The sequence below is a fragment of the Lentihominibacter hominis genome, assembly GCF_014385065.1.
GTDB classification, from domain to species: domain Bacteria; phylum Bacillota; class Clostridia; order Peptostreptococcales; family Anaerovoracaceae; genus Lentihominibacter; species Lentihominibacter hominis.
On the sequence record NZ_JACRTA010000003.1, the window covers coordinates 461,371 to 511,124 of the forward strand.

General features: G+C 38.8%; 49 protein-coding genes (1 of these 49 running past the window's edge). 8 read left to right on the top strand and 41 right to left on the bottom strand.

Features of this window, described 5'->3' with window-relative positions:
• From H8692_RS10250 to H8692_RS10265, 4 genes are all read right to left on the bottom strand, one after another.
• A protein-coding gene (locus H8692_RS10250; RefSeq protein ID WP_177270141.1) for an NAD(P)-dependent oxidoreductase crosses the window boundary here: on the bottom strand, positions 1-193 show its start. Its footprint begins 719 nt before the window's first position; the window shows 193 of its 912 coding nt (coding positions 1-193); its start codon is at positions 191-193; the stop codon falls past the left edge of the window.
• A gap of 4 nt (positions 194-197) precedes the next feature.
• Complete coding sequence (locus tag H8692_RS10255; protein WP_177270139.1) at positions 198-959, bottom strand: RsmE family RNA methyltransferase; 762 nt, start codon at positions 957-959, stop codon at positions 198-200.
• A gap of 3 nt (positions 960-962) precedes the next feature.
• Positions 963-1,937, bottom strand: coding sequence for a 50S ribosomal protein L11 methyltransferase (prmA, locus tag H8692_RS10260; RefSeq protein ID WP_187525636.1), 975 nt, complete (start codon positions 1,935-1,937; stop codon positions 963-965).
• A 99-nt stretch (positions 1,938-2,036) separates the two neighbouring features.
• A complete protein-coding gene (locus tag H8692_RS10265; RefSeq protein ID WP_187525637.1) occupies positions 2,037-3,371 on the bottom strand; it encodes an MATE family efflux transporter in 1,335 nt (444 codons plus the stop codon).
• 78 nt (positions 3,372-3,449) lie between these two features.
• Here H8692_RS10265 and H8692_RS10270 point away from each other — a divergent pair, with 78 nt between their 5' ends.
• A complete protein-coding gene (locus tag H8692_RS10270) occupies positions 3,450-4,304 on the top strand; it encodes a MerR family transcriptional regulator (RefSeq protein ID WP_177270133.1) in 855 nt (284 codons plus the stop codon).
• Between the two features lie 62 nt (positions 4,305-4,366).
• On the opposite strand, the gene H8692_RS10275 is transcribed toward H8692_RS10270, so the two are convergent.
• From H8692_RS10275 to addA, 6 genes are all read right to left on the bottom strand, one after another.
• Positions 4,367-5,746, bottom strand: a complete 1,380-nt coding sequence (locus H8692_RS10275; RefSeq protein WP_187525638.1) for an MATE family efflux transporter — start codon at positions 5,744-5,746, stop codon at positions 4,367-4,369.
• 85 nt (positions 5,747-5,831) lie between these two features.
• The gene (gene dnaJ, locus H8692_RS10280) at positions 5,832-6,986 is read right to left on the bottom strand and encodes a molecular chaperone DnaJ (protein ID WP_187525639.1); all 1,155 of its coding nucleotides are present in this window, start codon (positions 6,984-6,986) and stop codon (positions 5,832-5,834) included.
• A 94-nt stretch (positions 6,987-7,080) separates the two neighbouring features.
• Positions 7,081-8,937, bottom strand: coding sequence for a molecular chaperone DnaK (gene dnaK, locus H8692_RS10285; protein ID WP_187525640.1), 1,857 nt, complete (start codon positions 8,935-8,937; stop codon positions 7,081-7,083).
• 35 nt (positions 8,938-8,972) lie between these two features.
• Positions 8,973-9,542 carry a nucleotide exchange factor GrpE gene (gene grpE / locus H8692_RS10290; RefSeq protein WP_177270125.1) on the bottom strand — a complete coding sequence of 190 codons (570 nt, stop codon included), beginning with the start codon at positions 9,540-9,542 and terminating at the stop codon, positions 8,973-8,975.
• A complete protein-coding gene (hrcA, locus tag H8692_RS10295; RefSeq protein ID WP_177270123.1) occupies positions 9,529-10,578 on the bottom strand; it encodes a heat-inducible transcriptional repressor HrcA in 1,050 nt (349 codons plus the stop codon). The genes grpE and hrcA overlap by 14 nt, the downstream gene beginning before the upstream one ends.
• 111 nt (positions 10,579-10,689) lie before the next feature.
• Positions 10,690-14,121, bottom strand: a complete 3,432-nt coding sequence (gene addA / locus H8692_RS10300) for a helicase-exonuclease AddAB subunit AddA (RefSeq protein ID WP_187525641.1) — start codon at positions 14,119-14,121, stop codon at positions 10,690-10,692.
• A 121-nt stretch (positions 14,122-14,242) separates the two neighbouring features.
• Here addA and gpmI point away from each other — a divergent pair, with 121 nt between their 5' ends.
• Positions 14,243-15,766 carry a 2,3-bisphosphoglycerate-independent phosphoglycerate mutase gene (gpmI, locus tag H8692_RS10305; RefSeq protein WP_187525642.1) on the top strand — a complete coding sequence of 508 codons (1,524 nt, stop codon included), beginning with the start codon at positions 14,243-14,245 and terminating at the stop codon, positions 15,764-15,766.
• A 163-nt stretch (positions 15,767-15,929) separates the two neighbouring features.
• Here gpmI and H8692_RS10310 read toward each other — a convergent pair whose 3' ends face one another.
• The 9 genes from H8692_RS10310 to ruvC all read right to left on the bottom strand — a co-directional run bounded on the left by H8692_RS10310 (position 15,930) and on the right by ruvC (position 22,998).
• A complete protein-coding gene (locus tag H8692_RS10310) occupies positions 15,930-16,247 on the bottom strand; it encodes a hypothetical protein (RefSeq protein ID WP_177270117.1) in 318 nt (105 codons plus the stop codon).
• Between the two features lie 174 nt (positions 16,248-16,421).
• Positions 16,422-16,793 carry a pyridoxamine 5'-phosphate oxidase family protein gene (locus H8692_RS10315; RefSeq protein WP_187525643.1) on the bottom strand — a complete coding sequence of 124 codons (372 nt, stop codon included), beginning with the start codon at positions 16,791-16,793 and terminating at the stop codon, positions 16,422-16,424.
• Positions 16,794-16,868: 75 nt separating this feature from the next.
• Positions 16,869-18,029, bottom strand: coding sequence for a 23S rRNA (uracil(1939)-C(5))-methyltransferase RlmD (gene rlmD, locus H8692_RS10320; RefSeq protein WP_187525644.1), 1,161 nt, complete (start codon positions 18,027-18,029; stop codon positions 16,869-16,871).
• A gap of 27 nt (positions 18,030-18,056) precedes the next feature.
• Positions 18,057-19,175, bottom strand: a complete 1,119-nt coding sequence (gene tgt, locus H8692_RS10325) for a tRNA guanosine(34) transglycosylase Tgt (RefSeq protein ID WP_177270112.1) — start codon at positions 19,173-19,175, stop codon at positions 18,057-18,059.
• Positions 19,176-19,241: 66 nt separating this feature from the next.
• Positions 19,242-19,754: a DNA-deoxyinosine glycosylase gene (locus tag H8692_RS10330; protein ID WP_177270110.1), complete on the bottom strand. Its 513-nt coding sequence runs from the start codon at positions 19,752-19,754 to the stop codon at positions 19,242-19,244.
• 8 nt (positions 19,755-19,762) lie between these two features.
• On the bottom strand, positions 19,763-20,833 hold the full coding sequence (gene queA, locus H8692_RS10335) for a tRNA preQ1(34) S-adenosylmethionine ribosyltransferase-isomerase QueA (RefSeq protein ID WP_187525645.1): 1,071 nt from the start codon (positions 20,831-20,833) through the stop codon (positions 19,763-19,765).
• A gap of 12 nt (positions 20,834-20,845) precedes the next feature.
• Positions 20,846-21,883 carry a Holliday junction branch migration DNA helicase RuvB gene (ruvB, locus tag H8692_RS10340; protein ID WP_187525646.1) on the bottom strand — a complete coding sequence of 346 codons (1,038 nt, stop codon included), beginning with the start codon at positions 21,881-21,883 and terminating at the stop codon, positions 20,846-20,848.
• A 12-nt stretch (positions 21,884-21,895) separates the two neighbouring features.
• On the bottom strand, positions 21,896-22,498 hold the full coding sequence (gene ruvA, locus H8692_RS10345; protein WP_187525647.1) for a Holliday junction branch migration protein RuvA: 603 nt from the start codon (positions 22,496-22,498) through the stop codon (positions 21,896-21,898).
• Positions 22,495-22,998, bottom strand: coding sequence for a crossover junction endodeoxyribonuclease RuvC (ruvC, locus tag H8692_RS10350; RefSeq protein WP_177270102.1), 504 nt, complete (start codon positions 22,996-22,998; stop codon positions 22,495-22,497). Before ruvC ends, ruvA begins: the two co-directional genes overlap by 4 nt.
• A gap of 141 nt (positions 22,999-23,139) precedes the next feature.
• Here ruvC and H8692_RS10355 point away from each other — a divergent pair, with 141 nt between their 5' ends.
• The 3 genes from H8692_RS10355 (at position 23,140) to recN (ending at position 25,872) form a co-directional block, all read left to right on the top strand.
• Positions 23,140-23,508 carry a FeoB-associated Cys-rich membrane protein gene (locus H8692_RS10355; RefSeq protein ID WP_187525648.1) on the top strand — a complete coding sequence of 123 codons (369 nt, stop codon included), beginning with the start codon at positions 23,140-23,142 and terminating at the stop codon, positions 23,506-23,508.
• A gap of 275 nt (positions 23,509-23,783) precedes the next feature.
• Positions 23,784-24,236 carry an arginine repressor gene (locus H8692_RS10360; protein ID WP_177270098.1) on the top strand — a complete coding sequence of 151 codons (453 nt, stop codon included), beginning with the start codon at positions 23,784-23,786 and terminating at the stop codon, positions 24,234-24,236.
• A gap of 16 nt (positions 24,237-24,252) precedes the next feature.
• A complete protein-coding gene (gene recN / locus H8692_RS10365; RefSeq protein ID WP_177270096.1) occupies positions 24,253-25,872 on the top strand; it encodes a DNA repair protein RecN in 1,620 nt (539 codons plus the stop codon).
• 29 nt (positions 25,873-25,901) lie between these two features.
• On the opposite strand, the gene H8692_RS10370 is transcribed toward recN, so the two are convergent.
• The 13 genes from H8692_RS10370 to H8692_RS10430 form a co-directional block, all read right to left on the bottom strand.
• A complete protein-coding gene (locus tag H8692_RS10370; protein ID WP_177270094.1) occupies positions 25,902-26,405 on the bottom strand; it encodes a shikimate kinase in 504 nt (167 codons plus the stop codon).
• On the bottom strand, positions 26,402-26,875 hold the full coding sequence (locus H8692_RS10375) for a 2-thiouracil desulfurase family protein (RefSeq protein ID WP_187525649.1): 474 nt from the start codon (positions 26,873-26,875) through the stop codon (positions 26,402-26,404). The genes H8692_RS10370 and H8692_RS10375 overlap by 4 nt, the downstream gene beginning before the upstream one ends.
• Before the next feature lie 75 nt (positions 26,876-26,950).
• On the bottom strand, positions 26,951-28,918 hold the full coding sequence (locus H8692_RS10380; protein WP_177270090.1) for a bifunctional 4-hydroxy-3-methylbut-2-enyl diphosphate reductase/30S ribosomal protein S1: 1,968 nt from the start codon (positions 28,916-28,918) through the stop codon (positions 26,951-26,953).
• Positions 28,896-30,188 carry a replication-associated recombination protein A gene (locus H8692_RS10385; RefSeq protein WP_177270088.1) on the bottom strand — a complete coding sequence of 431 codons (1,293 nt, stop codon included), beginning with the start codon at positions 30,186-30,188 and terminating at the stop codon, positions 28,896-28,898. Before H8692_RS10385 ends, H8692_RS10380 begins: the two co-directional genes overlap by 23 nt.
• Before the next feature lie 40 nt (positions 30,189-30,228).
• Positions 30,229-30,720 (bottom strand): SPOR domain-containing protein, encoded by a 492-nt coding sequence (locus H8692_RS10390; RefSeq protein WP_177270086.1) that lies wholly within the window; start codon positions 30,718-30,720, stop codon positions 30,229-30,231.
• 167 nt (positions 30,721-30,887) lie between these two features.
• A complete protein-coding gene (locus H8692_RS10395; RefSeq protein ID WP_177270084.1) occupies positions 30,888-31,433 on the bottom strand; it encodes a DUF6382 domain-containing protein in 546 nt (181 codons plus the stop codon).
• A gap of 14 nt (positions 31,434-31,447) precedes the next feature.
• The gene (locus H8692_RS10400) at positions 31,448-32,200 is read right to left on the bottom strand and encodes a hypothetical protein (protein WP_187525650.1); all 753 of its coding nucleotides are present in this window, start codon (positions 32,198-32,200) and stop codon (positions 31,448-31,450) included.
• A complete protein-coding gene (locus H8692_RS10405) occupies positions 32,184-33,395 on the bottom strand; it encodes a DUF5702 domain-containing protein (protein ID WP_187525651.1) in 1,212 nt (403 codons plus the stop codon). The genes H8692_RS10400 and H8692_RS10405 overlap by 17 nt, the downstream gene beginning before the upstream one ends.
• Entirely contained in the window at positions 33,388-33,759 is a 372-nt protein-coding gene (locus tag H8692_RS10410; protein ID WP_187525652.1) for a hypothetical protein, read from the bottom strand. Before H8692_RS10410 ends, H8692_RS10405 begins: the two co-directional genes overlap by 8 nt.
• Before the next feature lie 32 nt (positions 33,760-33,791).
• Positions 33,792-33,950 (bottom strand): Flp1 family type IVb pilin, encoded by a 159-nt coding sequence (locus tag H8692_RS10415; protein WP_177270040.1) that lies wholly within the window; start codon positions 33,948-33,950, stop codon positions 33,792-33,794.
• A gap of 54 nt (positions 33,951-34,004) precedes the next feature.
• Entirely contained in the window at positions 34,005-35,024 is a 1,020-nt protein-coding gene (locus H8692_RS10420; RefSeq protein WP_187525653.1) for a hypothetical protein, read from the bottom strand.
• Positions 35,025-35,037: 13 nt separating this feature from the next.
• The gene (locus H8692_RS10425) at positions 35,038-35,784 is read right to left on the bottom strand and encodes a type II secretion system F family protein (RefSeq protein WP_187525654.1); all 747 of its coding nucleotides are present in this window, start codon (positions 35,782-35,784) and stop codon (positions 35,038-35,040) included.
• 9 nt (positions 35,785-35,793) lie between these two features.
• On the bottom strand, positions 35,794-37,023 hold the full coding sequence (locus H8692_RS10430; RefSeq protein WP_187525655.1) for a CpaF family protein: 1,230 nt from the start codon (positions 37,021-37,023) through the stop codon (positions 35,794-35,796).
• A 218-nt stretch (positions 37,024-37,241) separates the two neighbouring features.
• Here H8692_RS10430 and H8692_RS10435 point away from each other — a divergent pair, with 218 nt between their 5' ends.
• The gene (locus tag H8692_RS10435; protein ID WP_187525656.1) at positions 37,242-39,242 is read left to right on the top strand and encodes a papain-like cysteine protease family protein; all 2,001 of its coding nucleotides are present in this window, start codon (positions 37,242-37,244) and stop codon (positions 39,240-39,242) included.
• A 41-nt stretch (positions 39,243-39,283) separates the two neighbouring features.
• Here the strand turns inward: H8692_RS10435 and H8692_RS10440 are convergent, their stop codons facing one another.
• Positions 39,284-41,962 (bottom strand): translation factor GTPase family protein, encoded by a 2,679-nt coding sequence (locus tag H8692_RS10440; RefSeq protein ID WP_187525657.1) that lies wholly within the window; start codon positions 41,960-41,962, stop codon positions 39,284-39,286.
• A 178-nt stretch (positions 41,963-42,140) separates the two neighbouring features.
• Between H8692_RS10440 and H8692_RS10445 the strand changes: the two genes are divergently transcribed.
• On the top strand, positions 42,141-42,827 hold the full coding sequence (locus H8692_RS10445) for a YczE/YyaS/YitT family protein (RefSeq protein WP_177270066.1): 687 nt from the start codon (positions 42,141-42,143) through the stop codon (positions 42,825-42,827).
• 129 nt (positions 42,828-42,956) lie between these two features.
• Here the strand turns inward: H8692_RS10445 and H8692_RS10965 are convergent, their stop codons facing one another.
• The 3 genes from H8692_RS10965 to H8692_RS10455 all read right to left on the bottom strand — a co-directional run bounded on the left by H8692_RS10965 (position 42,957) and on the right by H8692_RS10455 (position 45,454).
• A complete protein-coding gene (locus H8692_RS10965; RefSeq protein WP_346727797.1) occupies positions 42,957-43,586 on the bottom strand; it encodes a DUF4080 domain-containing protein in 630 nt (209 codons plus the stop codon).
• Positions 43,587-43,715: 129 nt separating this feature from the next.
• Positions 43,716-44,705 (bottom strand): B12-binding domain-containing radical SAM protein, encoded by a 990-nt coding sequence (locus H8692_RS10970; RefSeq protein ID WP_346727793.1) that lies wholly within the window; start codon positions 44,703-44,705, stop codon positions 43,716-43,718.
• Positions 44,702-45,454 carry an alpha/beta hydrolase family protein gene (locus H8692_RS10455; protein WP_187525658.1) on the bottom strand — a complete coding sequence of 251 codons (753 nt, stop codon included), beginning with the start codon at positions 45,452-45,454 and terminating at the stop codon, positions 44,702-44,704. Before H8692_RS10455 ends, H8692_RS10970 begins: the two co-directional genes overlap by 4 nt.
• A gap of 135 nt (positions 45,455-45,589) precedes the next feature.
• Here H8692_RS10455 and H8692_RS10460 point away from each other — a divergent pair, with 135 nt between their 5' ends.
• On the top strand, positions 45,590-46,357 hold the full coding sequence (locus H8692_RS10460) for a YlmH family RNA-binding protein (RefSeq protein ID WP_187525659.1): 768 nt from the start codon (positions 45,590-45,592) through the stop codon (positions 46,355-46,357).
• A gap of 140 nt (positions 46,358-46,497) precedes the next feature.
• On the opposite strand, the gene H8692_RS10465 is transcribed toward H8692_RS10460, so the two are convergent.
• From H8692_RS10465 to H8692_RS10485, 5 genes are all read right to left on the bottom strand, one after another.
• Entirely contained in the window at positions 46,498-47,094 is a 597-nt protein-coding gene (locus H8692_RS10465) for a manganese catalase family protein (RefSeq protein WP_187525660.1), read from the bottom strand.
• A 3-nt stretch (positions 47,095-47,097) separates the two neighbouring features.
• Entirely contained in the window at positions 47,098-47,352 is a 255-nt protein-coding gene (locus H8692_RS10470) for a spore coat protein CotJB (protein ID WP_187525661.1), read from the bottom strand.
• Positions 47,349-47,579: a spore coat associated protein CotJA gene (locus tag H8692_RS10820; protein ID WP_243206969.1), complete on the bottom strand. Its 231-nt coding sequence runs from the start codon at positions 47,577-47,579 to the stop codon at positions 47,349-47,351. Before H8692_RS10820 ends, H8692_RS10470 begins: the two co-directional genes overlap by 4 nt.
• Positions 47,580-47,648: 69 nt before the next feature.
• Entirely contained in the window at positions 47,649-48,260 is a 612-nt protein-coding gene (locus tag H8692_RS10480; RefSeq protein ID WP_177267621.1) for a hypothetical protein, read from the bottom strand.
• A gap of 3 nt (positions 48,261-48,263) precedes the next feature.
• Complete coding sequence (locus H8692_RS10485; protein WP_177267622.1) at positions 48,264-49,496, bottom strand: MFS transporter; 1,233 nt, start codon at positions 49,494-49,496, stop codon at positions 48,264-48,266.
• Between the last annotated feature and the right edge of the window lie 258 nt (positions 49,497-49,754).

The window sequence follows — 49,754 nt, forward strand, 5'->3', positions numbered from 1 at the left end:
CAGTGAACTGTTCCATGATTTTCCTGTCTATTATTACAGAATCTGTAATGATAGCTTCTGCTCCTATAAGCCTCTCTTGCATCTGCTCTTTTTCAGTCTTTTCATACCACTGAAATGTACAAAAATGTTGAAAAGTTTTCCATGATATATCTCCGGGATTCACCCCTGCACAGTCCAAAAATACACATTTCATGTCATCATAACTCCATTTCATATATGATCATTGATAATGCCGCAAGAGATGCTGTCTCAGTTCTCAAAATCGTTTTACCCAGCGATACTGATTTTCCTCCGCTTCCGGTAATTCTTTCAGCTTCTTCCCGGGAAAATCCTCCCTCAGGTCCTATTATGACGGCTATACTCTCCACATTCAGCTCTTTGGCATTGTCTGATGAGCCATTTTGCTGTCTCAGAACATCCTTTATCGTCACGCCATCTTCATTTTCATATGGAAACAGAACAAGATCAAAGTCACCGAATGAATCTATCACCTCCGTCATTTTAACAGCTTGTGATATCTGCGGAATTATCCCGCGTCTGCATTGTTTAACCGCTTCATCCGATATCTTCTGCCACCTCTGTATTTTCTTACTGAAATTACCCTTATCAGACACCACTGTCCTGTCAGTAAATACAGGAATTATACTGCTTACGCCAAGCTCTACGGCTTTCTGTACTATCAGCTCCATCTTTCCCTGTTTAGGTATGCCCTGAAACAACGTTATCTTGATATCAGGTTCCGAAGAAAATTTTTGTTTATCCAAGATCAAAACTTTTGCGCAGTCTTCATCAATAGACACTATTTCAGTCCTGTATTCCCAAACTTGCGAATCTGAAATATCCAGCCTGTCACCTGCCGAAAGACGCAGCACTCTCTCCATATGGTGCAAATCGTTTTTATCATCTATCGTGATATACTTTTCTCCTACATTCTCAGGAGGAACAAAAAATCTTCTCATTACTTACCTTCTTGCCACTATGGCACACCACTCGCCGTCTTCTTCTATTTCAAGTATTTCAAAACCTGCATTCCTTATAGCTTCAGATACAGTCTCCTTCTTTTCTGTCAATATACCTGAGGATATGAATATTCCTCCATCTTCCATATGATTTGCTGCACTTTCAGCAAGCACCATAACAAGATCTGCCATCAGGTTAGCCACAATAATATCAGCTTTAAAATCTATTCCTTTTGTCAGATCTCCCTGAACTACAGACACATTATTTAAAACTCCGTTGAGTTTTACGTTTTCCTCAGCTACACTTACAGCATCCTTATCTATCTCAACAGCCATGACCTCGCCTGCCCCTAAAAGAGCAGCAGCTATGGAAAGGATACCTGACCCGCATCCTATATCAAGAACCTTTTTATTCTCAGGAAAATCGCTGAGATACTTTTCCATCAGCCTGAGACATAAAGAAGTAGTCTCATGAGTTCCTGTTCCAAAAGCCATTCCCGGATCTATCTGGAGTACGATTTCTCCATCGCCGGCGATGTACTCTTCCCACGTTGGTTTCACCACTATACGCTTGGTTATCTTAGAAGGCTTGAAATTTTCCTTCCATTTATCCTTCCAATCTTCATCATCTACAGTCACCGCCTCTGCATATAACCTTCCGAAGTCTACGTCCCAACCGTAGAGGCCTTCAAGCTCCTTGCTCTTAAGCATCATCACTGCTATTTTAAGTTCCTGTATTTTTTCTCTGTTTTCCGGAGTATCTTCAAAATAAGCTGAAATACTCGGTTCACGCTCAAGATCTTCCTTAAGCTGATCATCTACATAATCCCAGTCGTACTCATTCTTTTTATTCAAAATATCTTCCATATCAGCCGGATCTGTTATGGAGACACTATCTATTCCTTTTGACATAAACATAGCAGTTACCTGCTCTATCCCCTGTCTACTGGCACGTACTTTGAATTCAATATATTTCATATTATTTCCTCCCATTTTAATATGTATGATTATAACAGAAAAGCCCGGATGAGCCAACAGCCTCCGGGCTTTTACGCAATTCCTTAGTGAATATTCATATCATCCAAGCCTGTAGTGATATCTGTTTTTGTATTTTTTAAACATCGCAAATGTAAGCCCCAATGTGGTTATTTCTGCAAATGTGAGCGTCAGGAAAACTCCCGTCATACCAAACAGCCAGCTTAGAAGCATAACACCTATTATATTCATTATCAAAGCTCTGGACATTGATATAAGAGCTGAAACAGGTCCGTTGCCATATGCAGTGAAAAATCCCGAAGCAAATATATTGGCTCCGCACAAAAGCAATGCTCCCGATAAGAATCTTACACCTGTGAGAGCTATATCAAACAGCTCGCTTCCCGGTCTTTCAAAAATCATAACTATATATTTCCCAAACAGCAGACATCCTACGGCGCTTACTATACATGTCACCAGTATAAACCGTTTTGAGTACTTTATGAATATATTTACTTTGTCATAATCCTTTGCTCCGTAAAAATAACTTATCAGAGGAGCGACTCCCATCACATATCCTAAATGTATCGAGATAAGCAGATAATGGATATTCAGTACAATGCTCATGGCTGCAACGCCTACATTGCCTACTATCTTTATAATGACTATATTGAAGAAAAAAGTTGTTATGCCTGACGACGCCTCACTTACCATTTCAGAAGATCCGTTTAAGAAGCAGTGCCCTATGAATCTCCAGTCATTTTTCAATTTAACAAACTTAAGCTTGGTATCAGCAAATATGAAGTATGCGCCCCCTACCAGCATAATGACCACAAAACCGCTTATATTAGCATATGCAGTTCCTTTTATTCCCATATCCATAGGTCCCATAAATATGTAATCAAGGATCAGATGTACAACGCCGCCTGAAAGATACAGAAACAATGTAAAGGCCGGCTTTCCGTCTACTCTTATGAAATATTCAAACAGCTGCCCCAAAAATGCTGCAGGAAATCCCCACACAAGAATCTGAAGATAGTCGCGGCAATATTCTCCCAATTCATCAGTAGCTCCCAAAAAATTTACGATAGGATCCATAAAAATGATACATATCACCGAAAACAAAATACCTGAAATAATAGATACTATACATATAAGGGTATATTTTTCATTTGCTCCCTGCTGGTCACCTTCTCCCATCTTTATAGCCACTATTGCACTTGATCCTGCTGCCAGCATGACAGCAAATCCCCACATAAGTCCCTGCACCGGATAAGCTATAGAAAGACCTGCCAATGCATCTTCTCCTACTAAATTGACTACAAAAATGGAATCCATATTGTAATAAAGACCAATTATAACCATCATCAGTACGGATGGCCATACAAAGTGAATAAACCTTTTAGGTGTAACTTTATCCGAAAAAATAGCTTCCATATATTTACCTCCTGTTTTATAATAAAGTATACTGTAACCATATAGTCAACAATATTTTTAATTTTTAGGAGTAATATAATGGGAAAATTCAGAAAAAAGCCTAAAGGATATTTTACAACAGGAGAATTCGCTAAGCTATGCGGAGTAAAAAAACAAACTCTATTCCATTATGATCAGATCGGAATACTTAAACCCGAAATAATAGGAAGCAATGGTTACAGATATTATTCGGTCCTTCAGTTTGATACCTATAATACTATCGCCATGTTAAAAGAACTCGACATTCCTCTATCTTATATAAAAGAATATCTGGCCAGAAGAAACCCATCATCTTTTCTGATGCTTCTTAAGGAACATGACACACTCATAGATGAAAAAATTTCTGAGCTACTTTGGCTCAAAACTTTTATCAGAGGAAAAATCAAAATAACAGAAGAAGGCATACAAGCCCGTCATAGCTATATCCACATAGAATATCGTCCGCAGGAGCATTATATAATCACCGAATACAGCGGCGGCCCCAATAATATCGACGAATACTCAGCTTATGCCAACCATTTATCCCATTGTCACCAAAACCAAATATTCAGTCCTTATGTGACAGGCGGTCTTATTGCTGTAGACGGAGGATATACATCGGAAAACTACCGTTATTCCCATCTTTATACAAAACTTACTCCGGAAGACATCGGATATTCTTCTGTCAATATAACCACTATTCCTCCAAGAGCTTATGCAGTCATATACAGTACTCTTGGTTTTAATCCTGTATGTTCCATGCTTCCGAGGCTCATTGACTTTGCCGTAAAAAACAATTACATTCCCGGAAAACATTTTTTTGAAGATATCCTTTTAGACAGTGCTTCACGTTCAAGTCTCGACGAATATATTGTAAAAGTAGCCCTTCCCATAAGCGAAAAACCTCAGACATAATTATCTGATACGTCCGGGATCTCAATATATTGATTTCATATCATATATCATACATATCTTCTTTATTTTATGACCTCATTTTTCCATCTGCTGCCATGATATCTCAGGCAAAAACATATTGAACGTACAGCCCAATCCACAACCATTGCGATCCATACTCCCAAAACTCCCAATCCGATATATTTGCCTAACACAATACCAAACATGATCCTGAATATCCACATAGATGCAACACCTACTATCATAGTAAAAGTCACATCTCCCGCAGCTCTCAGTACATTAGGCACAGTAAATGACAGCGGCCAAATAAATATGGCGGACACGCAGTTAACCATTATCAGCTGTGAAGCAAGTTCTCCTGTTTCCTGTGACAACCCGTATATTTTTATGATAAAAGGCATAGCTAACATTATAAGAACATTCGTCAACAGCATGGCAGCATATACCCATTTCAGCAGTTTTTTCGTGTAAAATCTCACCTGCCCATAATCTCCGGCCCCCACACATATACTTATTACTGATACTACGCCATATCCCATTGCCATACCAGGAAGAACAGCTATCATTGAAACAGCATTTGAAACAGCGTTAGCTGCTATTGATACAGTCCCCAAACCTGATATCATGCTGAGCAGTATAAGCTTGCCCAGCTGAAACATACTGTTTTCCACCCCATTGGGAACACCTATCTTTAAAATCTTTTTTATAAATCCCCAGTCAGGCTTTACACCTATACCTCTGCTTATATGTACCTGTCTGTTCTGATTTCTCAAAAGCGCGATCATCACAGCAGCAGCTGTGATTCTTGATATCAGTGTAGGTATGGCGACTCCTTCAACACCTCTGTGAAATCCGAATATCAATATTGCATTGCCGGTCACATTAATAATATTCATCAGCAAAGATACATTCATAGAAGCTTTTGAATTTCCTACACTTCTGAAAAGAGCCGCGCCTGAATTATATATGGATATAAAAGGAATAGATGCTACCACTATGATATAATAAGTATTGCAGTATTCAAGAACATCTTTCTCTATATCTCCGAAAACGAGAGAGAGGAACTGATCTTTAAAGATATACATTATAACAATTATAGCCAAAGTTAAAATTACCGAAAAAACCATGAGCTGATCTGCCGCTTTGTTAGCATTGTCTTTTTTCTGCTGCCCAAGAAACTGGCCTACAACTACTGCTCCACCCGTAGCCAAAGCCGTCAGCACAGTAATAACCAATACCATGACGGAATCCACAAGAGATACAGCCGATACCGCAGCCTCTCCCACACTTGCCACCATCACCGAATCAAGAAGCCCCACCGCAAAAACAAGAAATTGTTCTATAAAAAGAGGCCACAGAAGCTTCATAAGATACTTGTTCGAAAACATCATTTTAGTTCCATTACTCTGCAAATCTTTTTCATTTTCTTTCTTTTTTATCATTTCACACACCACAATGCAAACATACTCACTAACCACAAATAGAGTGTAGATCCTGAGGATCTACACTCTTTGCTTCTTTACAACTTTATGAGAAAAATTCCTTTATTGAATCCAGAAAACTGCTTTTCTTATGATAACATTCACTTGTCACAGTTTTCCCCATAGATGCAATAGCTTTTTTCTGTTTGGAATTAAGCTTCGTAGGCACTTCCAAAGTGACTTTGACGTAAAGATCTCCTTTCTTACTGCTCCTAAGGCTCTTTATCCCCTTTCCTTTGAGTCTGAATACCGTACCGGGCTGTGTTCCGGCCGGAACCTTATAGGAAACTTTCTCTTCCAGGGTAGGTACTATTATATCATCTCCAAGAGCCGCCTGATCAAAAGTTATAGGTATTTCAAGCCATAAATCCTGTCCTCTTCGTTCAAAGAATTTGTGAGGCTTCACATTTATCACTATATACAGATCCCCGTCAGGCCCCCCATTAATCCCGGGCTCGCCCTGACCTTTAATAGGAATAACCGAATCATTATCCACACCTGCAGGTATGTTCACGGAAATAGTTACATTCTCTTTCACTCTTCCCGTTCCCCCACAGTCTCTGCAAGGCGTTTCATTTATCTCTCCTGTACCGTTACAGTCAGGACAAGGTGATACGCTTTGGAATGTTCCCAGCGGCGTCCTCTGAGAAGTCCTAACTTCTCCCGTTCCTCCGCATTTAGGACACTGCTTCTTTGATGTACCCGGCGCCGCTCCGGTGCCGTCACAAGTTTTACATGTTACAAACTTGTTTATGCGGATCTGCTTTTTTGTACCGAATGCAGCTTCCTCAAAATCTATGGTTATAGCCTTCTGAAGATCACTGCCTTTTCTCGGCCCGTTTCTACGCGAACTGCCTCTGCTACCGCCCCCGAAACCTCCAAAAGCACCTCCGAACATATCAAAGATATCTTCAAACCCTCCAAAACCTCCGAAGCCTCCAAAACCACTGCCGCCCCCGAAGCCCGAATTAGGATCTACACCAGCATGACCGAATCTGTCATACTTTTCTTTCTTTTCGGGATCAGAAAGCACTGCGTATGCTTCATTGATTTCCTTGAATCTCTCCTCAGCTTCTTTATCACCCTGATTTTTATCGGGATGATATTTCATAGCCATTTTTCTGAAAGCCTTCTTTATCTCATCATCACTGGCCCCCTTTTGTAATCCAAGGACCTCGTAATAATCTCTCTTATCTGCCATTGATACTTCCTCTATATAAACATAACTTCGCTTGCGGCCTTAAAAGACCGCAAGCTGTTATCATAAATTATTCAATCCATCTCACCGTTATAGCTTATTTATCATCATCTACGACTTCGTAGTCAGCGTCAACCACATTATCATCCTTAGGTGCTGCATTACTATCAGCCGAAGCACCTGCTCCCCCTGCCATATTAGGATCTGCTCCGGCAGCCTGAGCCTGCTGATACATTTTAGCTGAAAGAGTATGGAATTTTTCCGTAAGTTTTTCTGTCTTGTCCTTGATATCATCGATATTATTGGCTTCCAATGCTTTTGAGAGTTCATCTTTAGCCGCATTTATATCATTTTTCTCATCATCTGAAAGTGATCCTTCAAGATCTTTCATATTCTTTTCAGTTTCATATACTAAAGTCTCAGCCTTATTTCTTGCTTCGATCTCTTCTTTCTTTTTCTTATCTTCAGCTGCATATTGCTCTGCTTCCTTAACTTTAGCCTGAATCTCATCATCTGAAAGTTTTGTGGAGGAAGTAATAGTTATGCTCTGCTCCTTACCTGTTCCCATATCCTTAGCGCTTACATTTACAATACCGTTTGCATCGATATCAAATGTAACTTCTATCTGAGGTATTCCACGTGGCGCAGGCGGAATTCCTGTAAGCTGGAATCGTCCCAGAGTAGCGTTATCGGAAGCCATTTCTCTTTCACCCTGCATTACATGGATGTCTACAGCTGTCTGATTATCAGCCGCAGTTGAGAATATCTGACTCTTCTTAGTAGGTATTGTCGTATTTCTTTCTATAAGCTTCGTAGCAACACCGCCTAATGTTTCGATAGACAGTGAAAGCGGCGTTACGTCCAGAAGCAATACATCATTTACTTCTCCCGTAAGAACCCCTGCCTGAATAGCAGCTCCTACAGCTACACATTCATCAGGATTAATCCCCTTAAACGGCTCTTTGCCTGTAACCTTCTTAACAGCATCCTGTACAGCCGGAATTCTTGTTGAACCGCCTACCAATATTACTTTTGATATGTCACTGTTGCTTACACCTGCATCAGCCATTGCTTTCTTCATAGGTTCTATGGTTTTATTCACAAGATCTGCCGTAAGCTGATCGAATTTAGCTCTCGTAATATCCATGTTCATATGAAGAGGACCGCTTTCATTTACTGTTATGAACGGCAGATTTATATTTGTAGTCTGTGCGCTGGAAAGTTCTTTCTTAGCTTTCTCCGCAGCCTCTTTAAGTCTCTGAAGAGCCATTTTATCATTTCTCAGATCCACACCGTTTTCTTTAGCGAAACTGTCAGCCATAAAATTCAGCAAAGCTTCATCAAAATCATCGCCACCCAGCTTATTGTTGCCGTTTGTCGCCAAAACCTCGAAAACTCCGTCACCCAGTTCCAGAATAGATACATCAAATGTTCCGCCGCCCAAGTCATAAACCAAAATCTTATGCTGTGCCTCATCCTTATCAAGACCATAAGCCAATGATGCTGCAGTAGGCTCGTTGATGATTCTCTTTACATCAAGCCCTGCAATTTTTCCCGCATCTTTCGTCGCCTGTTTCTGGCTGTCTGTAAAGTACGCCGGCACTGTAATTACCGCTTCCGTTACCTTTTCTCCCAAATAGCTCTCAGCATCAGATTTGAGTTTTCCCAGAATCATAGCTGAAATATCCTGCGGAGTATATTTTTTACCGTCGATCTCTACTGTATGATCCGTACCCATATATCTCTTGATAGATGCTATGGTTCTTTCCGGATTGGTTATCGCCTGTCTCTTGGCAGTCTCACCTACAAGTCTCTCTCCGTTCTTTGCAAAACCTACTACTGACGGCGTTGTTCTATTTCCCTCAGCATTAGCTATAACAACCGGTTCTCCCCCTTCAAGAACTGCTACACACGAGTTTGTTGTTCCTAAGTCAATTCCTATTACTTTTCCCATTCTATTTTCCTCCTAAATATATTTATATTCGAAAGCTAGCCTACGACTTTTACCATGGACGGCCTTATTACTTTGCCGTTCAAAGTATAGCCTTTCTGCATTACACCGGAAACCTTGCCGCTTTCGTATTCTTCAGTTTCCTCTGTCATCACGGCATTGTGGAAATTAGGATCAAACTCCTCTCCCAGTGCCGGAATTTCTGCTAAGCCTGCTTTTTTAAGAACATCGCTCAGCTGTTTAAATATCATTTCCATACCTTCCTTGAAGCCGTCGCCTACTTCTTCATGTTCCAGAGCCCTTTCAAAGTTATCTATGACATCAAGCATTTCAGTAACCAGTTTCTCGTTAGCGTATGAATAAAGATCTGTTTTTTCTTTTTCTACCCGTCTCTTATAATTCTGAAAATCCGCCATAAGTCTCAGGTATCTTGTATCTCCGTCTTCGGCGTCATCCTTATTGTCCGAAACATCATCTGAATTCTTGGAAGTCTCTTCCTTCTGTTCTTCTTTCTCTGACTTTCCGTCTTCTCTTCCTTCTTTTTCAGGATCTTCCGAAGTTTCCTCCGTATTTTCTTTTTTTATATCTTCCATATCAACTTTTGTCATCCTTGTCTCCTTCCGTGATCATAAACGCTTTGCTTATATTATCTGTAAGATACTCAACAACTGATGTGACTTCTCCGTATCTCATTCTGGTCGGACCTATCACACCTATCTTTCCTACCATTTTACCATCGACATGATATGTCGCTGTGATCAGACTGCAATCCTGCATTAATTCATTTTGATTCTCATTGCCTATAGTTATTATCACTCCGTTATCCCTGTTTATCAGAGTTTTAGTGAAGTCTTCCTTCTTGCTGACCATCTCCAGAAACAATTTTGCTTTGTCCAGATCATTATATTCAGGTATAGAAAATATATTGGTGAGTCCGTCCATATAAAGATTCACATTAAGCATATCCTCTAAAGTTCTTACGAAATTAGGTACGATATCTTTCTCAAACATAGCCATTGACTCCGCATCAGCTTTAAAGGTCTTGATTATATCAAAAGTCAACGCCTCGCTAAGCGTTTTACCTCTGTAATTATACGTCATCATCTTCGCCAGTATCCTTAGAGTTTCCTCAGAGGCCGGTTTGTTTAAGTGTACCGACGTATTGGATACCTTGCCACTTTCTGACACAAGCATAAGGACAACTGTAGACTCGTCTACCGGAAGAAGATTTATATATTTCAGTGTATCTTGATCCTTCTTAGGTGTCAGTGCAAAAGCTGTCAGATTGGTTATCTCAGACAGTATGTGAGCCGCTCTTTTGACTATATTCTCCAGCTCTGTCACATTGCTGTGAAGCTGCATGGCTATTGCATCCTTCTCTTCACTGGTAAGCTCACGCTTACTCATCATCTCGTTTACGTAAAGCCTGTATGCCTTCTCGGAAGGCACTCTTCCCGAAGATGTATGTGGATGTGTCAGATAACCAAGTTCTTCAAGATCTGACATTTCATTTCTTATAGTCGCAGGACTTACTCCCAGCTCATAATTTTTTGATATGGTTCTTGATCCTACCGGTTCTGCAGTCCTGATAAAGTCAGCGATGATGGCCTGTAATATCTTCAATTTTCTTTCGCTTAAATCCATCTTAGGCCTCCTGTTGTTAGCACTCATTATCTCCGAGTGCTAATCACAGTTTAAATTTACCACCCGTACACAATAATGTCAACACTTATTTAAAAAATTTTTTAATAACTTTTAAATTTCTACAGATATAAATCTTTTGGAACTGAAAAGATAAAGATATCTTTCTTTTACTTTTTTTTCAGATGCGGCTTCCAGTGCTTCACTATATATCCTTATCTGGGCTTTATAACGTTTTATCATTTCCTCTTCATGATGTTTGTCAGCAATATAACTGTTCTTATAATCGATCAGAACCATGCCGTCCTCTTCCTCAAAATAACAATCTATTATTCCCTGCACTATAGCTTCGATTCCATTTATCTCCTTTCTCATTATAAACTCACGCTCTTTATGCAAAGACTGTGACATCGCAGCTCGTCTTCCTATTTCCGCTTCAAAAAATGCCGCTATATTTTCCTTTCTTATCCGTTTTTTCTCTTCCTCTGAAATAATTTCATTCCTATACAGTTTTTCTACAGCTTCTGCTATATATGGCAATCCCTCCTCTGCCGCTCTTTTAAAGTCAAGTTTTTCCATCACAAGATGCATCAGTGTACCCATTTGCACAGAATCCGTCCCTTTCTCTTTTTCGGAAAAAACAGGTCGCCTAAGCTCTTCTGCCCCATACTGCTTTTTCTGCTGCTCGATCTCCTGTCTGTTAATTTCCGTAACAGAATACTTTGATTTCACGCCTGCAGTATCCATAAAAGGATAAACAAATGACAGCCTGCTGTCGATACGACTTATTAACTCTTCATCTCTCTCTGCCCTGCTCCTGTTAAATACATCTGCCATACGTACCTTCGACCATGTATGTTCCGACTCGTAAAGTTCCTCGCTGCCGTCCTCATGTATCTTTATAACATCGCCGGCCTCCCTCATCGGTTCGTAGACCATCTCAAGAAATGATTTGCCCCTGCCTATGATTTCTTCCAACTTTTCCGGTTCTTTTACAGTCCCTGCAAGAATCAGCTTATCCATAGCCCTCGTCATCGCTACATAAAGAATTCTTATTTCTTCTTCAAACTCTTCTTTTGCTTTTTTAGCGTCTATAACCCTCTGCAGCAGAGTTTTTCTATGCCATTTTTCCTGAAGATTGACATGAGGCATACCTAAAGCAAAGTCCTTATGCATTACAGTAGAATTGCCTGTCCCCCTATACCTTATCTGCCTGCCTGCTCCTGTAAGTATAACTATGGGGAATTCCAGTCCTTTGCTCTTATGAACAGTCATTACTCTTACAACATTGTCATTTTCACCTAAAGTCTTAGCCTCTCCTACAGACAGATTATTTTTCTTCATGGCTTCTATATATGATATGAATCCAAAAAGGCCACTGTGGCTGTTCTGTTCAAATTGTCCCGCCTTTTCCGCCAGAAGCCTCAGATTAGAGATACGCTGTTTCCCCACAGGAAGCCCGCTGCAGTAATCAAAATATCCCGTCTCATACATAAGTATCCTTACAAGTTCCTCCAGAGTAATTGTATTTTTCAGTTCTTTCCAAAACTCTATCTGCTTTAGCATTGACTTTATTTTGGTACGCAGTTTTCTATCGTTTCCGTTTTCTGCAAAAGCTTTCACTGCATCATAAAAACTTCCGTCTTTAAATTCGATTCTTATATATGCCAATTCTTTCACATCAAAATCAAACACAGGGCATCTCATTACCGAGATCAAAGGAATGTCCTGCCGTGTATTATCAATCACTCTAAGCAGATTCACAAAAACCTGTATCTCTACAGTCTCAAAATATCCTCCTGTATTCTCCCCATAAGCAGGAATTCCCTCATTATTAAGAAATCGCTCCAGTGAACTGATTGCCGCTTTGCTCCTTGAAAGTACCACTATATCTTTATATTCGATATTTCTGATTTCACCTTTTTTAACATCATAGATCTCTCTGCCCAGATTTTCTTTTATAAGTCTGAGAATCAACTGTTCTTCCGGTTTCAGATCTCCGTATCTGTTCACCTCGGATGCAGACGAAACTATATGACACTCTGTATCGCTTCCGGGATATATGGGATCTATACTGCAGCTCAATCTGGCATTGTCATCATAATCCTCCATTACTGATTCGAATACTCTGTTTACTGTTTCTGTAATTCTTCGTTTACTTCTAAAATTATTATTGAGATCTATTTTTATACTTTCCACCTGCGACGGCTGAGAGTACTCATAATATTTCCTCTTGAAAATTTCCGGCTCTGCCAGCCTGAACTTATATATACTCTGTTTAACATCTCCCACCATAAACAGATTGTTATTGCCTGCTATCCTTTCTACAATAGATTCCTGAAGCATATTGCTGTCCTGAAATTCATCTATGAATATATACTTGAACCTCTCTTTATATTCTGCAGAAACCATATCATCTTTCAATATATCTATGGCATAATGCATAACATCATCAAAATCCACCATGTTCCGATCTGCTTTTTTCTGTTTGAAAATATTTTCAAACTCTGAGATAAGCCCCATCATATAACAGGTATCTTCATAACCGTTCTTAAGCTCTGTATCATATTCCCTTAAAGATCTCTGAAAGTACCTTTTCTTCAAATCGTCCAATATCTTCTTCCCGTTTTTTCGCAAAGAAGCAACGATCTCTTTTACATCCTCATAAATTTCCTTCTGCTCTTTAGACACTCGCATCTGATTGAACTTGATGTCAGACAGAAATGCACTGAAAACATCAAGCCGCTCAGCAACTAATGTCTTCGCTTCTGCTTTTTCTATAACATCAAAAATACGCCCTGCATCTTCAAATGCCTTCCCGCAAAGACCTTCTATTCCCGTTTCATCAAGAACCTCAGCAGCTTTTTCATATAACCTGAAAGCATCTTGCAATCTTTCTGAAATTTCATCTGATATGAATTCCAAAAGTCCCAGAGCCTCAGCAGGAGATGGAGATTTCAAAAGCTCGGTCTTTTCTTTTACCCATCTCATATAGTCAGGAATGCTTCTCATTTCATTGTACAGGGAAATTATATTTTTCTTTATTTTATTCTCATTTCTGTCACTGCTGTATTTTTTCAGAAACTCTTTGAATCTGTCATAATCGTTTGTAAATCTTTCCTCAAAAAGCTGATCTGCGGATTCGTTTTTCATGATGGAAATCTCCGTTTCATCACCAATCTTAAATCCCGGCTCCAGATCCGTAATATAAAAATACCTCCTCATAATTTCCAAAGCAAATGTATGAAAAGTGCTTATATTAGCCTTCGGTATAAGTGAAAGCTGTCTTTTAAGAAATCCTCTGTCGGCCTCCTTTTTTTCCAGCTCCTCTCTTATTGCTTTTTCCAGGCGTGCTTTCATTTCTGCCGAAGCAGCGTTGGTAAATGTGGTTATTAAAAATCTGTCTATATCAGTTTTTTCTTCTATTACAAGCCTCTTTATTCTCTCAATAAGAACAGCAGTCTTACCTGATCCTGCTGCAGCAGATACCAGTATATTCTTGTTTCTGGTCTCTATAGTTTCTCTCTGTGACTGTGTCCAATTCATAAAAGCCCTCTCAAATCTTCCGTTATATTACTGTTTATTATATCAAATTATTATTTTCATAACAAATAATAAGATGATAGTGTATAATATAGATAATTTAGTGACAATGCGAGGTGAAAATATGAAGAAATTTAACCGTCCGACCATGCTCATGATCTTAGACGGATACGGACTTAATAAAGAAACTGCCGGCAATGCTATTGCAGCCGCGCACAAACCCAATCTTGATAAAATATTCGAAAAATATCCTTTCACATCTCTTAAAGCATGCGGTCTTGATGTAGGGCTCCCTCAAGGACAGATGGGAAATTCCGAAGTGGGACATCTCAATATCGGAGCCGGAAGAATAGTTTATCAGGATCTTACCATGATTACAAAATCCATAGAAAACGGAACATTCTTTGAAAATCCCGCTCTTTTAAAGGCGATAGATCATGTAAAAAGAAATGATTCCACACTGCACCTTCTGGGACTGCTTTCAGACGGAGGTGTTCACAGTCATATAGATCATCTTCTGGCTCTCACAGATATGGCAAAAGCAAACGGTGTAACAAAACTCTGCGTCCACTGTTTCCTTGACGGACGGGATGTTCCTCCGAGATGCGCACATGAATATATAAATATTCTCAGCAAGCATCTTGAAAAAATCGGAACAGGCACTATAGGAACTATATCCGGAAGATATTACGCTATGGATAGAGATAAAAGATGGGACAGAGTCCAAAAAACATACAATGCCATGACCATGGGAGAAGGTCTTCATGCTATTACAGCAACAGAGGCAATAGACGAAGCTTACAAGCGTGATGAAAACGATGAATTCATTCTCCCCACTGTTATCGATAAAGCTATCCCTGTTTCAGACGGGGATGCCATGATAATGTACAATTTCAGACCTGACAGGGCAAGAGAAATAACAAGAGCTTTTGTAGATAAAAACTTCACAGGTTTTGACAGAGAAAAAACTATCGAAGATCTCTGCTACATCTGCATGACTCAGTACGATGCTGAAATGCCTAATGTAACACTGGCCTTCCCCCCTGAAACTCTTCACAATACGTTGGGAGAATACATCGCAGACCTTGGACTCACCCAACTTCGTATAGCCGAAACAGAAAAATACGCTCACGTGACATTCTTTTTTAACGGAGGCGTGGAAGCACCCAACAGAAACGAAGATAGAATACTCATACCGTCCCCTAAAGTGGCCACCTATGATCTGCAGCCGGAAATGAGTGCTCCTGAAGTTACTGACAAAGTCCTCAATGCAATAAATTCCGATAAATATGATATGATCATACTTAACTTTGCCAATGCCGACATGGTAGGCCACACCGGTATCATGAATGCTGCCGTAAAAGCCATAGAAACATTAGATCTATGCGTACCTAAAATAGTCGATGCCATACTTGCAAAGGACGGACAGATACTGTTGACAGCAGATCACGGCAACGCTGATGTCATGACAGACAAAGAGGGCAACCCGGTTACAGCGCACTCCCTCAACGATGTGCCGCTTGTCCATATAGCAAACCACCCTGTTAAGCTTAAAGACGGCGGCAGGCTTTGCGATATTGCTCCGACAATGCTCAAACTCATGAATCTTGACATCCCTGAGGAAATGACAGGAAAATCTCTCGTATAAAATATAAAATCAGCTGGTGTATTGGCTTACACCAGTTGTTTTCTGTTACAAAGTACAAATTTAAACGTTTCTTACATTTGATTCTTCAATAATTTTTATATCAAAACTAAAAAAACATCACATTAGCAATTCTTCTAATGTGATGTCCACTGTTACGCAGTCTTTAGGCAAACAATACATCCTTATGTTCCAATATGTAATTCACCAGAACATCACTCTTAGTGATATCATTTACCTCGGCAACCTTTGATTCTACGTTTAAAGATGCTTCAAGCGCTTCTATTAAAGTTTTCGTATCCTCTTCGCTTGGATTGCCATTCTCAACTATTTCAACATATTTTTCGCAAGCTTTCTGCAGAACCTGATTAGGTGCTCCTGTTGGAAATCCGCAGAGAAAATATCCATCAAGCCTGAATTTCTCATTTTCGATAATGCTCTTTATTTTTTCTATAAGTTCTTCTTTACTTACTTTCGTACTCATACAAAACCTCCAAATTTATGTACAGTTTAATTATTTATAAATTTCCGGCCAACTTTTTGCCATCAAAGAAAATGGTATCATTTGAATTAAACAGTGTCAAGGCAAAATAAAAAATAAATAAAATAACCGCTGCATAAAATCTGCATTCAGCGGTCATAAAACTTTAACTTAGACTTAAATTGTCTGTCTTATTTTTTCAGGCGTTACTGTCAAAACGCGAGTAAGAAATGGGAAAGCTTCTTTCATCATTTCATATTCAGCTCCCTCCATCAGAAATTCAGCTGTACCATCAATAACAAAGCCTGTTCCCATACCCATTTTGCCCTCTACTTCATGACTGCCTAAAGTAAGGATCATCTTATTCTGAGCATCAATATTCTTCTGTGATCTGTTGAACCACGCTGCAGGAATAAGTATTCTGCCATCATCGGTAATACGAAGATAACTATTCCAAGTATTGGCAACATGAACATTATCGTCTGACCATGATGTTACCGAAACAACACCTTCATGATTTAGCACATCTAAAAACGTTTCACTAAACATAATCAACCTCCAATTAATATATTATTTGCAGAAATAAAACTTTTATCCCTTTGTTTGCATTTTCTTCCTGCTGCTTTATTTACCTACCTTCGATAAGAGACATGCGCATTCGATATGTTTCGTACATGGAAAATTATCAAACGGTTTAACAGATTCTACTTTATATCCATAATACTGCATATAATAAAGATTTTCCGCCAGTGTCTTGGGATTACAAGAAATATATACTATCTGATCTACACCGTATCGGATTATTTTATCAAGAGCATCAGGTGAAATGCCCATCCTCGGAGGATCAACCACTATGACATCCGGTTTTTCCTCAACAGTTTTTAGCATTTCGCAAACATCTCCGGAAATAAACCGGCAGTTATCCAGTCCATTCAAAGCTGCATTTTCCTTTGCTGCTTCCACCGCCTCTTTTACAAGCTCTATGCCTATAACCTTCTTTGCTTTTTTCGCCAGAGTTTGGGTTATGGTTCCGGTACCGCAATAAAGATCGAATACGGTTTTATCCTGAAAATCATCTATAAGATCAAGAGCATACGAATACAGCTTTTCCACTGCATCGACATTAGTCTGAAAAAAAGAAAATGCACTGACTTTAAATTTAAGACCAAGTATCTCCTCCATATAGTACTCACGTCCGTAAAGAATTCTCAGCTCATCGCAGTATACGGCGTCCGCCAGCCTGTCATTAACAGTACGGAGGATGCCTACTATCTTATTTTCCAAAGAAAGCTCCAGCAGCATATCAGTAAATTCCTTTTCGTCAAAGCCTTTCTCTGAGCTGGTGACCACATTAACCAAAAGCTCTCCTGTCCTTATTCCCCTTCTTACTATCAGATGCCTCATAAGCCCCTTATGACTTTTCTTATGGTAATGAGAATATCCCTTCTCAGATGCAAAATTGAGAACGGTTCTCAGGATTTTATTGAAATCATTGTGGACCAACTGACACTGATCTACAGTTACTATAGACATAAAATGTCTTTTTTTGTGCATCCCCAAAGTCATAGGGCCGTCTTTTTCCATATCTCCAAAAGTATACTCCATTTTATTTCTGTAAGCATATCTTTCAGGAGCCGGTTCTATGTCAAAAAGCTGTCCGTATTTTATACTTTTTTTATCAAGAAAACCTTTGACTTCCCCTACTTTATTCTTAAGCTGCTTATCATAATCAATCCCCTGATATACACAGCCGCCGCAGACATTGCTGTCTCTGCAAATTTCCATATTGTAAAATAACCTTTCTATTTCAAATTAAAATCTTCCATAACTGTCGTAAAATTCTTTTTTGTATTCCAAAAACCTATCTTCCTCTATAGACTTTCTTATATGTCTCATGGTATCTATGAGAAAATGAAGATTATGATTTGTCATAAGCATGGAAGACAATATTTCATCGGCTTTGAAAAGATGTCTCAAATACGCTTTTGAATAGTTTCTGCACGTATAACAGTCACAGTTGGGATCAAGCGGTGAAAAATCCTTTGCATACTTTGCATTTTTTATATTCACACGACCCTGTGATGTCATGGCCATACCATGTCTTGCAATTCTCGTAGGCAACACACAGTCAAACATATCTATGCCCCTCTCAACACCTTCGAACAGACAATCAGGGCTCCCAACGCCCATGAGGTATCTGGCCTTATCTTTAGGAAGATAGTCAACACACTCATCCATAATATCGTACATGATGTCTTTAGGCTCTCCAACGCTCAGCCCCCCTACGGCATAACCGGGAAGATCAAGCTCCACTATCTGCTCTGCACTCTCTTTTCTGAGATCTTTATACATACCTCCCTGCATTATTCCAAACAAAGACTGTTTCTCCGTATTCTTATGATATTCTTTGCATCTTTTCAGCCATCTTGTTGTCCGCTCAAGTGAATCCTTAACATACTGCCTATCAGCAGGATAAGGGGCACACTCGTCAAATGCCATCATTATATCAGAGCCAAGAGCATTCTGTATCTCCATTGACTTTTCAGGAGACAGCATATGCTTCGACCCATCTATATGAGAACGAAACTCAACACCTTCTTCTCTTATCTTTCTCATGGCTCCAAGACTGAAAACCTGGAATCCTCCGCTGTCCGTAAGGATAGGCCTGTCCCAGTTCATAAATTTATGAAGCCCTCCGGCAGCTTTCACCGTCTCATGTCCCGGTCTTAAGTACAGATGATATGTATTTGAGAGTATGATCTCTGCTCCCATCTCTCTGACTTCCTCAGGACGCATTGCCTTAACTGTTGCTGCCGTGCCTACAGGCATAAATACAGGCGTCTGTATAACTCCGTGAGGAGTCGTTACACGCCCTCTTCTGGCCCGCGTTTTTTTATCTGTTTTTATCAATTCATATGTAACTGCTGGCATGATTTCTCCCTTTTGATTTTTCCTAAAATATATCTGTATTCAAACTATCATATAATACCATAAAGGTTACAGATACTTCAATATACTGCTGTACTGGTGCAAAAGTTTTTCCATTGAACAACCACAGTTCGCAGGACTTGTGGAAGGGAGGGCGATAGCCTTTATTCCGCACGAAGGCAAGCACAGTTTTTCATAAAGCTTTGACGCTTTGCCTCCTGTGGTAAATATTGCTCCAATACAGGCAACGCTTAATATCTGCCCCATATCATTTGCAACAGGATTCTTTATGCTGCTATCATCAGCACCTTTTATCTCACAGCTTTCCAGCACATCCCACAAAGCTATATTATGCCTTTTAAGAAATTCCTTTCTTTCCTGTACCGTCTCTGGAGTATTTTCATGGAAAAGTTCTCCCAGTACAGGCCAAAACCTGTTTCTGGGATGACCGTAATAAAACCCCTGCTCCCTGGATTTAGGAGACGGCATACTGCCTAAAATCAAAATTTTTGAATCTTTATCAAAAAAAGGTCCAAACTCATGAGTGACCTTTACAAGCTTTGTATCTTTTTTATTCGGCATATCTTCCCTCACTCTATAAACATTGCGTCGCCATAACTAAAAAACCTATATTTTTCTTTAACTGCTTCGTCATATATTTCAAGAATTTTTTTTCTGTCATACAATGCTGATATCAGCATAAGCAAAGTAGATTTAGGCAAGTGAAAATTAGTAATAAGGCTGTCCACAATCTTGAATTCATATCCAGGATATATAAATATACCTGTGCTTCCTTCTCCGTTTTTTATTTGCCAGCAACCTCTGACGCCCTCTGCCGATAAAACATTTTCGTCAAAATAAGCTGCACTTTCTATAGTCCTTGTGGATGTAGTTCCCACAGAAATTATTCTTCTGCCTTCCTTCTTTGCTTTATTTATAGCCGCTGCACTTTCCGGGTTGATGGAATACTCCTCAAAATGCATAGTATGATCCTCAACGTTATCACACTTTACAGGTCTGAATGTTCCTATTCCGACATGTAAAGTAACATAGATAAGTTCGATTCCTTTGTCTTTCGCTTTCCGAAGAAGCTGATCCGTAAAATGCAGTCCTGCTGTAGGCGCAGCTACAGACCCCTCTTCTCTGCAGTACACTGTCTGGTACCGCTCTTTGTCTTCCTGATCACCGGGTCTTTCTATATAAGGCGGAAGCGGCATTCTTCCCAATTCTTCGAGCCTTTCCATGAAAATCCCTTCATATTCAAACTCCACAATTCTGGTTCCGTCAGAACCAAAATCCTTTATAGTTGCTATGAATCGGGGTGACTGGCTAAAAATCACACGGTCTGTGGGCTTCAGTTTTCTTCCCGGTCTGACCATAGTCTCCCATGTATCTCCTTCTATACGCTTTATCAAAAGAAACTCCACTTTTGCTCCGGTCTTTTCTTTCACACCGTAAAGTCTTGCAGGCAACACCTTAGAATTATTCAAAACAAGGCAGTCCCCTTTTTTAAGATAATCTATTATATCAAAAAAATGTTTATGTTCCAGTTTGCCCGTATCTCTATGAACCACCAAAAGTCTGGAACTGTCTCTTCTTTCAGCCGGTTTCTGAGCTATAAGCTCTTCCGGCAGATTATAGTCAAAATCACTGATTCTCATGCAAATATCCTCTTAATCACTTATTGTAACAGTAAATTGTTTTTCTCCATCATCTGCTGCTATTCCCAGATGCTTATAAGCTGCCTCAGAGACAACTCTTCCTTTTTGCGTCCTATGAAGAAACCCTATCTGGATAAGATATGGCTCATAAACATCCTCAATAGTAACCCTTTCCTCGCCTATAGACGCGGCTATTGTATCTATGCCCACAGGTCCTCCTCTAAAGCGCTGTATAATCGTCCTCAGAATCTCTCTATCAAGGCTTTCAAGTCCCATCTCATCTACGCCCAGAGCTTTTAGCGCTTTATTTGTTATATCTATATCTATATTCCCCGTACCTTTTACCTGAGAAAAATCACGAACTCGTTTAAGCATCCTATTGGCCACACGCGGCGTTCCCCGTGAACGCTTGGCCATCTCATTCATGGACGCTTCATCAGCTGATACCCCCAGAATCTCCGCTGATCTTCCTATTATTTTTTTCAGCTCTTCTGCCGTATACATTTCAAATTTACAACTGACTCCGAATCTATCCCGCAGAGGCGCTGATAAACTGCCTGCTCTGGTAGTTGCCCCTATGAGAGTGAATCTGGCAATATCAAGTCTTATAGATCTTGCAGAAGGACCTTTTCCTATTATTATATCAAGAGCAAAATCTTCCATAGCAGAATACAGGACTTCTTCAACAGACCTGTTTAGTCTATGTATCTCATCAATAAAAAGCACATCATTTTCATTAAGATTTGTGAGTATTGCCGCCAGATCTCCTGCCCTTTCTATCGCAGGGCCCGACGTTATCCTTATATCTACGCCCATTTCATTAGCTATTATACCGGCAAGGGTAGTTTTGCCCAGACCGGGAGGACCATAAAAAAGCACATGATCCAAAGGTTCTTTCCTTATCTTTGCGGCCTCTATAAAAATTTTCAAATTATCCGTTGCTTTTTTCTGCCCTATATAATCCTGCAGAGTCTGCGGTCTAAGAGTGCTCTCAGATCGTCCCTCTCCTTGTCCCAACTCTGCCGCAGTTATTCTTTCTTCATAATCCATTATGCTGTTCCTCTAAAATAAGTTTTTAAGCGCTCGTTTTATATATTCTTCTGCCGTCAAATCGTTGTCAGTAATAGAAGCCAACGCTCCACTCGCCTCTCCTCTTGTATATCCCAAAGATATAAGAGCACTGACAGCTTCACTCCTGCCGTCTGACAAGATCTGTCCGCGATCGCTGCTTTCCTCTGTATCAGAAGCAGATATCCCCTCTTCTGTACTAAACTTATCTTTAAGTTCCAGAACAATTCTTTCCGCTGTCTTTTTTCCTATGCCATTAGCTTTTGTAAGAGTCTTAACATCTTCAAATACTATAGCCTGCTGAAGCTGTTCAAGTGAAAAGGCTGACAATACAGAAACAGCCGCTTTGGCTCCTACCCCACTTACCGTTATCAGTTTTCGAAAAGCATCCAGCTCTCCTTTACGCATAAAACCATAAAGGCTGACATCATCTTCTCTGACAGTCATAGCTGTATAAACCATTACTTCACTGCCTTCGCTGCTCAGATAAGCGCGGGAATTGGCCGGAACAAATATCTCATACCCTACTCCATTGACATCTACTATTATATATCCATCGCCTTTTTCGGCAAGAGATCCTCGTATAAAACCTATCATCTTATATCAAGCTCCTTTAATCTTTTTCTCGTCTCGGCTGAATGACCGTGACATATGGCCGCCGCCAGTGCATCCGCTGTATCATCAGGTTTGGGAATCTTTTTAAGGTTCAGTATAGTTTTCACCATCATCTGTACCTGTTTTTTATCAGCTCTGCCATAGCCTACCAGCGCCTGCTTTATCTGCAGTGGAGTATATTCTTCAATCTCAAGACCTCCTTTTACACATGCCAAAACAGCAACCCCCCTTGCCTGCCCCACAAGGATAGCAGTCTTCGCATTGGTATTGAAAAACAGCTGCTCTATGGATGCTACGTCGGGCTTCTCCTCATCTATTATCTCTCTAAGAGAATCATATAGGTATTCCAGCCTGTCAGTCATATCCATAGAAGCATCTGTTGTCACCGCCCCATAACTGCACACTTTAAATCTATTTCCTATTTTTTCCACTATACCGTATCCTAAAATCGCATATCCCGGATCTATGCCTAAAATTTTCATAAAACATCCTTTGCTGATATTCATAATAATTATATAAGTATACCATAAACACATTAGTAATGAAACAACTGTTCTTTGTTTATTGACTAATACCCTATATGGGTATATAATATATTAAAAAATTCAGGAGGTATGAGATTAATGAAAAACATAATAATATTTCTTGTTATCGCAGTTATCCTTATTTTTGCAATACGCTCCAGTATAAAACATTTCAAAGGAGAAAGCAGCTGCTGCGGAGGAAACGGAAACTCAAAATTAAAAAAGAAAAAACTTCAAGGGCCTAAAACGGCAGAAAAAATCATATATATCGAAGGTATGCACTGCGAACACTGTAAACAAAATGTAGAACAAAGGATAAACGAAATAAACGGTGCAGTAGCGAAAGTAAATTTGAACAAAAATATGGCTGTAGTCTCTACGGACCGTCCTATCAGCGATGAAATTCTTATTAAAGCAGTCGAAAAAGCAAACTTCAAAGTCCGGGATATAAAAACTACGTTATCCTGAATGCCGGTCATATTTAAGAGGCTCCCGAATGCCTCTTATTTTATTTTTTAAGGGAAGAGTAAAAATCTCACCTTAAAACGGCAGCCTCTATACAATGTATCTATCTTTAAATCCTTCCTACATATTTTTATCACAGAAAAAATACATAACACTTGAGAATATTTTTCATTTCATGGTATAATTATAAATATATCCCACCCTGCGTCAAGACAAGTTGCAAACCATCTGCAATCGTCTGCGCAGACCGACGGCTAAATATTTTCGGAGGAATTAACATGCGAATCTCAAGACAGAATAAAATACTCGAACTCATTGAAACTTATGAGATTGAGACACAGGATAAACTTGTATCCATGCTCAGAGATTTCGGCTACGAAGTCACTCAGGCAACTATTTCAAGAGATATAAAAGAACTTCAGTTAGTCAAAACTTTATCATCTACAGGGAAGTATAAATATGCACAGCCATCTCAGGCAGACGGTCCTATGTCTGACAGATTTTCAAATATTTTCAGAGAAACTGTCAAATCTACAGCCCATTCCGGAAACATAGTTCTTCTCAAAACATTATCCGGATGTGCAAGCGCAGCAGCTGAAGCTCTTGATTCCATAGGCCTTCCCAATGTTATCGGCTCTGTAGCCGGAGACAATACTATAATGTTTGTCATAGATGATCCTGAAAACGCTCCCAAAGTAGTGGAAATTTTAGAAAACATGCTAAAAAAATAACAGAGGTATACTATAAATGATCAGACATCTCAAAATAAAAGATTTTGCCGTAATAGAAAACGCAGAAATAGATTTTTACGATGGACTTAATATCATTACCGGAGAAACCGGTGCAGGTAAATCAATAGTAATAGAAGCAGTGAGCCTTGCTCTGGGAAGCCGGGCAGATACTGCTTTTATTCGTTCAGGTAAAAAAAAGGCACTGATACAGATGATCGCAGATCATGATGGAAAAGAATATATAATAACCAGAGAAATCTCGGCTTCAGGCAAAAATATTTGCAAGATAAACGATGAGATAGTAACTTTAACTCATCTGAATTCTCTTTGCAAAAAACTCGCTGATATCCACGGGCAATATGACCACCAGTCTCTTCTCAACCCGGATTACCATATCAATCTTATTGATCTATACCACAAAGAAGAGATAAAACCTGCAAAAGACAAAGTCATTGAAGAATACGAAAATTACTCCGAAATAAGATCAAAGCTTAAAGTTCTTCTTGCAGATGTGGCGAAAGGAAATCGTGAACGCGATTTTATGCAGTATGAATTTGATGAACTTCAGAATGCAAAATTAGTAAAAGGAGAAGACGATGATTTAGAAGAAAAAGTCCGGCTTCTTCAAAATAGTGAAAAAATATATGAAAACCTGGCAGGCGCCTATCAAGTTGCTTCTGAAGATGAATACTCAGCACTTTCCGCATTAAAACGTATTTCGGATATGATTGGAGAAATATCTTCGTATTCTCCGGAAATAGAAATGCTGAGCAAAAGGCTCAGTGAGCTTTATTATGATTTTGAAGATATCTCTTCTTCTATAAGAGATTGTCGAGACAATACAGTCTTTTCACCGAATGAGCTTGATATGTGTATATCTCGCCTGGAAACTATTAATAAACTGAAAAACAAACATGGAAAATCCATAGAAGAACTGATCCAGTATAAAAAACAACTTGATGAAAAGCTCTCTTCAATACAATCTGCAGATAATATTAAAGAAACACTTGAAAAAAAGCTTGCCAAACACCGAAAAGCTCTCATTTCAGCTTGCGAAAATCTTTCGCTTATCCGAAAAGAGGCAGCAAAACAGTTGGAGGAAAAAATAACAGCCGAACTTAAAGAGCTGAATTTCAATGATGCCAAATTTTCCATACAATTTAAAAAGGCAGACGCTTTCACATCCAACGGATCAGATATTGCGGAATTCATGATAAGTACCAATAAGGGAGAACCTCTTAAACCATTGAGTAAAATCGCTTCCGGAGGAGAAATGTCAAGAATAATGCTTGCTTTTAAAAAAATTATCGGAGATTACGACGAGATCCCTACTATGATTTTCGATGAAATAGACAGTGGCATAAGCGGAATAACTGCCAGCATCGTCGGAAATAAACTCGAAGAAATAGCGCAAAGTCATCAGATCATATGTATCACTCACCTTCCGCAGATAGCAGCTTATGGTGTACATAACTACAAAATCTCGAAGATTTCTGACGATACGATGACATATACTACCATTCTTCCCCTTTCACATGAAGAAAAAATCCATGAAATAGCAAGGCTTTTAGGGGGATCCAACATAACAGATACTACACTCAAATCAGCAGAAGAACTGATAGAAGCCTCACATTAAAAAATTAAGAAGCAATACAAAAAAATATCTTACCTGTAATTTTTAACTGCATCTATTATAGCAGCAACTGTATTTTCCGAATGATATTTATCGGAGACCACCTTACAATCAGCATACTTTTCATAAAGCGGAACTCTCATTTCATACAAACTGCTTATAGTCTGCCCCTTTTCCATCGCAACGCCTCTTGTTTTTATATTTTTGAGGCGTTTTTTTATTACAGAAAGAGAAGCCTCTATATACACTACTATACCGTTTTCTTTCAGATGTTTCATGGCCGAATCATAATAAACAGCGCTCCCCCCTGTAGCAATTACTGTATTTTGCACAGTTACGGAACTGATTACCTGTTCTTCCAGTTTTTTAAAAACCTCAATTCCATCATTGTTTATTATATCCTGAAGCCCCTTTCCGGCCTCTTCCTGTATCAGCAGATCCGTATCCAAAAAATTCATCTTTAACGATTTTGCTAAAACCACACCTGTAACACTTTTACCGCATGCCGGCATTCCTATCAAAACTATGTTTTTCATCTTATAGCTCCTTCTTCTTCATCTATTAACGACTGTACATCATTTATCTGATTCTCCGAAAAAACCCGAAATCCTGATTTTCTTAAAAGCTCTGCAGTCACACCTTCTCCTTTTACTGTTTTTCCCGAAAAACTTCCATCATATATCATATTGCTTCCGCACGAAGGACTCTTTTCTTTCATTAATGCACATATCACATTGTAAGCTCTGGCAAGTCTTACAGCTTCTCTGGCGCCTTTCATATACGCTTCAGTCACATCCACTCCCTGTCTGGTCACTACTTTATGTTGTCTTCTCTGGGCATCTGATCTGGGGACCGTAAGTCCTCCAAAAACCTCAGGACATACAGGAATCAAACGACCTTCAGCCTTCCACCGCAGGAATCGCTCATCATTTTCAGCTTTAGATTTACCATCATATCTAACAGGACAGCCCCCATACAAGCATTGACTTACCAAAATTTTTTTCATTGTATACCATCCCTTCTTTCATGATAAAAAACAGGAGATGGTTCGCCATCTCCTGAATTTTTTATCATGTTCGCTCTATGCTTCTTCTGCAATCTCAGCTGCTTCTTCAACTTCCTGTGCTGCAGCTTCTTCCTCCGTAGGAGGATCTATCGTCTCTCTGATGCTTAGGCTGATTCTTTTTCTGTCTTTATCGATTTCGAGAATCTTAGCAGTAACTGTCTGCCCAATTTCAAGTTCATCATTTATGTTTCCGACTCTCTTATGAGCTACTTCGGAAATATGTACGAGTCCGTCAAGTCCAGGTTCCAATTCAACAAAAGCGCCGTATTCTTTAATCTGAACAACTTTTCCTTCGATAACCTGTCCAATTTGATAATTCTCATCAATCACGCTCCAAGGCTCCGGCTGATTCTGCTTAAGCCCCAGCGAAATCTTTCCTTTTTCTGCATTCATCGAAAGTACCTTCACATTGATCTTTTCGCCTATGCTGAGAACTTCCTGCGGATGCTTAAGCCTGCCCCATGATATCTCTGAAATATGAAGAAGACCGTCTATTCCGCCGATATCTACGAATGCGCCGTAATCGGTAAATCTCATTACGGTACCTTCAACAACATCATCTACATTGAGATTTTCCCAAATTTCCGCAACAAGCTTATCCTTTTCTTCATTAAGGAACAGTTTATGTGAAAATACAGCTCTGTTTCTTCTCTGATCTACTCTGGAAACCCTTACCTCCATAGTCTGACCAACAAATTCTTCTGCATTTTCAACATAATGATCGGAAAGCTGAGAAAGCGGAATGAATCCTGAGACTTCCTTATATTCAGCAATAACTCCTCCGTTTACCGGTCTAGTTACTTTAACTTCAAGTATTGTTTTATCTTCAAGCGCCTTGACAATTTCATCCCAATTAGCGCTGATTTCCAACTTTTTCTTTGAAAGCAAGATGCCGCCATCACCATCGTCTGTTTTTATAACTTTCGCTTGGATCTCGTCATCGACTTTAAAAGCGTCTGATAAAGTCTGCCCTTCTTCCAAGCTCACCTCTGAGATAGGGAGAATTCCATCCTTTTTGCATCCTAGATTTACAATAACTTCTTTGTCAGTAACTTGGTGAACCTTCCCTGTGACGATCTCGCCACCTCTCGGTAATCTCAGGGACTTCTCTATTTCGTCCATAAGATCGTTCATGTTCAATTCATTGTTTTCAAGTGTAACATCACTCATTCTGGCAATAACCTCCTTAATAGTGCATTCAGGTGTCGAAGCACCTGCCGCTACTCCTATTCTATTACATTTTTGAAGTTCTTTCAACGGTAAATCTTTAATATTTTCAACAAAAAAGGTATTTTTGCAGAATTTTTTGGAAATTTCACATAATTTTTTAGTATTTGAACTTTTTCTCCCGCCTATGACTATCATAATATCTGATTCTTTTGCCAGCTTTTCACATGATTTCTGCCGTTTAGTTGTCGCACTACAAATAGTATTATTGACATGAAACACCTTATTTTTATCTTCCAGTGCTTTTATTACATCAAACAACACCTCTTCTCTTATAGTCGTCTGAGTTACTACAAAAAGATCATCTTCTTTTATCGCTGCCGCTTCATCGTATGAGCTGATCACAAGAGCAGGCTTCCTACACCATCCGAATATTCCCATTACTTCCGGATGCTCTTTGTCACCAACTATAACCACCTGCTTATCTGTATCATGAACAAGATTATGTATCTTTGCCACAAATGGACATGTCGCATCTACAAGCTGTATTTTTTTTATATCCGCCTCGTCATAAAAATTTTTCCCTTCACCATGGGATCTTATTATAACCTTATCCCCTTCACTGACTTCATTCAGATTATTGATTATCTTTATCCCTTTTGCTTCAAGATCTTGCGTCACTCTTTCATTATGGATCAAGGATCCCATGGAAAATATATCGCCAATACTGTTTCGCGCAGCTTCTTCAGCCTTTTCTATAGCCTGTCTTACACCAAAACAAAATCCGGCATATTCAGCTCTTATTATTTTTCTCATCTATATTCTCCAATTCTTCCAGATATCGTTTAAATGATCCTTCACTTCCGTTTTCCGTAGGGAAATAGTATTTAACTCGTTCCTCATATAAATTATTCGGTAAATACTGCTGCGTCACATAACCTCCATATGAATGAGGATATTTATAATCAAGTCCTCTTCCTAAACTGTTAGCTCCTTTATAATGGGAATCTTTAAGATGATCAGGAACATCATCTATCTTTCTGCTGTGCAAATCAGACAAAGCTTTATTTAGTGCCTCATTCGAAGCGTTGGATTTAGGGCACGAGGCCATTAATACTACGGCCTGAGCAAGATTGATCCTTGCCTCCGGCAATCCCACCATCTGCGCTGCCTGAACGCATGAAGTAACTATAGTAACAGCATTCGGATAAGCCATACCTATATCTTCGCTTGCCATTACCATAAGCCTTCGCCCTATCATAACTATATCCGCTCCGCCCTCAAGAAGTCTCGCCAGATAATGAACTGCTGCATGAGGATCACTTCCCCTTACAGATTTCTGAAGTGCCGAGAGCAGGTTATATTTATCTTCTTCTTTATCATAAAACGTAGTCTGCTTCTGCATAGCTTCTCCTACGATCTTCCTGTCTATAACTTTTCCCTCGCTTAGATTATCCACAATAAACCCCAGAGTATCCAAAGCTACTCTGCAGTCTCCATTACTCATATCTGCCAGTATACGAAGTGCATCGTCATCATATTTTATGTCAAGTCCACCAAAGCCTTTTTCCTTATCTTTAAGGGTTCTTTCCAATATAGATAAAATTTCATTCGTCTCGAGCCTTCTGAATTCATATATATTTCTTACACGGCTTATCACAGCATTATTTACAGAAAAATATGGATTCTCGGTTGTACTTCCGATAAACTTTATAACACCGTCTTCAAGAGCTTTAAGTAATGAATCCTGCTGTAATTTGTTCCATCTGTGTACTTCATCTACATAAAGACATGTAGTTTCCTGCTGAAGACCATAAAATCTTGTAGATGCATTATCCAAAATAACCTTTAACTCCTTAGTCCCTGTAGTAGAGGCGTTTATCTCGACAAAACTGCTGTCTATTTCTTTTGCTATAAGTCTCGCCAATGTGGTTTTTCCTGTACCCGAAGGTCCGAAAAAAATGGCGGAATCAAAGGTTCTGTTTTTTATAGAATTATAAAACAGCGATCCCTCAAACATAAAATGAGTTTGTCCAACAAACTCTCCAAGCTTTGAAGGCCTCATTCTGGTAGATAATGGTATCATTCTTATTCCTTTTCCTGATGTTTTTTATTCTAAAGACGGTTTATTTATATATCGTTGTCACAAAAGCTTTGTCGACACCTGATGATTTAAGAGCTTCCTTCGCCTTATCCTTACTGTCAAATATCTCTCCTGTGATTTTATACATCTTGTTCTGTTCAATAACCTGCAGACCGGAAATACCTAACGAAGACATGGCACTTTCTGCAGCAGCTTTGCTGGAATAACAGCCAAATTGTACTGCATATCCGGCTACCTGAGTTTCCTGAACCTTTATATCATCTTCTACTACACTCGATCCGTTGCTGCTTTTGTCGGTATTTTTGGTCCCGTCCGTTTTCTCCTCATCTGTTTTTTTCTCATTTTCTGCAGTAAGCTGTGGAACATAATTGACTACCGGATCAACAACATATTTTGCTGTAGCGTATCCACATCCGACAGATAGGCAGAGAATAAGTATGACCGGTATAAAGTTGGGCTTAACACTCCTTCTCTGTGAGCTCCTGTAACTTCTTGGACGCCTTTTTTTTCGCATTCCTTTTCCCTCTCTTCCTATAGTATATTAAATACTATTAAAAAAGCGAGAGCTTTATTCCAATATAAGACAAGATGTTAAATAAATATATCCTACATTATACTACAACTTTTTTCAAATGCCAAAGCTTCAAAACATCATATAATAAAATTATATATCTTTCAGTTTTAAGACTTTCCGGCATTCTCCTCAGTATATACCTGCCTTTTCAAAACCCCCACCTTGTTTATCATCTCCCGCAAATAATAATTATGGAAATAAATATACTTAGCTGCTTCTACAAGATAATTCTCTTTATCATCGCGAATTTCTGATTTTAACTGTCCTATAAATTTAACCAAATTTTTTTTCAGATTCATCTCTTCCTTTAAAAGAGGTACATAAGCTATTTTGACCTGTCCCGTATCTTTATTGTAAAAAACAGTTTCATTTGTAATCTTTACTTTTGACGGATCAATAAAATACTCAACTGATCTTTTTAAAATTAACAGAACATTTTCCAAAATATATAACGCATCTTCAGTACGTTCGATACGATAACTGTTTAGAGGTGCAAATCCGCTGCAGTTATAACTTCCGTATTCTCCACTGCCTTCTCTTATAAAACCCATAGGTATAAAAATACTGCACTCTCCGGAAGTAAGCATTATCTTTTCAAAATCTTTCATAGAATTTTCTTCAAGCCTTATTCTGAATTCCTTGTTTTCCCACATAACCTCTTCTCCTTTTATCCACCGCATTTGCTACATTTTCTATAACCTTTTTTCTCCGCTTCGGTTTTATCAATTTTTACACATCTTCTTTTTATAGATCTGCATACTCCCCTATGATATGAAGTGCCGTCACTTTTGAAACAAAACACCATGCTTCCTGAATTGAGATCCCCAGATTTACAGATTCCACATGGGTCATATTTATTTTTGACACTGCTTGTGAGTATCACAGGACTTACAGAAGCTTTTATATATGTACAGTTTTCCTTATGAAACTTTTTGCCTGACTGGGGAAATATCCATACAGGCTGTTGCGCCTGACTGTTTTCAAGTCCTGAAGCACCAAGAGGACTTCCGTCGGTTTTTCTTCCGACAAACCCTCTGAACTTCACTTTGATTGTCATGGTAAACTCTTTCTTGAAAATCAGCGGAAATTCAACGTATTCTGATGCTTTCATCTCATATGAAATCAAACTGTCATTATGAAAATCCGAATGCATAATTCTTATATTATCCACTTCTATTGTATCCAGTTCTTTATTATCTTCTGTTACACGATTCTTTATTTTCTCCTCAATCATCATCGTTTCTACAGGACTATATGACTTAGAAGCTATCACCGAACTCTCATCTATGGCTCCGTGTATACAGTTTTCCCAAAGCCCCTCAATTTTAATGAAATAACCAAGAGACAATATTGCTAATATTACAAAAGGAAGAAAAACAGCAGCTTCCAATGTATAAAATCCCTTAATACTTCTTCTCATATCCGTAATATGTACCATTAACCTCTGCCTCTATCGTTATTCCCACTGAATGTTCATTTATTAAAAAATCTCCATCATATATCATTCTTGTATTGATCTGTATAAGATCAAGTATCCTGCTTATTTTTACATTCTCGTCTTTAAAAAACAACAATATCTGAAGATACTGATTATAGTCATAACCCTTATTGGCATCTGGCTTTATAGTTCCCCCTGTCAATCCTTCTACAGCATTATCCAGATTTATGGCCCATATAGTCTTATCTTTATTCACAGGGACTTTATATCCTTGCCAAAGCAATTCTACATCATTATCAGATTCAGCATATGCCCATGTCGCTGCAAGAGCTGCCTGTGTAGCCGGTGCTGCTGCCCCCGGAGTCATCACTTCAGCCAAAGCAAAAGTTTCTGCTCTTTTTTCCGGATCGCTGTATATATGGGCCAAATTCAAAGGAAACCGCATTGCTTTTAAAGCCATATCAACACATTTCTCATTTTTTCCATCGGAAAGTTCTCCTCCTAATATATATTCCGCTTCATTTCGGAAAAAATGCTGATGGCTTATAGTTTTATTTTTATTATTAAAATGTTTAAGAATATACTGATTTATCATATATGTATCTGTCCCTTTTTTAAAAACATTCTTTATTTCTTTTATATTATCTGCTGCCGACTCCGCTGTTGAAGTCAAACTTTTATCGGGAATTGCCGCAGAAGGAAGCGACACAGCAGTAGGACCATGTTTCAAAATTCTGTTTTCTGATATTTCATCACTTCTTTCCTTTTCTGTATCGCTCCTTCGTACATCGGACCTGCCTTCAGCACTCGCCAACTCCATATATTCCAAAATCTGATCTTTTATCAGATCAATATTGGCCGCAGAAAATCTGCTTCCCGAAACATTTATACTCTCAACTTTCACAGCTCTCATATCATTTATCGAATATTTTACATATTCCATCAGTTTTTCTTCCATTTGTCTGTCATTTCCCTTAAGGAAAAATAAGCCATACTCGTCCTGAATATGATAATTATATTCAGACATAACTGAATCGCCTGCCAAGCTCATTATTCCATCTGTACGGCTTTTCACACATTCTTCTCTGATTCCATATATGAGGGATAATGTTATAGATATCAGAGCAGCCAATATCACCATAAGGAATACCGCACTGCTTCCCCTTTTACTATTCATTCCTCATATCCTCCATAAGTCTGTGATATCTCACATAGGCAGGCCCGTCAGTGCCTGTGCATTTTCCCGTGACAAGAAACACGCCTTTCTTTTCCAGAATTCCTTTGTATTTCATTATAAGATATTTTTTCCCATTCACCTCGCATCCTGTGAGCTTCTTATCCGTATATATTTCTATTTCATCATTAAAATCATTTTCATCCTCTCCAAAATATACAGTTCTGCCTGTGGCTGCTCCGGCTTCACTCCTTATAGCTATATGAAGCCTGCATTGATCTGTAATCTGACTGTAAAAAAACATAATTATTAAAACCACAGTTATGACAGCAAATATAATCATCGGAAGCACTATTGATGCCTCCATTATATAACTTCCCCTCTTACTGTTTTCTATTTTCAATTAAAATCACTTAATCCCTCAAATGTCTTATTTACAAAATCAGTTATTTCTGTTTTGAATATAAGTCCGAGTGCTACTGCCAATGCAACCAGGATGGCTACCTGCACAAGTTCCATTCCTTTTTTGCTTTTAAATTTTATAATACTGAATTTCACGATTTTTCCTCCATTCTCAGTTCTGTTTTTGTATCTTTTCCCGTCTCAAAATAATCAAAGTTCCAGTAAAGCAGGCGCAATTGTTATAACTATCAGTACCATCAGAAATATCATAAGGGGTAAAGTAAGCTTCGTTTCCGCAAGACGACCTCTTTCTTCGCAGGCTTTCTTACGGCTCAACCATAACAACTCACTCTCTGCATGAAGTTTATCAGTAAGCTGCACCCCTTTTCTGACATTATCATTTATTATATTGGATACTCTCATGAGCTCCCTTACCCCACACTCCTTAGCCATCGTTTTTAATTCACTGTGCATCGAACCATTGGCAGTTTTACACGACGTATATATCTCCCTAAGCCTTCTGTAAAAATAATCTCCTTCATTTTCCGAGTCAAAACTTTCCTCTATTGATTTCTCAAAAGCACTTGTGAGAACAAGCCCTGCGTTAAGCAACAGAACAAGTCTGTTTACGAATTCAGGAAGCTGCCTTATAACTGATTCACCATCCTTCTTTTTCTGCTTCTCTATCATAGCAAATCTGTTTTTATAGATAAAAAAGGCAATCATAATTATAAGAATTGTTATCGGAACAGCATTAGACGACATGTTATCTTGAATTTCCCATGAAATTCTCTGCCCTGTATCGAGGGTATCCGGAAGTTTTACCTTACTTTCTGTTCTGTCACTGTTCAAATGCAAAACTGTATTTCTAAGCCCGGATTCGATTTGTTCACGTTCAGTGCTCTCAAAGCTTTCATCATGTTCTTTTTTCTCCGCTTTGCTTTTATCGTCGTAAGATTTTATAGTGACACCCATCTTTTTTTCCAATGTATCTTTTTTTCCAACTACTTTCACCTTGAACATCAGCTGTTTTGAATTCTGCCCCTCCATGGGGCGTGTAACATATAACTGTCCGCCCGATTCCATCACTTGTATATCTTTTTCGGAAAATGATATAATCAAATCTATAATCAGCAGGATGATTCCTGCAATCACTACTGCTGTAATCTGCTTTCTTGCATTTTCAGCGGCTGCCTCTTTAGTAATCCCACTGCCTTTATTACTCCCCATAATTGTTGCCCTCTCAAACCCGTATTTCTGAAATTTTCTCCATCAGACATATTCCATAAAATGTAGCTGCCAATGCTGCCGTCATCAATATTCTTCCTGTTAATGTGATATACAAGGGTTCAATATACGAATAGGAAAAAATATTCAACATCAGCAACATCAGCAGCGGCATTACAGATATTATCCTGCCCTCGACTTTCTTCTGAGAAGTTATGGTTTTTATCTCCCTGTCTATGTTCATCTTATCTGTCAATATCTCCGTCGTATGTCCTATTATCTTTTCTAAATTCCCTCCCATATTCCTGCAGATGATATATACCTGCACGAAATTATTTATATCTTCGCTTCTGCTCCTTGAAGCGAAATCTTTCAGTAATGCTTTATCGCTCTCTTTGTTTTCTGTCATACTTATTTTCATACGCCTCAGTTCCTTCATAATTGGCTCATCCTTTTCATACATAGATGAAAGATCTTCTTCCGCTTCTATCAAAGCGTCTTCCATCTGACGGCCGGCTGCCACAGAGGCGGATAATGAATACAGCATGTCCTTAAACTGTATATTCAACACAGCTAATCTCCTGGCTGCCATACGTTTTCTGAAATATGGAACAGCCTTATGTACCAATACCCCCGATACAAGAGACAATATCATGCTGTGGTAAAAAAGATAAACGACAACAAATATGCATACATACCCTACCAAATAAAAAAGTAACCTTTCTTTAACCGACAATTCATATACAGAGTAATCACGTACCATGCCATCCCCCTAAAAATCATCTTCGTTATATCCTGCCAGATACAATTTTTCACAATGCAAAAGCTTACTGTCTGCCAGTCTTCTACCTCTTTTAAAAAGGGAATTGACTTTTATTTTCCCATCTTTCAAACCTTCAAGCTCCGCAATCTCAAGAACTCTTCTGCTTCCATCCTTCATTCTGCTCATATGTACCATTACATCTATCCCTTCAGTTATCTGACTCCTTATAGCTTCAACAGGAAAATCTGCAGCTTGAAGAAACATTGCCTCAAGCCTTTTAAGCATACCTTCTATGCTATTCGCATGGCCTGTGCTTAAGCTTCCGTCATGACCTGTATTGAGAGCCTGTATCATATCCATCACCTCCTTTCCTCTTACTTCTCCTATGACAATGCGATCAGGCCTTATTCTCAGACTTGCTTTTACAAGGTGTGACATATCAACTTCTCCTTTTCCCTGAACATTGGCGCTCCTGCATTCCAGCCGGACTATATTCTCTACCTGTTCTATCTGAAGTTCTGCGGAATCTTCTATTACCACCACCCTTTCATGAATAGGAATAAACTGTGACAACACATTTAACATAGTCGTCTTTCCTGATGAAGTTCCTCCACATATAAAACAATTGTATCCTGAAATAACCAGCGCCTTCAAAAAATTCGCTTCATCTTTTGTTATTGTTCCGCTTTTTATCATATCTTCCATTTTCATTACATTTTCAGGAAATTTTCTTATAGTAAGAATAGGGCCATTTAAAGCAATATTTTTATATATGGCATTTACTCTGGAGCCATCCGAAAGTCTGGCGTCAACGATAGGATTCAGCTCATTTATTTCCCTATGTACTCTTGAAGCTATGCGCCTTATCAGCTCCTCCAAATCCTCAGTACTGTCAAAAGTAAGTTTTACTCGTTCGGGAATGCCATTCCTTTCTATGAAGATATGATCTTTTCCATTTACCATTATCTCTGATATTGATTTATCTTCCACATATGGCTGTAATATGTCCATCTCTCTTCTGAGAGAAAGAAAAAGACGTTCTATCAGCATTCTGTTTTCTCTATGGCTACAGCTCTGGGCTTTTTCCAGAGAAAAAACAAATATCTCTATTTTCTCAAGAGCCTCTTCATCGCTTAAGTTTCCTTCCGAATCTGTTATCATCAGTCTCACTTCAGATAAATATTTTTTTATATCCTCAGGCTGATAAAAACCTTTTTGTTCTTTTTCATGTTTTTCCATAATTAACATTTTTTTCCTTTCAATGATATGATACATCATTTGTAAATTTTTTACAATTAATTCTGTTCGACAAATTTCGACATATATGCATTAAAGAGCTTTTTTCATTCGCAATCTTTTTATTTACACTATAAATTTTATTATATATATTGAATTTTTATAATATTCAATATATAATGAATTTTACAACTAAGAGAATGAAGGAGGGTATAGAAAAAATGAAAAAATTAACAGCAATTATAGTTTCTCTTTCAATGGTATTGATGTTCGGTCTTTACGGTTGCGGCAGCAGCAACAAAGCTGAAGCCGACAAGACTGCTCCCGAACATTTCATACTGACAGGCGAATACAGCGATAATCTCATAAATTTTACAGAGATAAGTGATGACGCCGAAGTAGTCATGTGGGATGCAGAAAGCGAAAAATTCAAAGAAAGCGAACTATCTGAAGAAACTATAGTAGGCAATTTCACCAAACTTTCAGAGAAAGATGAAAATGGCGTTGCCGGAAAAGTCGAAATTGTTCCTTATGAGGACAAAGCAGATTTCTGGGATGAAGATGCCGCATGGATTGAAGGTGCTGGCATAGATTCCGATCCTGCCGTTGATGATGAAACGGGCGAAAAGGTTTTTTCGGCAGAATACAGAATCCCTATGGGTGAACGTATCCTTTCCGGATTCAAACTTGGAGATTACAGCGGTACGACAGATTTTGCCAATGTTAACAAAATAAACTACTGGTCCGACAATGACTATTATCATGCGACTTCAAATGATACCCTCACAATGCTTACAGGTTATAAAACTTATCTGCAAACTACCAGCTGGACATGCGGATTATCTTCTATCGCCAGTGTCCTCGAATGGTATGGCGTGAGAGATGGTCTTAATGATCTGGATCTGGCCGCCCTTAGAGGCGCTAAAGACGGAGATCAGTTTGCTCGCGGAACAGACCTTGATGAAATGGTCAATGTCTTCCATAAACTGACTGATCTCGGAATAACAGGAGAATGGGATATCATTACTTCCGATGACAAAGACGGAGCCGAGCTTCTTTATGACCCTGAATGGATACAGAACCAATTAAAGGAGGGGCATCCTATCATAGTTGGTTGGAATTCATATGGCGCTCATTATCAGACGATCATCGGATACGATAATATGGGAACGGAAGATACTCTTGATGATGTTCTCATCATCATGGATCCATATGACACTACAGATCAAGATAACGACGGCTATACCATCGAATCTTACGAAAGACTTTCCAGTGGCTTATTCACTATGGATTCAGAAGTTTCCGGAACTAAATTTATAACAGCAGCACCTGCTGAAGGCTGGAAATATGAACAGACTATAGGTGACGGTATAAATACTGATTACGATAATGCCGGCGTATTCACAGATGATAATAAAATGTCTTATGGAAAGACTGCTGAAGATATCAAAAAATACTATCCGGATACAGAATATCTGGGAGATAACGGCTTGGCAGGCGCAGCTACAGGAGGCTATGAACGTTCAGGCGATCATAACTATTCGCCATATTACAAATTCTTCGATTTTTATAATATGGAAAGCAACGATACATTGAAAATACTTACTCATTTCAAAACACTCCAGCAATCTACCGAATGGACTTGCGGAGCCACCTCTGCAGCTATGGTGATGAATTGGTTTAATATGTCCGAAGGAGAAACAGATGTAAGTCTGGCGAAACATCGGCAGGATGGAGATACAGGAGCCACTTATCTGAGCGGAATGGAGGAAATATTCACCTACATGAACGAAGAACATGATCAAGACTGGATCTGGTTTACAAACAAGGATCTTGATGATCCTGAAGGAGAAGAGTCCTACATAGGAGATTACTGTCTGCAGGCCGGCACTACAGAAGACTGGTATGGGCTGATCCCTTATCTTCTGGAAAACGATATCCCTATAATGATAGGATGGGATGAATGGGGCGGACACTGGCAGGTTATTGTAGGGTATGACGACATGGGTACCCCTGACGCAACACAGGATGACGTCCTTATCCTTGCAGATGCATACGACACTACAGACCATAACCAAGACGGTTACGTTATCGAAAGTTTCGAACGCCTGGTCTATGGATGGTATTCAAGCTATGATGAGGATAACATGCACAATGAATTCATAGTAGCATTTCCTAAATCACAACATGAAGATGTTGTAAAAGCTCTTGATCTGAATTAATCATATAAAAGACGGTTTCCATTATACGAAACCGTCTTTTTCTATATCTTTGGAATCACTATCCCATTTCTGTTCTGCTGTCTGTTTTTCATATTATGATTTTCTATGAACTTTGTTATCTCCGTACTGGCCTGCTGCACTTCCAATCGAAATTCATCGGCAGAAATTTTAAATGCTCCGCTTCCCGTTATTATCATCTGCTCAAGTCTGTCAGAAGTGGCGACTCTTACATGGAATTCCTTACTCTTTTCATGAGCTGTTTTTTCTATATACATATCAGCTGTTTCTGCTTCACGAGTATATACTACATCTATTTCATTATATCTTTCTACATGTCGTTTCCCATCCTTTACCTTATAAGCATCAAATACAATTATAACACGGCATCGCTTATACCCCTGGTAATTAGACAATATCTCTATCAACGCCGCTCTGGCCGAATCCATATTTATTTTTGCCAATTCTTTTAAGTCTTCCCATGAAAAAATTATATTATAACCATCTACCAATAGATATTCTTCAGTAATCCTAATAGGCTTTGTCTTTTTTTTGTCCTCATGAATAATCTCTTTCTTAGGTATTATTTTTCTTGATTTTGGTTTGCCATAAGTCATTTCAAATATCTTATCCAGCTCTTCTTCCTCTGATTGACTCCTACCCATTCCCATCGTCTTGCCTGAATTAAGATTATATACAGATGGTTTTGAAAAACCGCACTCTTTGCAACCGATGTCATCGTCACAGAAAGATTTTCTTTGTATGTGCAAATATCTATCTGCTTGATCCCATTTTACTGTAAAACCGGATCCATTGATGCAAAATACAGAGTCACCTGTATTATCCGGATCACTGTCAGGATCATAAGCTACAGAATTTATAACTTTATCCTGATTATGACACTCTTCATATCCCAACAGAGAACATGACAGCCTTCCCCGGCCTTTAGTGTATGAAGCCACATCTACAGCATAATCTTTCATTTCCGAAACAGGGGCCTTGCCTGAGATAACCGCTGTATGTCCGAATGTTTCCGGATCTTCCATTTCTCCACTCATTCTCTGTATATCCGACATAGCTCTGCCTATCACCTCTGTAGGTATTTCGAGTCTAAACTCATACCAAGGTTCTAAAAGTATATTATTGGCTTTTCTTAAGCCCTGTCTCAGCGCCCGGTAAGTAGCCTGTCTGAAATCTCCTCCTTCAGTATGCTTAAGATGAGCCCGACCGGTAAGTACCGTTATTTTCATATCCGTAATCGGAGAACCTGTAAGAACCCCGATATGTTCTTTTTCCTCAAGGTGAGTCATAATAAGTCGCTGCCAGTTTCTGTCCAGCACATCCTCACTGCATCGAGAATCAATCGTAAGCCCGCTGCCCCTTTCTGCCGGCTCCATAAGAAGATGAACTTCTGCATAATGACGAAGCGGTTCAAAATGCCCCGCTCCTATTACCGGATCCTTTATGGTCTCTTTATACGTTATTGAACCTTGCCCAAACTCTACATCAAATCCAAATCTCTCTTTGATAATATTTTTCAGTATTTCAGTCTGTACCTGTCCCATCAGCTGCATCTGAATCTCCTCATGCTGCCGATCCCATGAAACGTGAAGCTGCGGATCTTCTTCGGCAAGCAGCATGAGCTTCTCAAATGCTTTATGAATATCTATATCCTGCGGCAGCCCCAGCCGATACATCAAAACAGATTCAAGAAGCGGTTCCGAAGCTTCATCTTCAAATCCCAATCCCTGACCTGCATATGTGTTTTTAAACCCTATAACTGCGCATATATCGCCCGGAACAGCTGTATCTGAATTTCTGAACTTTTTCCCGGAATATATTCGTATCTGCTCCACCTTTTCATTTTGTTCCTGATCTTCTTCACAGCCCTCCGGCAAAGTTTTTACAGATTCTTTTACATGGAGACTGCCACCTGTTATCTTCATATGTGTAAGGCGGCCGCCGTGAATATCTCTGGTTATCTTATACACCTTTGCACCAAACTCATCAGGATATGTTTTATCCGAACAGAATTTTGCCAGTCCGTCCAAAAATATATCTGTACATTCAAGTTTTAAAGCTGAACCAAAATAACACGGGAATATTTTTCTGTCTGATATAGCTCTCCTAATACTCCTTATACTTATAGATCCCGTATCTATAAGTTCTTCAAGAAGTCCTTCCTCGCATACAGCCACCTGTTCCATCCATTCTCCGCCGATATCACTCCCGAATTTTACACAGCACTCATCAAGGCTGCACTGGAGCTGATTTATAACAGCATTTTCTTCCGCACCGCCGAGATCCATTTTATTAACGAAAATAAATACAGGTATTCCATATTTTTTCAGCAGTCTCCACAAAGTAACAGTATGCCCCTGCACACCGTCTTTGCCACTTATAACTAACACAGCATAATCAAGAACTTGCAGTGTCCGTTCCATTTCTGCGGAAAAATCCACATGACCCGGAGTATCCAGCAGCATGAATGTCCTGCCGCCATATTCCATTTCAGCTTGTTTTGAAAAAATAGTTATCCCTCTGGCTCTTTCCTGGAAATCAGTATCAAAAAAAGTATCCTGATGATCTACTCTTCCCAGTTTTGTTATTGCTCCGGATTCGAAAAGCAATGCCTCTGACAATGTAGTCTTACCTGCATCAACATGAGCCAAAAGACCTATACAAATATGACTCTGTGGTTTATTCCCGAATGTATTATTCATCGGAAAGCCCCTTCCTTCTATGTTATAATTCAGTAATTATAACATAGAAACAATCAGAAGTCGATTTTGCACGAAAACTGAAGAGCAAATCAATTTGCCTACTTGAAACAATGTCCTTATTTGCGTATAATAAATATGTATGGTCTTTAGCAAGACAAATTTTTAGAAGGGTGAAAACATGGACAAGCAACAATTAAATCGTTATTTCTTTTATGTACTGGGCGTTATTTTACTTTCAGCCGGAATCACTTTAAACACAAAAACAGCTCTTGGAGTATCTCCGCTGATCTCATTGCCTTACTCAGTTTCTCAAATATGGGATCTCAGTTTCCCTGCTATGACTTTTATACTATATTCGTTCTTTGTTGTACTTCAATTCATTTTAAAAAGAAAAAACAGGCAGATGAAAGATCTTCTGCAAATACCTCTTTCAATAGTATTCAGTTTATTTCTGGACATTTTCGGTGATGGTTATGATACATTCATCAGCCTTTCCGGTCTTCAGGACGATTCTCTTTTTATAAGAGTCATCATGCTCATTATAGCAGTTGCAATGACCGGAATAGGGGCTTCAATGATGATTTCTATGGATCTGATCCCTAATCCTGCCGATGGACTGGCTAAAACAGTAGGTGACGTTCTCGAAAAAGGGTTGGGATTCGGCAAAAATTTTATAGATTTTTCCAGTGTAGCAGTAACTGCTGTAATAGGAATCATTGCCAGCGGACACTTAGTGGGTGTCGGTATAGGAACAATAATAGGCATGATCGGCGTAGGAAGATGTATAGCTGCTTTTAATTATTTCTTCCACAATAAGATGATGCTGGCCATAGGCAATAATCATATGCCTATGTCATTAGAATAAAATAATATATAAAAAGCTGACACATTAGTATATAAGTTTATGTGCCAGCTTTTTTATATGAAATTCCAAAAATAAAAATTTATCTTTATTCTCATCACTTAAAGCCGAACGATATAAGTAAAGTTGTAATCACTTCATTATCTCTGTTATTTTGGCATTATTGTTCATAGGGTTACGCTTCGTATAATCAAATAAATAGTATCTGTCATCTATTTTCTCAAGATGTGTAAGTTTTCTGAGAAGACGAGGATCGTCAGTATCATATCTTCCTCCTGACAAATACCTATGTTCCCGTGATTCTCTGCTGTAAAAAACTTTAGAGAAATCCTTCTCAACACTGTCTTTTCCAAGAAAAGCAGGTCTGGTTTTAACGTTTTCTCTTGAATAATAATCATATATCATAGCTTTTTGCAGCATATCTGTATTTTCCTGCGGAACATATTCATATCCGAACTCCAAAAGTTTTTCATACCGCTGATTCCTTGAAAAATTCAGCATTTCCAAACGCTTTTCTTCATACCACATCGCAAGGGCTTCAAATAACCTAAAAGGGCTTTCCGTATATTGAAGGATAAATTTCAGTGTGTTCATAAACTGACCACTGTTATAATACACTTCAACCATTTCTTCTATGGTTTTCAGCTTTATCAGTTCATCATATGATATCCACTTGGTTTCAAGTATTTCATAAGGTGGATATTCAGTATATTTCATACCATATTTAGACACACCCTTTTCTATAGGCGAACCTTTAAGCATTTTCAAAAATCCCAGCTGAAGCTGATGAGGCTCCAGTGAAAAAACGTCATTGAAAGACTCTGCAAAACTGTTATAATCCTCAAAAGGCAGCCCTGCGATCAGATCAAGATGAAGATGGATATTACCTGATTATTTTATACGTCCTATAACCTGTCTTAGTCTTTTAAAATCCATAGGTCTGTTTATTTCATCAAGGGTTCTTTCATTAGTAGACTGAACACCTATTTCCAACTGGATCTGTCCCGGTCTCATACTTTCAAGCAAACTAAGCTCATCATCTGTCAGGATATCACCGGCAATTTCAAAATGAAAATTAGTTATTGCATTATCATGTTCTCTGAGGAAATCCCATATCTCCGTTGAATGCCTGTGATCACAATTGAATGTCCTGTCTATGAATTTGACCTGAGGAACTTTGTTTTTAAGAAAATGCCCCAGCTCTTTCTTAACAAGTTTCAGATCCCTGAAACGCAAAGATTTTTCCACTGACGAAAGACAGTAACTGCACCTGAAAGGACAGCCCCTACTGCTTTCATAATATATTATTCTGTTGCTGAAATCGCTGAGATTCTCGTAGGGGAACGGCACATCGCTCAGATTGATAGGGGCTTTACCCTCGCAACTTATTATCTCTCCTTCATCATTTCTGAAAACTATTCCTTCAAGATCCGCCAAATCCTTATCAAGTTTATCGCATTCTGTTTCTCGTCCATATACTTTAGCCAATCTGTAAAAAGTTTCTTCCCCCTCGCCGCATATTACCCCTTTTACTGCCGGCATTGAATCCAAAACATTCTCTGCATCAAAAGAAACTTCCGGACCTCCTATCCAAAGATGCTTTAAAGGCATTATCTTCCTTATATCGAAAGTCAGTTCCTCTATCTCTCTTTTATTCCATATATAACAGGACAACAAAATAAGATCCGGCTCTCTCCTGTATATATCAGATAAAATCTTTCCCATGGGCTGATTTATAGTATACTCAGCGATCTCTATTTCAGGTATCTCAAAGCATGTTCTGTCATATTTCATCTTTTTTGCTGCATAGGATGCCAAACTATGCACGGCCAGATTGGAATGTATATATTTAGCGTTTACCGCGATCAGCAGTATTCTCATTTTATATCACCTTTTAAAAATTCTATCGCCTCATTCAAAACTTTCTGAGGCGCTCCCGGAACAGAGAGTCTATGATCTCCTCCATCTACAGTTACCAACTCTATTCCGTATTTTTCCGCAAAAGCAGCAGCTCTTGCATAGGCGATATCCTCATCGTTGCTTCCATGTATCATTTTAAGTGACACAGCTTCCGCTTCAAAATATTCCATCAGATTGTGGCGCCTCAAATCTTCGATCAATTCTCGCGTCACTTTCAAATTCCTAAAACTGTCATTTATCACGAAATATCCATTTTTTTCAAGCTCTGATTTTTCCTGATCTGTAAGCTCCAAAAAGTATTCTGACATATTAACAGCTGCGCTTCTTAAAAAAGCTCTCACATGTCTGAGCTCATCATTCACAATGTATATTAAAGTTATATAAGCACCGAAACTTGATCCGAAATAACAGATCTCAGCTTTAGGACAAATCTTTCTCGTATATCTTTCAATATCTCTCAGATCTCTTACACAGTTGTCTACAGACAAAAAATCTCCATCTACGACGCTCTCACCATGAGCAGGAAAATCAAAAGCTATTATACCCATACCAACATCGGGGAATTTATCCATGAGCATATTTATAGTAGGACTCGCCTTACTGCTGGCAAATCCATGAACTGCAATCACTACCTTTCTGTCGTCAGCCTTTATTCTTGACACATATGGAATATCATAAAGACCTTCTCTTTTTATATATCCACTTATCATTTTGTATCCTCCCGTTTCCTGCTTTTTATATATTTTTATGATATCATACAGTACCGATTCTTTCCATACACAAAAACATTGCACAGTCTATTGCCGTTGAATATAATGAAATATGAAATTATAGGAGATACAAATATGGAAATAACAAAAGAAGATAAAATACTTTTAGCATCTGCTGAAGATAAATTCCGACAATGCCTGAATCAATATCGTATAACTTACACTAATTTTCTGGATCTCCATCAAAGATCGCTGATGGATGCTTTAATTAAAAATTTAGCGCAGGAAAGCAGTGATATCCGCTGTGTTTTCTATGGCGGATATGAAGATGCCGAACGTACTCTTGCCCTTTTTCTCCCTGATTATGCAAATGAAAAAGACATTCCTATCTCTGTTATACGCATAAAGGCTTCAGAAGGCGGACGCAAACTTACTCATCGTGACTATCTTGGCTCACTTACAGGTCTCGGCCTGAAACGTGAAATGGTAGGTGATATATTGGTTACGGAAACCGGAGCCGATATAATCGTCATGGACGATGTCAAAGATTTTATACTCATGAATTACAATCAAGCAGGTAAAGCGACTCTCACTTCTGAGATACTTCCAATATCCCAGCTTTACATACCTGAAGCAAAAACCCAATTCATAAAAGATACCGTAGCATCACTTCGGCTGGATAACCTTATTTCATCAGCATTTCAGATGTCAAGATCCAAAGCCGCTGAAGCCATACGCTCCGGCATAGTATTCATAAACAATATCCAAACTGAAAAAACAAATGCAAAAGTAAATGAAGGCGATAAGCTGGTTCTTAGGGGAAAAGGCAAGGCATATCTTCGTGAAGTAGGCGGACAAACCAGAAAAGACAGGATATTCATAACATTGGAGCGATATATATGATACAAATAAAATGGAGCTTTCGAACAACTGTCCAAAAACTCCATTTTTTACAACATATTAGATAATCTTTTTAGATTATCATATATTACCTGTCCACGCTTGCTTTTTCCTATTTCTGAGGCTTTCTCCTGTAAAACAAATTAAAGATCAAACGATGGATTTATCGCATAGAAATTCGTACTGTTGAGATTATCCTGAACATTTCTCAAAGTTTCACCGAAACGCTGAAAATGGACGACTTCACGTTCTCTCAGATACCGTATGGGATCTATCACATCAGGATCATCCACCATCCTCAGAATATTATCATACGTGGTCCTTGCCTTCTGTTCGGCAGCCATATCTTCCACAAGATCCGTAATAGCGTCTCCCTTCACGGCAAAAGACAGAGCATCAAAAGGAAACCCTGCTGCAGCCTGAGGATACACACCTGCTGTGTGATCCACAAAATAAGTTTCAAAACCGGCTGCCTTTATCTGCTCCATCGTCATACCTTTCGTAAGCTGATGAATTATAGCACTTACCATTTCCAGATGGGCCAGTTCTTCAGTTCCCACATCAGTCAGTGTAGCTTTTGCCTCATTATAAGGCATAGAATACCGCTGCGACAGATAGCGCTGCGATGCAGCAAGTTCTCCGTCAGGACCTCCCACCTGGCTTATGATAAATTTAGCCATGGCAGGGTTTGGATTCTTTATATTAACCGGATACTCCAGTCTTTTCTCATACGTCCACATAAACTATTCCTCTCCTTCCCATGGCCACGGCCCGTCAAGCCATGACCAGCCATTCCCTGCAGTATCAATGCCATCATAACTCAAAGGACCATACCTGTCCTCATACTCTTTTCTGACTCTGAGATATTCCATTCGTACCCGAGCATACATAGCCAGCGCATTCTGACAGTCCGGCTGATTATCAAGATACAGTGCAAGTTCAATCATTGCAAAATTAAACTGCTGTATCTGTCTCAGCAAATCATTTTTGGAAGTCATCTGCGATCACCCCCACTGAAAGAAAGATCAAGACTCGGAAAAATAGTTCCCCGTCTTAGACCATTAGTCAAATCATAAAGATTTTCCCATGGCTGCATAGGTGTATAAGTCATTCCCACAGGAAATCTATTGTAATCCCATCCGTTTTCTCCGCAGCCTCCGGGCTGACGCCCAGAATCTTCGCAATATAATGAACATCTTTCATTAGATGTGTTGTTACAATTCAAAACAAAAATCTCCTTTCACATTAGTATCTTTTATAATATGACAAGAAATTTATTTCGTGCATCTGCCTGTTACTTTAAAATACTAAAGAGTATAATCCCTCCCTTTTCTTCAAAACCGGTATCCCAAAGCTCTCTGAGAGACAGCCAGTAACTTTTTCCGTAAGTAGCCGCCTTTATATAAAACCCATCTTCACGTATCTCATAACCTATAACAAGAAACCAGTGCCATTCAAAAAAATCAAACTTTTTATTATAGTGCTTAAGCATTAGATACGGCACCGGAATTCCGACATCTATCTTTTCTTTTATAGCTTCTTCTGCTGTTTCATAAAGTTCACTTCCCTCTATCCCGGAAACAGTAATGGTATCTTCTCCTATATCTTCAAGATAAATCTTTACTCCTTGTATATATGTATCAATATCTTTTATTCCTGATTGTCTGGGCTGAAGATAAGGTCTCACAGACATACCGAATTTTCTATATTGATGTTTCGTCATAGAATCCCCTTTATAAGGGCAAAGATGTGGTTTCTCTTTATAAAGAGAAAAGTATATCAAAGCATCGCACGTAGTCAGTGCCGCACACCCACCTACATGCATCCACGGATCCATCATCCATCTTTGATTTCCACCGTATGATTTCCCTATATTAAAATATTGCAGTTCCTTCTTTTCACTCATTCTTCATCCCTCTTTAAATTCATATATTCTTATCTTATCAACTACAGCAAATATAATAACAGCTCCTGCTACAGTTATGGCAGAACTTATAAGGAGAAGCGATTCTACCGATGATACATCAAGTATCCTTCCTCCCAATATACATCCAAGCACATTTCCGGCAGTTATGGCTGTTGTAAATACAGCCTGCCCTCTAACTGCTTCTTCTTTTGACATTATATTATCTATAAAACCCACCATGGCAGGAAACATTAGTCCATATCCAAGTATTTGGTTTATCTGAGCAATATATATCAATATCATTGAATCTGCTATATACATCATAATTATCTTCACTGAAAAAAATACAGCAGACAGCTTCAAAAGGAAAGTATAAGAAAAAAAACCTCTTATCCTGTCAAAAAATAACATAGCAGGCATTTCAAGCATAGCCATAACAAAAATAATTATTCCAAGCTGTTTAGTATCTCCTCCTATATTTTCTAAAATTTGTATGGTAAAATTTTCTAATATAACATTTCCAAAAAATAAAGCAACTACACCGGCGCTCAAAATGACAAATCTAATATTGCCAGTCATAAATTCTTTGAAATCTATGGTTCTATCAGAGATATTTACTTCATCTTTAATATTTGTATGCTTATTCCAAACATTATTTTCATTACATACCTTTTTATAACAGCGATCAGTCATTATAACGAAGCCTTCCATCAAAAACAGTATCACAAGTCCGGAGAAAGGTATCACATCCACTCCGAAACCAGTGACAAAGTATCCCATGACAAGCCCCAAAACTGCGGCGCTTAAAGAGCCCATACTTCTGCCTATCCCAAAGCTTATATGATATCCGCTTTCTTCCAATGTGAAACTTACAGAATTAATAAAAGGATGCAGCGCCGTATGAAAGACTATAAGAGCTGTATAAAATATTGTAAGCATCAAAGATCTGTGTCCGATCACCAATACTGATAAAGTCAGAATAAATAAAAAAGCAACAAGTATCTTTATCACCAATATGTTATTCAGACGTCTCGATTTATCAGTGGCATCAGCAAGAACACTTTGAAAAAATACAGCTATAATATTGCCGGCCGCAATGACAACTCCTATAGAAGTATTGGAATATCCTTTGCCTAACATATACACTGATACGAAAAGACCTGCCACAACATAAAAAGCCCAGTACATACCTTGTATTAAAGCGTAATCCAAATTCAGCAACACTTTTCTGCTCATATTCCATCTTCCTCCGAAGTCATTATAATATATTAAATATACCATTTCTTTACAAATACCACAATCAAAAAAGGAGTGATCGCACCGTAAGACGATGCGATCTTCTCCTTTTATTATATCATATATTCAAAGTTAACTAATTAAAGAGGCTTAACTTCAGTCTCAAGAGTGATGTCCAGTTTAGCAGCATATGCAAGATACTTGTCGCATTCTTCATATGTCAGCATATCTGATGAAAGAAGTCCTGTCTGATCATAA

Excerpts from the sequence above, each read along its gene's own strand:
- H8692_RS10470 (WP_187525661.1), bottom strand. The coding sequence starts at position 47,352 with ATGACTTCCAAAAATGATTTGCTGAGACAGATACAGCAGTTTAATTTT.
- H8692_RS10310 (WP_177270117.1), bottom strand. The coding sequence starts at position 16,247 with ATGAGTACGAAAGTAAGTAAAGAAGAACTTATAGAAAAAATAAAGAGC.
- H8692_RS10255 (WP_177270139.1), bottom strand. The coding sequence starts at position 959 with ATGAGAAGATTTTTTGTTCCTCCTGAGAATGTAGGAGAAAAGTATATC.
- grpE (WP_177270125.1), bottom strand. The coding sequence starts at position 9,542 with ATGACAAAAGTTGATATGGAAGATATAAAAAAAGAAAATACGGAGGAA.
- rlmD (WP_187525644.1), bottom strand. The coding sequence starts at position 18,029 with ATGGAAATTTGCAGAGACAGCAATGTCTGCGGCGGCTGTGTATATCAG.
- H8692_RS10460 (WP_187525659.1), top strand. The coding sequence starts at position 45,590 with ATGGAAATAACAAAAGAAGATAAAATACTTTTAGCATCTGCTGAAGAT.
- H8692_RS10430 (WP_187525655.1), bottom strand. The coding sequence starts at position 37,023 with ATGGAAAAACATGAAAAAGAACAAAAAGGTTTTTATCAGCCTGAGGAT.
- queA (WP_187525645.1), bottom strand. The coding sequence starts at position 20,833 with ATGAGAATCAGTGATTTTGACTATAATCTGCCGGAAGAGCTTATAGCT.
- H8692_RS10385 (WP_177270088.1), bottom strand. The coding sequence starts at position 30,188 with ATGATACCATTATCTACCAGAATGAGGCCTTCAAAGCTTGGAGAGTTT.
- H8692_RS10440 (WP_187525657.1), bottom strand. The coding sequence starts at position 41,962 with ATGAATAATACATTCGGGAATAAACCACAGAGTCATATTTGTATAGGT.
- H8692_RS10445 (WP_177270066.1), top strand. The coding sequence starts at position 42,141 with ATGGACAAGCAACAATTAAATCGTTATTTCTTTTATGTACTGGGCGTT.
- H8692_RS10400 (WP_187525650.1), bottom strand. The coding sequence starts at position 32,200 with ATGAGAAGAAGTATTAAGGGATTTTATACATTGGAAGCTGCTGTTTTT.
- H8692_RS10485 (WP_177267622.1), bottom strand. The coding sequence starts at position 49,496 with ATGAGCAGAAAAGTGTTGCTGAATTTGGATTACGCTTTAATACAAGGT.
- prmA (WP_187525636.1), bottom strand. The coding sequence starts at position 1,937 with ATGAAATATATTGAATTCAAAGTACGTGCCAGTAGACAGGGGATAGAG.
- H8692_RS10965 (WP_346727797.1), bottom strand. The coding sequence starts at position 43,586 with ATGCTTAAAGGTTCGCCTATAGAAAAGGGTGTGTCTAAATATGGTATG.
- H8692_RS10355 (WP_187525648.1), top strand. The coding sequence starts at position 23,140 with ATGAAAAACATAATAATATTTCTTGTTATCGCAGTTATCCTTATTTTT.
- ruvA (WP_187525647.1), bottom strand. The coding sequence starts at position 22,498 with ATGATAGGTTTTATACGAGGATCTCTTGCCGAAAAAGGCGATGGATAT.
- H8692_RS10380 (WP_177270090.1), bottom strand. The coding sequence starts at position 28,918 with ATGAGAAAAATAATAAGAGCTGAATATGCCGGATTTTGTTTTGGTGTA.
- dnaK (WP_187525640.1), bottom strand. The coding sequence starts at position 8,937 with ATGGGAAAAGTAATAGGAATTGACTTAGGAACAACAAACTCGTGTGTA.
- addA (WP_187525641.1), bottom strand. The coding sequence starts at position 14,121 with ATGAATTGGACACAGTCACAGAGAGAAACTATAGAGACCAGAAACAAG.
- H8692_RS10480 (WP_177267621.1), bottom strand. The coding sequence starts at position 48,260 with ATGAGTGAAAAGAAGGAACTGCAATATTTTAATATAGGGAAATCATAC.
- H8692_RS10405 (WP_187525651.1), bottom strand. The coding sequence starts at position 33,395 with ATGAATAGTAAAAGGGGAAGCAGTGCGGTATTCCTTATGGTGATATTG.
- hrcA (WP_177270123.1), bottom strand. The coding sequence starts at position 10,578 with ATGGATTTAAGCGAAAGAAAATTGAAGATATTACAGGCCATCATCGCT.
- H8692_RS10330 (WP_177270110.1), bottom strand. The coding sequence starts at position 19,754 with ATGCCGAATAAAAAAGATACAAAGCTTGTAAAGGTCACTCATGAGTTT.
- H8692_RS10425 (WP_187525654.1), bottom strand. The coding sequence starts at position 35,784 with ATGGTACGTGATTACTCTGTATATGAATTGTCGGTTAAAGAAAGGTTA.
- H8692_RS10420 (WP_187525653.1), bottom strand. The coding sequence starts at position 35,024 with ATGGGGAGTAATAAAGGCAGTGGGATTACTAAAGAGGCAGCCGCTGAA.
- H8692_RS10315 (WP_187525643.1), bottom strand. The coding sequence starts at position 16,793 with ATGTTTAGTGAAACGTTTTTAGATGTGCTAAATCATGAAGGTGTTGTT.
- H8692_RS10275 (WP_187525638.1), bottom strand. The coding sequence starts at position 5,746 with ATGATAAAAAAGAAAGAAAATGAAAAAGATTTGCAGAGTAATGGAACT.
- H8692_RS10435 (WP_187525656.1), top strand. The coding sequence starts at position 37,242 with ATGAAAAAATTAACAGCAATTATAGTTTCTCTTTCAATGGTATTGATG.
- dnaJ (WP_187525639.1), bottom strand. The coding sequence starts at position 6,986 with ATGGCAGATAAGAGAGATTATTACGAGGTCCTTGGATTACAAAAGGGG.
- gpmI (WP_187525642.1), top strand. The coding sequence starts at position 14,243 with ATGAAGAAATTTAACCGTCCGACCATGCTCATGATCTTAGACGGATAC.
- H8692_RS10455 (WP_187525658.1), bottom strand. The coding sequence starts at position 45,454 with ATGATAAGTGGATATATAAAAAGAGAAGGTCTTTATGATATTCCATAT.
- tgt (WP_177270112.1), bottom strand. The coding sequence starts at position 19,175 with ATGCCAGCAGTTACATATGAATTGATAAAAACAGATAAAAAAACGCGG.
- ruvC (WP_177270102.1), bottom strand. The coding sequence starts at position 22,998 with ATGAAAATTTTAGGCATAGATCCGGGATATGCGATTTTAGGATACGGT.
- H8692_RS10265 (WP_187525637.1), bottom strand. The coding sequence starts at position 3,371 with ATGGAAGCTATTTTTTCGGATAAAGTTACACCTAAAAGGTTTATTCAC.
- H8692_RS10465 (WP_187525660.1), bottom strand. The coding sequence starts at position 47,094 with ATGTGGACGTATGAGAAAAGACTGGAGTATCCGGTTAATATAAAGAAT.
- ruvB (WP_187525646.1), bottom strand. The coding sequence starts at position 21,883 with ATGGATTATGAAGAAAGAATAACTGCGGCAGAGTTGGGACAAGGAGAG.
- H8692_RS10270 (WP_177270133.1), top strand. The coding sequence starts at position 3,450 with ATGGGAAAATTCAGAAAAAAGCCTAAAGGATATTTTACAACAGGAGAA.
- H8692_RS10970 (WP_346727793.1), bottom strand. The coding sequence starts at position 44,705 with ATGAGAATACTGCTGATCGCGGTAAACGCTAAATATATACATTCCAAT.
- H8692_RS10390 (WP_177270086.1), bottom strand. The coding sequence starts at position 30,720 with ATGCGAAAAAAAAGGCGTCCAAGAAGTTACAGGAGCTCACAGAGAAGG.
- recN (WP_177270096.1), top strand. The coding sequence starts at position 24,253 with ATGATCAGACATCTCAAAATAAAAGATTTTGCCGTAATAGAAAACGCA.
- H8692_RS10395 (WP_177270084.1), bottom strand. The coding sequence starts at position 31,433 with ATGTGGGAAAACAAGGAATTCAGAATAAGGCTTGAAGAAAATTCTATG.
- H8692_RS10360 (WP_177270098.1), top strand. The coding sequence starts at position 23,784 with ATGCGAATCTCAAGACAGAATAAAATACTCGAACTCATTGAAACTTAT.
- H8692_RS10370 (WP_177270094.1), bottom strand. The coding sequence starts at position 26,405 with ATGAAAAACATAGTTTTGATAGGAATGCCGGCATGCGGTAAAAGTGTT.
- H8692_RS10410 (WP_187525652.1), bottom strand. The coding sequence starts at position 33,759 with ATGGAGGCATCAATAGTGCTTCCGATGATTATATTTGCTGTCATAACT.
- H8692_RS10375 (WP_187525649.1), bottom strand. The coding sequence starts at position 26,875 with ATGAAAAAAATTTTGGTAAGTCAATGCTTGTATGGGGGCTGTCCTGTT.